General features: G+C 68.3%; 46 protein-coding genes and 1 pseudogene (1 of these 47 running past the window's edge). 23 read left to right on the top strand and 24 right to left on the bottom strand.

From position 1 onward, the window contains the following. From QCD70_RS17710 to QCD70_RS17700, 3 genes are all read right to left on the bottom strand, one after another. Window positions 1–1,871 carry the 5' portion of a hypothetical protein gene (locus QCD70_RS17710; RefSeq protein ID WP_301218737.1) on the bottom strand. The gene continues 961 nt to the left of window position 1, outside the view, so only the first 1,871 of its 2,832 coding nucleotides appear in the window; it begins with the start codon at window positions 1,869–1,871; its stop codon lies beyond the left edge, outside the window. Then, window positions 1,872–3,752 (bottom strand): HSP90 family protein, encoded by a 1,881-nt coding sequence (locus tag QCD70_RS17705; RefSeq protein ID WP_301218735.1) that lies wholly within the window; start codon window positions 3,750–3,752, stop codon window positions 1,872–1,874. A gap of 74 nt (window positions 3,753–3,826) precedes the next feature. Further along, on the bottom strand, window positions 3,827–5,359 hold the full coding sequence (locus QCD70_RS17700; RefSeq protein WP_301218733.1) for a molybdopterin-dependent oxidoreductase: 1,533 nt from the start codon (window positions 5,357–5,359) through the stop codon (window positions 3,827–3,829). A 105-nt stretch (window positions 5,360–5,464) separates the two neighbouring features. Between QCD70_RS17700 and QCD70_RS17695 the strand changes: the two genes are divergently transcribed. Together QCD70_RS17695 and QCD70_RS17690 are read left to right on the top strand one after the other, a co-directional pair. Then, entirely contained in the window at window positions 5,465–7,102 is a 1,638-nt protein-coding gene (locus tag QCD70_RS17695) for a sensor histidine kinase (protein WP_301218731.1), read from the top strand. After that, complete coding sequence (locus tag QCD70_RS17690; protein WP_301218729.1) at window positions 7,099–8,259, top strand: GGDEF domain-containing protein; 1,161 nt, start codon at window positions 7,099–7,101, stop codon at window positions 8,257–8,259. The genes QCD70_RS17695 and QCD70_RS17690 overlap by 4 nt, the downstream gene beginning before the upstream one ends. 32 nt (window positions 8,260–8,291) lie before the next feature. Here QCD70_RS17690 and QCD70_RS17685 read toward each other — a convergent pair whose 3' ends face one another. Continuing rightward, window positions 8,292–8,909, bottom strand: a complete 618-nt coding sequence (locus tag QCD70_RS17685; protein ID WP_301218727.1) for a hypothetical protein — start codon at window positions 8,907–8,909, stop codon at window positions 8,292–8,294. 125 nt (window positions 8,910–9,034) lie between these two features. Here QCD70_RS17685 and QCD70_RS17680 point away from each other — a divergent pair, with 125 nt between their 5' ends. Further along, a complete protein-coding gene (locus tag QCD70_RS17680; protein WP_301218725.1) occupies window positions 9,035–10,480 on the top strand; it encodes a glycosyltransferase in 1,446 nt (481 codons plus the stop codon). Next, complete coding sequence (locus QCD70_RS17675) at window positions 10,477–10,839, top strand: hypothetical protein (RefSeq protein ID WP_301218723.1); 363 nt, start codon at window positions 10,477–10,479, stop codon at window positions 10,837–10,839. The genes QCD70_RS17680 and QCD70_RS17675 overlap by 4 nt, the downstream gene beginning before the upstream one ends. A 19-nt stretch (window positions 10,840–10,858) precedes the next feature. Here the strand turns inward: QCD70_RS17675 and QCD70_RS17670 are convergent, their stop codons facing one another. From QCD70_RS17670 to QCD70_RS17660, 3 genes are read right to left on the bottom strand one after another with little or no spacing between them, the layout of a single operon-like run. After that, the gene (locus QCD70_RS17670) at window positions 10,859–11,821 is read right to left on the bottom strand and encodes a response regulator transcription factor (protein WP_441004955.1); all 963 of its coding nucleotides are present in this window, start codon (window positions 11,819–11,821) and stop codon (window positions 10,859–10,861) included. 37 nt (window positions 11,822–11,858) lie between these two features. After that, window positions 11,859–12,917: a glycoside hydrolase family 6 protein gene (locus tag QCD70_RS17665; protein ID WP_301218721.1), complete on the bottom strand. Its 1,059-nt coding sequence runs from the start codon at window positions 12,915–12,917 to the stop codon at window positions 11,859–11,861. Further along, a complete protein-coding gene (locus tag QCD70_RS17660; RefSeq protein WP_301218719.1) occupies window positions 12,914–13,609 on the bottom strand; it encodes a TrmH family RNA methyltransferase in 696 nt (231 codons plus the stop codon). The genes QCD70_RS17665 and QCD70_RS17660 overlap by 4 nt, the downstream gene beginning before the upstream one ends. Before the next feature lie 108 nt (window positions 13,610–13,717). Between QCD70_RS17660 and QCD70_RS17655 the strand changes: the two genes are divergently transcribed. From QCD70_RS17655 to QCD70_RS17640, 4 genes are all read left to right on the top strand, one after another. Beyond that, window positions 13,718–14,971 (top strand): Nramp family divalent metal transporter, encoded by a 1,254-nt coding sequence (locus QCD70_RS17655; protein ID WP_301218717.1) that lies wholly within the window; start codon window positions 13,718–13,720, stop codon window positions 14,969–14,971. Between the two features lie 18 nt (window positions 14,972–14,989). Then, a complete protein-coding gene (locus tag QCD70_RS17650; protein ID WP_301218714.1) occupies window positions 14,990–15,700 on the top strand; it encodes a metal-dependent transcriptional regulator in 711 nt (236 codons plus the stop codon). A 56-nt stretch (window positions 15,701–15,756) separates the two neighbouring features. Next, window positions 15,757–16,557, top strand: a complete 801-nt coding sequence (locus QCD70_RS17645) for an HAD-IIA family hydrolase (RefSeq protein WP_301218712.1) — start codon at window positions 15,757–15,759, stop codon at window positions 16,555–16,557. A gap of 189 nt (window positions 16,558–16,746) precedes the next feature. Continuing rightward, window positions 16,747–17,703, top strand: a complete 957-nt coding sequence (locus QCD70_RS17640; protein ID WP_301218710.1) for a type IV toxin-antitoxin system AbiEi family antitoxin domain-containing protein — start codon at window positions 16,747–16,749, stop codon at window positions 17,701–17,703. Between the two features lie 73 nt (window positions 17,704–17,776). Here the strand turns inward: QCD70_RS17640 and QCD70_RS17635 are convergent, their stop codons facing one another. The 5 genes from QCD70_RS17635 to pyrE form a co-directional block, all read right to left on the bottom strand. Then, window positions 17,777–18,580 (bottom strand): DUF1206 domain-containing protein, encoded by an 804-nt coding sequence (locus QCD70_RS17635; RefSeq protein ID WP_301218708.1) that lies wholly within the window; start codon window positions 18,578–18,580, stop codon window positions 17,777–17,779. Window positions 18,581–18,628: 48 nt separating this feature from the next. Next, entirely contained in the window at window positions 18,629–20,497 is a 1,869-nt protein-coding gene (locus QCD70_RS17630; RefSeq protein WP_301218706.1) for a DUF2207 domain-containing protein, read from the bottom strand. Window positions 20,498–20,594: 97 nt separating this feature from the next. Further along, entirely contained in the window at window positions 20,595–21,500 is a 906-nt protein-coding gene (locus QCD70_RS17625; RefSeq protein ID WP_301218704.1) for an LPXTG cell wall anchor domain-containing protein, read from the bottom strand. Window positions 21,501–21,818: 318 nt separating this feature from the next. Beyond that, on the bottom strand, window positions 21,819–22,460 hold the full coding sequence (locus QCD70_RS17620; RefSeq protein ID WP_301218703.1) for a septum formation family protein: 642 nt from the start codon (window positions 22,458–22,460) through the stop codon (window positions 21,819–21,821). A gap of 3 nt (window positions 22,461–22,463) precedes the next feature. Next, window positions 22,464–23,012 carry an orotate phosphoribosyltransferase gene (pyrE, locus tag QCD70_RS17615; RefSeq protein ID WP_044439696.1) on the bottom strand — a complete coding sequence of 183 codons (549 nt, stop codon included), beginning with the start codon at window positions 23,010–23,012 and terminating at the stop codon, window positions 22,464–22,466. Between the two features lie 45 nt (window positions 23,013–23,057). On the opposite strand from pyrE, the gene QCD70_RS17610 reads away from it, so the two are divergent. Continuing rightward, window positions 23,058–23,894 carry an exodeoxyribonuclease III gene (locus QCD70_RS17610; protein ID WP_301218702.1) on the top strand — a complete coding sequence of 279 codons (837 nt, stop codon included), beginning with the start codon at window positions 23,058–23,060 and terminating at the stop codon, window positions 23,892–23,894. 38 nt (window positions 23,895–23,932) lie between these two features. Here the strand turns inward: QCD70_RS17610 and QCD70_RS17605 are convergent, their stop codons facing one another. Continuing rightward, entirely contained in the window at window positions 23,933–24,865 is a 933-nt protein-coding gene (locus QCD70_RS17605; protein ID WP_301218701.1) for a DMT family transporter, read from the bottom strand. A 249-nt stretch (window positions 24,866–25,114) separates the two neighbouring features. On the opposite strand from QCD70_RS17605, the gene QCD70_RS17600 reads away from it, so the two are divergent. After that, window positions 25,115–26,491 (top strand): HNH endonuclease signature motif containing protein, encoded by a 1,377-nt coding sequence (locus tag QCD70_RS17600; protein ID WP_301218700.1) that lies wholly within the window; start codon window positions 25,115–25,117, stop codon window positions 26,489–26,491. Between the two features lie 16 nt (window positions 26,492–26,507). Here the strand turns inward: QCD70_RS17600 and QCD70_RS17595 are convergent, their stop codons facing one another. Both QCD70_RS17595 and QCD70_RS17590 read right to left on the bottom strand, forming a co-directional pair. Beyond that, window positions 26,508–27,431, bottom strand: coding sequence for an AEC family transporter (locus QCD70_RS17595; protein WP_301218699.1), 924 nt, complete (start codon window positions 27,429–27,431; stop codon window positions 26,508–26,510). A 9-nt stretch (window positions 27,432–27,440) separates the two neighbouring features. Continuing rightward, the gene (locus QCD70_RS17590; RefSeq protein ID WP_301218698.1) at window positions 27,441–29,579 is read right to left on the bottom strand and encodes an acyltransferase family protein; all 2,139 of its coding nucleotides are present in this window, start codon (window positions 29,577–29,579) and stop codon (window positions 27,441–27,443) included. A 47-nt stretch (window positions 29,580–29,626) separates the two neighbouring features. Here QCD70_RS17590 and QCD70_RS17585 point away from each other — a divergent pair, with 47 nt between their 5' ends. The 3 genes from QCD70_RS17585 to QCD70_RS17575 all read left to right on the top strand — a co-directional run bounded on the left by QCD70_RS17585 (window position 29,627) and on the right by QCD70_RS17575 (window position 31,339). Further along, window positions 29,627–30,262 carry a hypothetical protein gene (locus QCD70_RS17585; protein ID WP_301218697.1) on the top strand — a complete coding sequence of 212 codons (636 nt, stop codon included), beginning with the start codon at window positions 29,627–29,629 and terminating at the stop codon, window positions 30,260–30,262. 42 nt (window positions 30,263–30,304) lie between these two features. After that, window positions 30,305–30,892 carry an antibiotic biosynthesis monooxygenase gene (locus QCD70_RS17580; protein WP_367316745.1) on the top strand — a complete coding sequence of 196 codons (588 nt, stop codon included), beginning with the start codon at window positions 30,305–30,307 and terminating at the stop codon, window positions 30,890–30,892. Between the two features lie 96 nt (window positions 30,893–30,988). After that, a complete protein-coding gene (locus tag QCD70_RS17575; RefSeq protein ID WP_055926657.1) occupies window positions 30,989–31,339 on the top strand; it encodes a hypothetical protein in 351 nt (116 codons plus the stop codon). Window positions 31,340–31,343: 4 nt separating this feature from the next. Here the strand turns inward: QCD70_RS17575 and QCD70_RS17570 are convergent, their stop codons facing one another. Continuing rightward, window positions 31,344–32,033, bottom strand: a complete 690-nt coding sequence (locus tag QCD70_RS17570) for a class I SAM-dependent methyltransferase (protein WP_301218696.1) — start codon at window positions 32,031–32,033, stop codon at window positions 31,344–31,346. A gap of 131 nt (window positions 32,034–32,164) precedes the next feature. Here QCD70_RS17570 and QCD70_RS17565 point away from each other — a divergent pair, with 131 nt between their 5' ends. Together QCD70_RS17565 and QCD70_RS17560 are read left to right on the top strand one after the other, a co-directional pair. Then, window positions 32,165–33,139, top strand: coding sequence for an ATP-binding cassette domain-containing protein (locus tag QCD70_RS17565; protein WP_301218695.1), 975 nt, complete (start codon window positions 32,165–32,167; stop codon window positions 33,137–33,139). Beyond that, window positions 33,136–33,957, top strand: a complete 822-nt coding sequence (locus tag QCD70_RS17560; RefSeq protein WP_301218694.1) for an ABC transporter permease — start codon at window positions 33,136–33,138, stop codon at window positions 33,955–33,957. Before QCD70_RS17565 ends, QCD70_RS17560 begins: the two co-directional genes overlap by 4 nt. Window positions 33,958–33,989: 32 nt before the next feature. On the opposite strand, the gene QCD70_RS17555 is transcribed toward QCD70_RS17560, so the two are convergent. Beyond that, window positions 33,990–37,430: an ATP-binding protein gene (locus QCD70_RS17555; RefSeq protein WP_301218693.1), complete on the bottom strand. Its 3,441-nt coding sequence runs from the start codon at window positions 37,428–37,430 to the stop codon at window positions 33,990–33,992. 4 nt (window positions 37,431–37,434) lie between these two features. Beyond that, window positions 37,435–38,385 carry a DUF4190 domain-containing protein gene (locus tag QCD70_RS17550; protein WP_301218692.1) on the bottom strand — a complete coding sequence of 317 codons (951 nt, stop codon included), beginning with the start codon at window positions 38,383–38,385 and terminating at the stop codon, window positions 37,435–37,437. 174 nt (window positions 38,386–38,559) lie between these two features. Between QCD70_RS17550 and QCD70_RS17545 the strand changes: the two genes are divergently transcribed. The 6 genes from QCD70_RS17545 (at window position 38,560) to QCD70_RS17520 (ending at window position 45,020) form a co-directional block, all read left to right on the top strand. Next, complete coding sequence (locus QCD70_RS17545) at window positions 38,560–39,996, top strand: DUF6421 family protein (protein ID WP_301218691.1); 1,437 nt, start codon at window positions 38,560–38,562, stop codon at window positions 39,994–39,996. 76 nt (window positions 39,997–40,072) lie between these two features. Next, window positions 40,073–40,798 (top strand): SDR family oxidoreductase, encoded by a 726-nt coding sequence (locus QCD70_RS17540; protein WP_301218690.1) that lies wholly within the window; start codon window positions 40,073–40,075, stop codon window positions 40,796–40,798. Window positions 40,799–41,014: 216 nt separating this feature from the next. Next, a complete protein-coding gene (locus QCD70_RS17535) occupies window positions 41,015–41,833 on the top strand; it encodes a hypothetical protein (RefSeq protein WP_301218689.1) in 819 nt (272 codons plus the stop codon). 63 nt (window positions 41,834–41,896) lie between these two features. Continuing rightward, on the top strand, window positions 41,897–43,564 hold the full coding sequence (locus QCD70_RS17530; protein WP_301218687.1) for an alpha-amylase family protein: 1,668 nt from the start codon (window positions 41,897–41,899) through the stop codon (window positions 43,562–43,564). A gap of 29 nt (window positions 43,565–43,593) precedes the next feature. Further along, a complete protein-coding gene (locus QCD70_RS17525; protein WP_301218685.1) occupies window positions 43,594–44,694 on the top strand; it encodes a GNAT family N-acetyltransferase in 1,101 nt (366 codons plus the stop codon). A 44-nt stretch (window positions 44,695–44,738) separates the two neighbouring features. Beyond that, window positions 44,739–45,020 carry a hypothetical protein gene (locus QCD70_RS17520; protein WP_301218683.1) on the top strand — a complete coding sequence of 94 codons (282 nt, stop codon included), beginning with the start codon at window positions 44,739–44,741 and terminating at the stop codon, window positions 45,018–45,020. Between the two features lie 81 nt (window positions 45,021–45,101). Here QCD70_RS17520 and QCD70_RS17515 read toward each other — a convergent pair whose 3' ends face one another. The 4 genes and pseudogenes from QCD70_RS17515 to QCD70_RS17500 form a co-directional block, all read right to left on the bottom strand. Continuing rightward, on the bottom strand, window positions 45,102–48,548 hold the full coding sequence (locus QCD70_RS17515; RefSeq protein WP_301218681.1) for a TM0106 family RecB-like putative nuclease: 3,447 nt from the start codon (window positions 48,546–48,548) through the stop codon (window positions 45,102–45,104). Window positions 48,549–48,554: 6 nt separating this feature from the next. Beyond that, window positions 48,555–49,850: an MFS transporter gene (locus QCD70_RS17510; RefSeq protein ID WP_301218679.1), complete on the bottom strand. Its 1,296-nt coding sequence runs from the start codon at window positions 49,848–49,850 to the stop codon at window positions 48,555–48,557. Between the two features lie 80 nt (window positions 49,851–49,930). Beyond that, window positions 49,931–50,993: pseudogene (locus QCD70_RS17505) on the bottom strand (2,3-butanediol dehydrogenase). Window positions 50,994–51,083: 90 nt separating this feature from the next. Beyond that, the gene (locus tag QCD70_RS17500; RefSeq protein WP_301218677.1) at window positions 51,084–52,325 is read right to left on the bottom strand and encodes an MFS transporter; all 1,242 of its coding nucleotides are present in this window, start codon (window positions 52,323–52,325) and stop codon (window positions 51,084–51,086) included. A gap of 84 nt (window positions 52,326–52,409) precedes the next feature. Between QCD70_RS17500 and QCD70_RS17495 the strand changes: the two genes are divergently transcribed. Beyond that, on the top strand, window positions 52,410–54,152 hold the full coding sequence (locus tag QCD70_RS17495; RefSeq protein ID WP_301218791.1) for a cation:proton antiporter: 1,743 nt from the start codon (window positions 52,410–52,412) through the stop codon (window positions 54,150–54,152). Between the two features lie 43 nt (window positions 54,153–54,195). Here QCD70_RS17495 and fbaA read toward each other — a convergent pair whose 3' ends face one another. Together fbaA and QCD70_RS17485 are read right to left on the bottom strand one after the other, a co-directional pair. Beyond that, window positions 54,196–55,218: a class II fructose-bisphosphate aldolase gene (gene fbaA, locus QCD70_RS17490; protein ID WP_301218676.1), complete on the bottom strand. Its 1,023-nt coding sequence runs from the start codon at window positions 55,216–55,218 to the stop codon at window positions 54,196–54,198. Window positions 55,219–55,262: 44 nt separating this feature from the next. Next, on the bottom strand, window positions 55,263–56,312 hold the full coding sequence (locus tag QCD70_RS17485) for a LacI family DNA-binding transcriptional regulator (RefSeq protein ID WP_301218674.1): 1,050 nt from the start codon (window positions 56,310–56,312) through the stop codon (window positions 55,263–55,265). A 164-nt stretch (window positions 56,313–56,476) separates the two neighbouring features. Here QCD70_RS17485 and QCD70_RS17480 point away from each other — a divergent pair, with 164 nt between their 5' ends. Beyond that, window positions 56,477–57,493 (top strand): substrate-binding domain-containing protein, encoded by a 1,017-nt coding sequence (locus QCD70_RS17480; protein ID WP_301218672.1) that lies wholly within the window; start codon window positions 56,477–56,479, stop codon window positions 57,491–57,493. Window positions 57,494–57,671: the final 178 nt, after the last annotated feature.

The raw sequence follows: 57,671 nt of genomic DNA, 5'->3' as shown, positions 1-57,671 counted from the left end.
GCCGCGTCGGCAGCCGCCAGACCGGGCTCGAGTTCGCCCTCCGCGCCGGCGAGCTGGGCCAGAAGATGATGAGCGGTCGCGCGGAACGCTCGATCGAGGTCGAGCTCGAGAAGGCGATCCAGCGTCGCGACGGCCTCGGCCAGCTCGTCGGTTCGCGCGAGCGCGTGCGACAGAAACATCAGTGCCGAGATCCACATGGGGCTGTCGGGCGACTCGTCGAGCAGCTCCAACGCCCGGCGGAAGAGAACGAGGGCCTCTTCGGCGCGCCCCTCCTGCAGGTGCACCGAGCCGAGCGTGAGCGCGAGGTCGGCGCGGGTCTCGCCGTCGGCACCCCGCGCATCCGCCGCCTGAAGGGTCATCTCGAGAACGTGCACGTCGTCGTCGACGGCCGTGCCGAGCATGATGAGGCCGAGCACGACCTCGATGTCGGCCTGGTCGTCGCAGCCCATGTCTCGCAGCACGGCGATGCGATCGATCTGTCGGGCCGCCGCCTCGTCGGTGTCTCCGGCCGCGATGAGAGCCTGAATCAGCACGGCGTAGAGCAGCGACCGGATGCGCCCGGCCGGGCTCCGGTCGAGAGGCACGTCCTCGAGGCGGCCGGCCTCGAGACCACGCCTGGCGGCGGTCACGGAGTCGCCGTAGGCGCCCGTGCCCATCAGCTCGCGGGCGCGCACGAGCCAGCCCGCGGCATCCACCGGGTCGGCCTCGGTCGCCGACGGGATGGTGGGGAGGAAGCCCTCTCCCTGCAGCGGCAGGTCGTAGTGCTCGTCGGCGAGGGCACGGGACTGCTCGACGAGCCTCGCGTGCCGGTCGTTGCCGTTGCGCTCGTCGAAAGCGTGGGCCAGGCGTTCGGCGGCCAGCCAGGAGGCGGCGGCCAGCTCGGCGGCGCTCCACTCCCCCTCGTGCGGCCCGAAGAACGGCTCGAGCGCCGGCGCCCCCGCAACGCGCACCGCGGCGTCGCCGTGGCCGCTTCGAACGACCGCATCGAGCAGGACGCCGAACGAGCGCAGCGCCGCGAAATGCGCGCGGGCATTGAGCGAGTCGTGGGCGAGCCAGCCGATGTGGCGCTCGAGCAGGCTCAGACCTCGAGCCGCATTGCCGGTCACCGCGCAGAAGACGAGGTGGTTCGCGATGATGCCGATGTTGTCGGAATTCGACCGCGCCAGCCGGTAGCTGCGCAGATGGGCGGCCTTCGCGGTCTCGAGTTCGCCGGCGCGCAGCCATGAGAGAAGTCCACGGCCCAGTGCGGTCTCCGGCTCCTCGCCGCAGCTCAGATTCTGTTCGACGATCTCGTCGAAGCGCTCGATCGCCTCCGCCTCCCGCCCCACCGACGCGAGGTAGGCGGCGTCTTCGCTTCGCACGCAGGCGTCGCAGTGGCTGTACTCGTCGCGCGGTTCGCGGCGAAGCGCAGCCCGTGCAGTCTCCGCCTCTGCTTCGCTCAGGTTGTCGACCGCGTCGTCGAAGCGCGCCTGGAGCACACCGCTCAGGCCGACTCCGGCCCTGCGGTACCGCGTCTCCATCTCGTCGAGCACGGCCTCGATCTCGGCGCGCGGAAACACGGGCGACGCGCCGAGCGTGCCCGCCATCCACTTGAACTGCCACAGCAGATCGAGCTCGCCGACCTTCAACGGAAAACGGGCCGGGTCGCTGTCGTGTCTACCGAGGCACCAGCCGAACGAGGCGAGCATGGCGTCGGTGTCGCCTGTCATCTTGGCCGACGCGGTGAGCCTGAGTCGGGCCTCATAGGCGAGTGCGTCTTCGCCCTCCTCATCGGCCGCGGCGATGGCCTGGTCGATGAGCGACCGCTCGGCCGCGCCGAAGGGCAAGGCGTCGATCTGCGTGAACAAATCCAGGATCGTGCTGCGTGACATCTAGGACTCGTCGCTTTCTCGAGAGGGGGAGGCGGGCAGGCCGACGCTGAGGTGCACCAGGTCCGACAGGGCCGAGGTGAGCATCCGGCGGTCGGTGGTCTGCAGCGGCCGGTGGCCGGCGAGCAGGGCCTGAACGTAGACGAGCTGGATGCTCCGGCTGAAGACGGCGTCGTCGTGGGTGGCCGCGAGGGTGCGCACCAGGGGGTTGTTCCAGTTGAGGCAGAGCCTCAGGCGGGAGGATGACTCGTCGCCGCGCCGTGCGGCCGCCGCCTTGTCGACGCGACCGAGCACAGAACCCCACAGCGGGGGCGCGGCCTTCTGCGACGCGGCACGGCCGATCGATCGCAGGGCATCGGGGTCGGCGACCGCGAGCGCCGGAAGGTCGGCCGGCTCGAAGCTCCGCACGTCGACGTCGCACGACACGTCGAGCAGCGCCGCCGTGGCGCGCTCCTCGAGGGTGTGGGCGATGGCTCGGTCCGCCATGGGCGGCGAGTCGAGGTTGTCGAGTTCTCCGAGCACGGTGACGCGTTCGACAGTGACCCCGGCGACGATGTCGGGCAGCCGACGCACGATCTCCGCGTCGTAGATGTATCCGCCGTTCACGATGGGCGATGATCGGTCTGCGAAGGCCGCGACCTGCCTGAACTCGTCGACGGTCTCGGCGTAACGCACGTGCGCCGAGCGCTGCATGACGGCGTCGAGCGTCATCGGGCCCGCCGAGGTCTCGACCGAGAGCCAGCGGGCCAGCACACCCGCGAGTTCGTCGTCGTGCACGACGAGCGACTTGAGTGCGACGTGATGGATGGCCACGAACTCGGCGAGCCGGTGGGGCTCGGCCAGCGCCTTCTGCAGAATCCATCGGCGAAGCGCCGAACCGAGTTCCGCCCGGGTGTACTCGAGCGCCTCGTTCTCGACCAGCTGCTCGCGCGATGCAGTGGGCTGCAGGCCTTCGGTGTCGATCACGGCACGAACGAAGAAGGCCCAGTCGGGCAGCAGCTCGTCGATGCGTTCACCGAGAAGCATCCGGCCGAGGTAGACGCGGGTCGACTGGCGGGAGCCGGGCGGCGGCGCGTAGGGAAGCACGAAGGCCGTTCCCCGCGTTGCCGTGCCGGGAACGACGAGCGGGATGACGTCGAAGGGGGTCGCTCCGAGCAGCTCGGCTCCGTAGGCGATTAGCTGCGCCGACGGCTCGGTGCTCGAGTGCAGGAAGACGGCATCGCGATTGATGGTCTCCTCGCCTCCGCGCGGCAGAGTGATGTGCACGGGCAGATCGAGGAACTCTCCGAAGCGGGTTGCGAGGGGGACGATCGACGCGCTCGACAGCAGCTCGGCCATGCCGGGCAGGGGGATCAGGCGAACCTCGGTGCCGATCGCCAGTGCGGCGGTCTCGCGCTCGTCGAGTTCGCGTGCCGTGTACGTTCCGTCGGTGGCGCCGATCCATTCGACACCGGCCCCTCCCGCCGCCGGACGCGACCGGATCACGATGCGGTCGGCCACCATGAAGCAGCTGAGCAGTCCGATCCCGAACTGGCCGAGGTAGTCGGTGCGCGGAAGATCGAACAGATCCCGCTTCGACGACCGGCCGACGGTGGCGAGCAGCTCCCCCACATCGGTGAGCGTCAGTCCGATTCCCTCGTCGCGGAAGACGAACTCCGTTCCCTCGCCGCCGAAGGGGGTGATCCAGATTCCGCCGCCACCGGCTATGGGCTCGGCGACCTGCTGTCGCCTGGCGATGACGGCGTCGCGCCCGTTCTGCATCAGCTCACGCAGAAACACCTGCGGACTCGAGTAGATATGCCTCGAGAGAAGATCGACGACACCGCGGAGATCGACCTGAAAAGGCTGCGGCGCACCCGGATCGAGGCTTTCTGTTCGCGGCAAACGACTCTCCCTCACGATCTTTTTCCGTCGTTCAGGCTACCTGCCCGACACGGGCCGCGCCGCACGCGAGGGGATCAGCCCTCGACGGTGACCGTGATCGTGTCCCATCCGGTCGCGCCGCTGGGGGCGGGCGGTGCCTCCTGCTGTGTCTGCGTGTACCCCGACTTGTCAGTCGCCCGCACGGCGATCGTGTGCGAGCCGGAGGTCGCCGGCCACTGCAGCACCCACTGCACCCAGGTGTCGTCGGAGATCGGCGCGGCCAGGGTCGCGGGCTGCCAGGCCCCGTCGTCGATGCGCACCTCGACCCCGGCGATGCCGGTGTGCGGTGCCCAGGCGACGCCCGCGATCGCGACGGTTCCGGATGCGACGGTCTGGCCCGACAGCGGAACGTCGATCCTCGACTCGGTCACCACGGGCCCGAGCGCGTCCCAGCCGCGCGGAGTCCAATACCCCTGGGCGTCGGCGAAGCGCGTGACCCGCATCTCGGTGACCCATTTGGTGGCAGACACGTAGCCGAAGAGGCCGGGCACGATCATCCGGGCCGGGAAGCCGTGTTCGGTGGGCAGCGGCTCGCCGTTCATGCCCACGGCCAGAAGCGCCTCGCGGTCCGGGTCGGTGAGGGCCTCGATCGGCGTGCCGGCACTGAATCCGTCGGGTCCCGACGACAGCACCATGTCGGCCCCCGCCTGCGGCCCGGCCTTGGCGAGGAGTTCGCGGATCGGGTAGCCGAGCCAGGTCGCATTGCCGATCAGGCCTCCCCCGACCTCGTTCGAGACGCAGGCGATCGTGGTGACATGCTCGGTGAGCGGCAGGGCGAGAAGCTCGGCGTAGCCGATCGTCACCTCGGTGTCGACGAGCCCGGTGATCTTCAGCTGCCAGGAGTCGGGGTCGATCTGCGGCACCTGCAGAGCGACGTCGATGCGATAGAACTGCTCGTTCGGGGTCACGAGCGTGGTGATGCCCTCGACGTCGAGGCTCGTTCCTGCGGGGATCGCCGGCGCCGCCGTCGCCGGGGCGGGCAGGGTGATCGCCTGCCGGATGGCGGTGACCGCCGCTGTGCTGGCGTTCATCGCGCGGGCGCCGACGGCGGCGATGACCGCGACCGCACCCGTGACCCCTGCGAAGGTGAGGAATTGCCGCCTGCGCATTCCCGCGGAGGCACTCGCCGGCGCGTCGACCCAGGCCCCGAGCCGCCCGATGCCCGAACGCAGCACCAGTACTCCGGCGATCATTCCCAGCACGGTCGGGAAGGCCCAGAGGGCGCTGGCCTCGGGCCGGGTCTGCACCGCCACGACCGCGATGGCCGAGAACAGCACCAGCACGGCGACTCCGAGGGGCTTTCGGCGGCGCTCGATGACCCCCGCGAGCGCGGCGAACGCCACCACCACGATGCCGAGGATCACGAAGAGGGCGATCTTGTCGCCGGTGCCGAAGAGGCCGATCATCGTCTCTTTCAGCCAGCCGGGTGCCAGGTCGATGGCGAGCTGGCCGACCGCGAAGAAAGGCGATGAGGAGGCGGAGACGAAGACGGCCACGACCTCGGCCACGGCCAGCACGACGAGGGCAGACAGCACTCCGACGAGGGCGGCCATCCACTGTGTGCGCATACGCTCGACCTTACGCGCCGGCTCCCTGAGAACGGCCGGGTATTCGCGCCTCCCGCCGGTTGCTACGCTACGACTGTGGTAGCTGTGTCGGGGGACAGTCGGGCGATGGCCCGTTCCGCCGTCGAGCGATCGGTCTTTCTCTCCCAGCTCCTGCTGGCCGGGGCCACGCTGGTGCTCTCGACGATCTCATTCCTCATCGATCCGCTCGCCCTCGCATCTCCCATGTTCTTCGCCGGAGTCGTCACGGTCTTCGCCGTCACGGGCCTCGCGGCGGCGATTCCGTGGCGCCGGATCGACAAGATCTGGATCGCGTCGCTGCCTGTGCTCGACATCCTGGCCATCTCGTTCATCCGACAGGATCAGCCGGGACTGGGTGCGAGTTTTCTCTTCGTCTTCCCCGCGATCTGGATGGCGATGCACTTCGGCTTCTGGGGTGCCGCGACGAGTGTCGCGCTGCCGACCGCGCTGACCTGGGGCGGCGAACTGCTGCGCGAGGGCACCATGTCGATCGATCCGGCGATTCTTCCCCGCCTGGGAATCGTGCCGATCGTGCTCGGCTTCGTCGCCACGACCGTCTACTCCACGACCCGCAGGGCGGCCGCGCAGAGATCGCTGCTGCAGCAGCAGGCCGACCTCTTCGAGCAGGCGCTGCAGAGCTCCCGACGACAGAAACAGACGCTCGACGAACTGTTCGACGCCGTCGACTTCGGCGTGATCGGCTTCGACGGTTCGGGCCGGGTGAATCTCATCAACCGCGCCCAGCGCGAGATGGTGGCGCCCTTCGGCGTCGGCGACGGATCGATCGTTCCTGCCGTCGTCTACCGGGAGGACCGCACGACCCCCTACGAGGAGCGCGACAGGCCGTTCCAGCGCGCTCTGCGCGGAGAGACGATCGACAGGGAGACGGTGTGGTTCGGCGATCCCGGAGAGGCCCAGGCGGCCATCCTCACGTCGTCGCGCCCCGTCATCGACGAGCACGGGCACTATGACGGCGGAGTCATCGTCTTCCGCGACATCACGGCCGAGCTCAAGGCGGTCAAGGCCCGCGACGATCTCGTGGCGTCGGTGTCGCACGAGCTGCGCACGCCGCTCACCTCGATCGTCGGCTACACCGAGCTCGCCCTCGACGAGGACATCCCCGACAGCACTCGGGCGATGCTCGAGATCACCTCGCGCAACGCCGATCGCATGCTGGGCATCGTGGCCGACCTGCTGACGGCGGCCAGCGACTCGACGCAGACCCTGCTGATGGTGTTCGCGCCGTGCGACCTGGCCCAGATCGTGCGCGACGGAATCGAGTCGATCACGCCCGTCGCATCCATCAGCCACATCGCCTTCACGACCCCCGAGCTCGAACCGCTGGTCTTCGACGCCGACGCGTTCCGCCTGCGACAGGTCGTCGACAACCTCCTGTCGAACGCGGTGAAGTACAACGTGCCCTACGGGCGCATCGAGGTGAGCCTCCAGGCGTCCTCCGACGGCGTCGCCGAGCTGCGCGTGCACGACACCGGCCGAGGCATGACCGATTCGGAGCAGGCCCATCTGTTCGACCGCTTCTACCGGGCGGACTCCGTGCGCAATTCGGCCGTGCACGGCTCGGGCCTGGGGCTCAGCATCAGTCGCGACATCGTGCACCAGCACGGCGGCGACCTGCGGCTCGAGTCGGCACGCGGCAAGGGAACCACGGCGATCATGACCGTGCCGATGGCAGAGCGGCAGCCGGCAGGCGAGGAGACCCCATGACCTTCGACGTTGTGACCCTCATGACCATGTCCAGCCTCGCGGTCGTGCTCTGCGGTGTCTCGTTCATCCTCAACACGTCGTTCACCCGGAACGACGCGACCGGGCGCATGTGGAGCCTCGGGTTCATCGGCGGCATAACGGTGGCGGCCGGCTACGGCGTGGAGGCCGCGGTTCCCGGTGCGTGGTGGGGCCTGCTCGTCGGCAACGTGGCCTACGTCTCGGCGATCGGCGCCCTCTGGTGCGGCGCACGTCTGCACAATCGCCGCCCGCCGCTGCTCTGGGTCGTCGTCGTCGTGGCCCTCGTCGTCGCCGTCGCGACCGCGCTTCAGACCCCCGGCGAGGGCACCTGGGCCGGAGCGCCCGTGCTGTGGTTCGGCCTCGCCATTCTCAGTGTTCTGGGCGGGGTCGAACTGCAGCGCGGCCGACTGCGCCGCAACGTGAACGGACGTTCCCTCGGAATCGTGCTCTGGATCGTGGCGATATTTATGCTCGCCCGCACCATCGTGTTCCTCATCACGGGCCCGGACGGCCCGGCCTTCACCGCGTACTTCAACTCGGGCATCGCGGCCGTGGTCACGATGGCGCTGATCATCAGCGCCGCGATCACCGTCTCGGTGCTGCGGGCCGAGCGCGGCGGCGACAGCGCGGTCGGCGACCTGAGCGTCGGCATCCTCTCCCGATCAGGCGTGCTGTCGGCGGAGTCCTTCGTGCAGTCCGCGGAGGATCACCTCGAGCGCGCCGAGAACGCCGGGCAGGGCGTCGCCCTGATCGCGGCCGACATCGACCGCCTGCCCGAGGTGAACACCGCATTCGGTCGCGCGGCGGGTGACGAGGCGATCTCGAGCTTCGCCCAGACGCTGCGCGGCACCGTTCCCGTGATGGCGGCCCTCGGGCATCCGGCAGCGGGGCGCTTCTTCGTGCTCGTCGCGGTCGCCAGTGCGACCGAGGCCCTCGCCGTCGCCGAGCGCATCCAGATCGCGCTGGTCGACAACCCCCTGCCGGACGGGCAGAAGATCAGACTCACGGCCAGTCTCGGTGTCGCCGACAGCTTCGACCACGGGTACGCGCTGCCGGACCTCACCACGGCCGTGGTCGGCGCGGTCGAACGAAGCAAGGCCGCCGGGGGCAATCACATCGAGGTCAGCACGACCGCCTGAGCGATATCCGCGCTGCTCCGCGCCAGTGCGGTCTACTCCGCGATGGCGATCGTGACCTGGTCGCTGGCCGTCTGCTTGGCGTAGGTGCCCGACGTCGGCGTGGTCTGGATGAGCAGCTCGTAGGTGAACGACAGGGTCACGCTGGTGGCGGCCGGGTCGATCGCGGGCAGGATGAAGGTCTGGCTGTAGCTGTAGGGCGACTTGATGTCGTAGCCCGGCGCGACGGAGGCCTGGTCGCTCAGCGGAGCCGGAGCATCGAGGGAGCCCTTCGGCCCGGCCACGGCGACGACGAGGCTGACCCGCGAGAGGTAGACCCCCTGGCCCTGATCGGTTCCGAGGGCCGCGATCAGCGAGAAGCTGATGGGCTTGTTCGCCTCGGCGGTCCACTGGTCCATGCTCAGGGTCGACCAGTAGTTGGCGGTGAGGGCCGCGTCGCCGGCCTGCAGCTGGTGCTGCGCGGAGCCGGTGGCGAGCTCGTTCACGACCGAGGTGATCGTGGCCTTGGGGGTGGGAGTCGACGATTTCGTCGACGTGGCGGCGGATGTCTCGCCGGCGGCCCACGGGGCGGTGCCGCATCCGCTCAGGGTCACGACCAGGGCCGTGCCGAGGGCAGCAGCTGCGGCCGCGTTCTTCCAGCTTCTGCGAATCATGCGTCACTCCCCCATACCGTCGCTTCTCACCCCTCGCATGGGGTGCGCGAATCTTGAGCATATCTTGTGGAGACCTTGTCATTCGCTTGCCGAAAGCCTGATTTCACTGCGGCACTGTTGTATTCATGACCGAGACGAACCGCTACGTGAAGCCCCAGCCGGCTGTCGACCCCGCACTCGCCGCCTACGCCACCGAGTTCATCGACATCGTCGATGCCCTGCCGAGCTACCGCCCCATGGTCGGCTGCATCGTTCCCGCATACAACGAGGCCGACTCCATCGCCGAGGTCCTCGAGTCGCTGCTGGCGCAGACCCGCCTCCCCGACGTCATCCACGTGGTCGTCAACAACTCCACCGACAAGACGGTCGAGATCGCCAGCGCCTACGCCGGCCCCCACAGCCGCACCGACAACGGCGTCACCCAGGAGACCGAGGTCTTCATCCACGACATCGGCGAGAACCCCGACAAGAAGGTCGGCGCGCTCAACTACGGCTACTCGCTGGTCGAGGGCTGCGACTACCTGCTGGGCGTCGACGGTGACACCACGGCCGACGTCAACGCCGTCGAGTCGCTCGAGGCCGAGATCGCCTCGGACACCCGCATCGGCGGCATCTCGGCGATCTACTCGATCGACGAGGCGCCCATCAAGGGCACCATGGCCAAGTTCCTCATCTCGGGCCAGCGCGCCCAGTTCGCCGCCTTCAACATGCAGAACATGCTCCGCGGCCGCAACATGGCCGTTCTCGGCGGCCAGTTCTCGATCTTCTCGATCAAGGCGCTGCGCGAGGTCATGGCCGACAGCCACCAGGCCACCCCGTGGGTGAAGGACAGCGAGGTCGAGGACTCCCTGCTCTCGCTGCAGATCAAGAGCGCCGGCTACCTCACCAAGATCTCGGCCCGCGCCCGCGCCAACGTCGGCGGCATGACCACGCTGCGCGGCCTCGATGCCCAGCAGGTCAAGTGGAACTTCGGCGCCATCGAGCTCATGTGGCCCGGGCAGCGCGGCGACACGAAGGGCCAGCCCTTCCACCCCAACCTGCGCCTGCGCTGGCTCGAGAACATCTCGATGGTCGCCAACATCGTGACCCGCGGCCTGTTCTTCCTGCTGCTCATCGCGTCGCTCTCGATCGGCGCCTTCGTGTTCAGCCCGGTCTGGCTCATCCCGCCGGTCGTCGCCATCGCCCTGAACTGGCGCACCGCGGCCTCGATGAAGAACCGCAGCTGGCGGGACACGTTCTTCGCCATGGCGGTGTTCCCCGCCGAGCTCTACATGTGGGTGCGCATCGGACACTTCGTTCGTGCGTGGTCGAAGTTCGCCAGCAACAAGCAGGTCGACAACTGGGCAGAGCAGGCCAAGGCCGAGCGCGGCTCGGGCAACGCCTACCTCACCCCGCTGCTCGTCGCAGCCGGCATCATCGTCGCGATGGTCGTCATCTGGATGCAGCTTCCCATCATGCTGCAGTCCACGATCCTCTGGATCGGCTGGCCCGTGCTCGGTGTCATCACGGTTCTTCAGACGCTCACCATGTTCGCCAAGCTCGTCAAGCGCCAGCACGGATACAAGGTATGAGCCGACTTCTCGACGAGGACGCCCTCCGCGACCTGCTCACTTCGGTGGGGCGGGACGAGGGGGCGCGTTCCCGTTTCGCCCGCGATTTCGTCAGCCTCTGGGAGACCCGTGTCCGGAGGCTGACGAACGCCCTCGACCGCCGGGATGCCGAGGAGACGCACGTCGTGCTCCTCAGCATCCGGTCGTCGTCGAGGATGATCGGTGCACAGGTCATCGAGGCCACAGCCTCGCTGATGCACAGCTCGCTCGAGCGTCAGGACTTCGAGGGCTGCACGCGACACCTCTCGCGGCTCGACCAGGTCGGACTCGAGACCTGCGTCGAACTCGACGTGCGGTTCGGACTCACCTCGAACGCGTGAGCGCGGAGCCGGCGGGTCTTTACTCGTCGGGTGCAGCGAGCCGGTAGCCGACGCCGCGCACGGTCTCGAGCCATCGGGGAGTCGTGAGGCTGTCGCCGAGCTTCTTGCGCAGATTGCCCATGTGCACCTCGACGGCGCGTTTGTCGGCCTCGGTCACGTAGTAGGCGGTGACGTAGCTCTCGCCGCGCAGGAGCAGGGCCAGGTCGGCCTTCGTGCGCACTCGACGCTTCGATTCGACGACGGCGACCAGCAGATCGAATTCCGTGCGGGTGAGATCGAGGTCTTTGCCCTCGAGCGACGCGAGGCGCATCTCACGGTTGAGACGGAGCCCGTTGTGCTCGATCCACCCCTCGCCGCCGTCCTCCGACGTCTCGCGGGCGGCCGGCTGTGCGGCATCCGGAGCGCCCGGCGCGGCATGAGCGCCCGTTCTGGTGCTCGGCTCCGCGGCCGAACGCGCCGCCGGCGCCTGCGCGACGGGAGCCGCCGCAACGGGTGCCGCAGCGACGACGGGAACCTCGGCGACCGGCGCCACGACCGCGGCAGGCGCCGCCTGAGCGACGGCTGCAACCGGCTCGTCGGCCGACGCCATACGCGGGCGACGCAGCATAGCGTCGATGCGGGCGCGCAGCTCGCGAGGACGGAAAGGTTTGGTGAGGTAGTCGTCGGCACCGGCCTCGAGCCCCTGCAGGGTGTCGATCTCCTCGTCTCGGGCCGTGAGCATCACGATGTAGGTCTGACTGAAGGTGCGCAGGCGCTTGGCCACCTCGAAGCCGTCCATGCCGGGCATGCTCACGTCGAGGGTCGTGACGATGGGCTCGTAGGCCCGCACCGCCTGAATTCCGTCGTGGCCGTTGCTGGTGGCTATGACGTCGAAGCCGGCCTGGGTGAGAACGCTCTCGAGCAGGTGCCGGATGTCTGCGTCATCTTCGATGATGACGGCCATCCGTCTGTCTTGCGCCTCATAGCCCACAGTGATCCCCAATCCTGAACGGTACGCTGCACACTATCAAAGGGCGCGACTACCAGCCGGCATTGGCGGCCAGCTCCAGCGCGCTTTCGGGCCACCAGGTTCCGGCGTCGGGTCCGCCGTTGCAGGTGCCGTCGCTCTCGCCCGGGGGCTTCACCCACAGTTCGGCGTCGAGGTGACCCGCGTCGGTGACCACGGTCGGGGCGACACCGAGCGCTCTGCCCGAAGGATTGCACCACTCGCCGTTGGACCCCTTGCCGTTGCGGCCCGTGTCTATCACGTAGTGCGAGTCGCCGGTGAGCGATGACAGCTTCTCGCCGTATGCGCGCTCCTTGACCGTGGAGTTGTAGTTCGAGACGTTCGTGGCGAAGCCTCGCGTCTCGGCGATGCCCGCGCGATTCAACAGGTCTGCCATCTGCGTCGCCGGAAGCCAGGTCGAGTGCCCTCCGTCGAGGTAGACGACGGCCTGCGTCGACGAGAAGGTGTCGACGGAGCCCTTGATCTGATCGACGCGCTCGTCGACGTTGCCGCACTGGGTCGCGAGGGCCAGCGCGTCGGGCTCGAGGATGACGATGGCCGAGCGGTCGGCGAAGGCCCCCGCGATCTCGGCGACCCAGAGGGGATATTCGGCCGCCGTGAGGCCACCGGACGAGAGGTTGCCGCAGTCGCGGTTCGGCACGCCGTAGACCACGAAGACGGGCGTCTCATCGGATGCGGCGGCCGCGTCGAGAGTCGCGGTCACCGTGGCGGCGACGGTCGCGGTCGGATACCTCTCGGGGACCAGCCAGATCGCCGCCGGGGTGGCCGCGAGCTTGTCGAGCACCTCGGTCTGAGCAGACGGAGCCACCGTGGAGTCCGAACCGCCCTGATCGGCCGCGGCGGATGCGGCGGCCGCCTTCGCGGCGAGCGACTCGGGATCGACGTAGAAGGTCTGGCCCTGCAGCGGATTGTCGATGGGCGCTCCCGGGTCGCTCTCGGATCCGGAGGTGGACTCGGAGGCGGGTACGGGAGTGGAGACGATGCCGGTGAAGACCACGCCCAGGGCCACGATGGGCAGCGTGAGGGCCACGATGGCGATCGCTACCCCGATTCGCGAGCCTTTAGACGTCACGTCGTCAGTGTATCCGGCGTCGGCTGTGTATCCGGCGTCGCCTGTCCGAAGGAGACGTGCTGCAGAATCCACGCGTGCATCGCGACCGCGGCCGCAGCCGAGGCGTTGATCGAGCGGGTCGAGCCGAACTGGCTGATCTCGACGATCGCGTGCGCGGCCTCGAGGGCTTCCGGCGACAGGCCCGGGCCCTCCTGACCGAACAGCAGCACGCACGAGGAGGGAAGAGCGAACGTCTCGATGATGACGCTGCCCGGCACGTTGTCGATGGCGATGACCGGCAGTCCCGCATCCGCTGCCCACGCGACGAAAGTCTCGACGTCGGGATGATGCAGCACGTGCTGGTAGCGATCGGTCACCATGGCGCCGCGCTTGTTCCACCTGCGCCGGCCGATGATGTGCACCGTGTCGGCGCCGAAGGCATTGGCGCTGCGCACGATCGATCCGATGTTGAGATCGTGCTGCCAGTTCTCGATGGCCACGTGAAAGGGATGCCGCGCGAGGTCGAGGTCGGCGACGATCGCGTCCATGCGCCAGTAGCGATAGCGATCGATCACGTTGCGCGAGTCGCCGGCCGCAAGCAGCTCGGGGTCGTAGACCTCGTCGTCGGGCAGATCGCCCTGCCAGGGTCCGACGCCGTTGGTGGTGAGTTCGACGGACGGATTCGGCGACGCGGGAACCGGCTCATCGGGCATCCCCTCAGGCTACCGTCCCCTTCCGTTCCCTGAGCCCGTCGAAGGGCGTCTCGGCAGACTCGACGAACGGATTTTTAGGCGCGCCTAAAAATTCGCTACAGTAGCGGCATGCTCCACACCCCCACACCGGTGACGACGCCGGCAGCGCCCCGCGGTTCGCACCTCGTATGGCTGCTCGGGCCCGCCCTCGTGGCCGGGGTGGCCTACCTCGACCCGGGCAACGTGGCCAGCAACATGACGGCGGGCGCCGCGTTCGGGTTCCTGCTCGTGTGGATCGTCGTGCTCGGCAACGTCATGGCGTGGCTCATCCAATACCTCTCCGCCAAGCTCGGCATCGTGACCGGCAAGAGCCTGCCCGAGCTGCTCGGCGAACGCATCGGCTCGACCTGGGGTCGGAGGCTCTTCTGGGTGCAGGCCGAGCTCGTGGCCATGGCCACCGACCTCGCAGAGATCATCGGAGGGGCGATCGCCCTCTCGCTGCTGTTCGACCTGCCGCTTCTTCTCGGCGGCGCGATCACCGGCACCGTCTCCATGCTCGTGCTCATCCTGCAGGGGTCGGGGCGGCAGAAGACGTTCGAACGCGTCATCATCTCGCTGCTCGTGATCATCGCCGTGGGCTTCGCGGCCGGCGTCGTGATCAATCCGCCAGACGCGGCATCGGTCGTCGGCGGACTCGTGCCCCGCTTCGAGGGCCCCTCGTCGGTGCTGCTCGCGGCATCCATTCTGGGCGCCACCATCATGCCGCACGCCATCTACGCGCACTCCGCCCTCACCCGCGACCGTTTCGCCGTGCGCAGCCACGACCACAGCACGAGGCGACTCCTCACGGCCACCCGCTGGGACGTCTCGATCGCCCTCGCCATCGCGGGGACCGTGAACCTCGCCATCCTGCTCCTCGCCGCGACCTCGCTGCAGGGAGTGGCGGGAACCGACACGCTCGAGGGCGCGCACGCGGCGATCGGCCAGGCCATGGGCGGCGTGGTCGCGACGCTGTTCGCGGTCGGACTGCTCGCATCCGGTCTCGCCTCGACCTCGGTCGGCGCCTACGCGGGGGCCGAGATCATGCACGGGCTGCTCCGCGTGCGCATCCCCATCGTGTGGCGTCGACTGGTCACGCTCATCCCCGCGCTCGTGATTCTCGGCGTCGGGCTCGACCCCACCTGGTCGCTCGTCGTCAGCCAGGTCGTGCTCTCGTTCGGCATCCCGTTCGCACTGATCCCCCTGGTCTGGCTCACGTCACGCCGGCAACTGCTCGGCGAATTCACCAACCGCTGGCACACCACGGTCGCCGGAATCATCGCCTCGGTGCTGCTGGTCACTCTCAACGTGACGCTGCTCGTGCTCATCTTCACCGGAGCCTGACTCTAGGCTGGAGCGATCATGAGCATCCCCGAGCCGGCCCGACGAACCCAGCCGAACGCCGACTCGGCCGCCGAGGACTATCTCAAGACGATCTACCACCACACCGAGTGGCAGTCCGACCCCGTCACCCCCTCCGTACTCGCCTCGACCATGGGCGTCGCTCCATCGTCGGTCACCGAGATGGCGAAGAAGCTCAGCGCGGCCGGCCTCGTCAACTACGAGCCCTACAAGCCGCTGACCCTCACGGCCGAGGGCATCGCCCGGGCCCGGGGCGTCATCCGGCGCCACCGGCTCATCGAGACCTGGCTGGTCGACGAGATGGGCTACGACTGGCACGAGGTGCACGACGAGGCCGAGGTGCTCGAGCACTCCATCTCCGAACGACTGCTCGACGCGATCGATGCACGCCTCGGACATCCGAGGAGCGACCCGCACGGAGACCCCATCCCGTCGGCGGACGGCACGGTCCATTCGTCGCCGGCGTTGCTGCTCTCGCAGGCCGGCGTCGGAACCACGGGCACGGTCGTGCGCATCAGCGATCGCGATCCGTCCCTGCTCCTCTCGCTCGCCGCCGGGGGAATCCGCCCGTCGACCACGGTCACGGTCGTGTCGCAGGAGGCGGAGGGCGTCGTCGTCGTACGGGCCGGCTCGGCGACCGACGCGACCGGCGCGCTCGTGCCCGTGACGGCATCCGGCACCTCGTCGATCTGGATCTCATCTGCGATCTGAGCGCGCAAGGTCGACGCGGCTAGGCTGAGCAGGGCAGGCGACGAAAGGACTCTCCCATGGCTCGACGCGATGAGATCGAATGCTGGCTCACCGACATGGACGGCGTCCTCGTTCATGAGAACCGCGCGCTTCCGGGCGCGGCCGAGCTTCTGCAGCAGTGGCGCGACGAGGGCAAGCCCTACCTCGTGCTCACCAACAACTCCATCTACACGCCGCGCGACCTCAGCGCCCGGCTCCGCGCATCCGGTCTCGAGGTTCCCGAAGAGGCGATCTGGACCTCGGCCCTCGCCACCGCCAGCTTTCTCAAGTCGCAGATGCCCGGCGGCAGCGCCTTCGTGATCGGCGAGGCCGGCATCACCACCGCGCTGCACGAGGCCGGGTTCATCATGACCGACACCGACCCCGACTACGTGGTCGTCGGCGAGACGCGCAACTACTCGTTCGAGGCGATCACCCGCGCCATCCGATTGATCTCGGCCGGTGCGCGGTTCATCGTCACGAACCCGGATGCGACGGGGCCGAGCGCCGAGGGCCCGATGCCGGCCACCGGGGCGGTCGCCGCCCTGATCACGAAGGCCACGGGCATGGAGCCCTATGTGGTGGGCAAGCCCAACCCCATGATGTTCCGTTCGGCGCTCAACCGCATCGGCGCCCACTCGGAGAACACGGGCATGATCGGCGACCGCATGGACACCGACGTGGTCGCCGGCATCGAGGCGGGCCTGCACACGATCCTGGTGCTCACCGGCATCAGCGACCAGGCCGAGATCGAGAAGTACCCGTTCCGCCCCGACGAGATCCTGTCGGGTGTGAAAGACCTTCTCCGCGAAGAACCTTTCGAGTCCGACGAGATCTAGTCGTACCCGCTGCGCCCGCAGAAGTACCCGCTGCGGACTGTTGTCCCCGGTGCGCCGGTACCTTCAGTCCGCGGCGGTACCTGCTGCAAACGGTGCAGTCCAGTCCTGCCCGCGGGGCGCGCGTCGCGAGTACTCCCCAGATTCTCTGAGTCGACAAGGGAGGCCTCGTCCGCACGGCAGCCTCTTCGCATGAACGAACACCTCAGGAACGCACGTACCGGGCTCATCCTCACCTCCAGTCCCTTCATCACCCCCAGCGAAGCCCGCCAGGTGCGACGGGACCACCGGTCGGGCACGTCGACGCGGTTACATCGGGGCGTCTACGCCGAGACCGAGCGGGTGACATCGCTGAACCCACGCGCCAGGCACATCGCCCAGATTCACGCCATCGTCGAGACTCGGCGCACCCGGCCGATCATCGGCCACCTCTCGGCTGCGGTCTTCTGGGGTATGCCCATCCGCCCCTCGATGCCCTCGACAGTTCATGTTGTCGTATCGCCGAGTTCAGGCGCGCATTCGAAGAACGGAGTGACGGTGCACAAAGAGCTTCTTTCCGACGACGATGTCGTCCAGGCTGGCGGGCTGCTCGTGACCAGCCCCCTGCGCACCCTCATCGACCTCGCGCGAGTCAGTCCCTTCATCACCGCGGTCACCGCCCTCGACTTCGCGCTGCACGAGAGACGGTCGACGCTGTTCCGGCCGCTCGTGAAGTCGGCTGTGCTCGAGAGCGTCGATTCGCTCGGCGCCGTGCGCGGCTTCAGTCGGGCTCGTCGAGCCGTGGAGTTCAGCAGACCAGGCGCCGACAACCCGGGCGAGACGCACAGCCGCGTGGTCATCGCAGAGCTCGGATTTCCTTCACCGGAGCTGCAGGTGCGCCATGTCAACCCGCGAGGCGGCTACTACTACACCGACTTCGAGTGGCCCGAGTTCCGGCGCATCGGAGAGTTCGACGGAAAGGGCAAGTATCTCAAGCCCGAGTACCTCGATCGCATGTCGCCCGGCGATGCGGTCGTCGAGGAGAAGATCCGCGAAGACCACCTTCGAGCGCAAGGAGATGGAGTCAGCCGCTGGGTGCCGGCCGACGTCAACAACAAGCGTGAACTACGCCGCATCCTGCTCGAGGCGGGACTCCCCTGCACTCGCTGAGCAGTAGCACCCACTGCGGACTGTAGCACCCGGTGCGCCGATACCTTCAGTCCGCGGTGGTACCTGCTGCCGGCTAGAGCTTCGCCCAGCGGGCGCGGGCCGCGCAGAAGAGGCCGTAGGCGATCAGGCCGATTCCGACCGCGACCAGGATGACCTTCCCGAAGGGTAGGTCGATGAGCGCCTTGAGGGCGCCGTCGAGGCCGGATGCCTTCTCCGGGTCGGCGGTCACGGCGGCCACCACGAACAGCACGCCCACGACGAACAGGGCGATGCCCTTCGCCACGTAGCCGCCGATCCCCAGTCCACGCACGACCTTGCCGGTGGTGCCCGCGGGAATGACCAGGTGCTTCTCGAACTTCTTCAACACTCCCTGCACCACGAAGGCCACGCCGATGCCCGCGACCACGAGTCCCACGATCACCAGCAGGATCACGCCTCCGGGGCTCGCGAGCAGCTTCGCGCTGAGGCTCTGGCTCGAGTCCGACGAACTCGACGACCCCCCGAGCGCGAACGTCAGGGCGGTGGCACCGACGGCGCCGTAGGCGATTCCCTTGCCGAGCTCGGAGACGCGTCGGCCCCACTTCTTCTTCGGGTCGGGCTCCTGAAGCAGGAACACCTGCGCGATCTGCCAGAGGGTCAGGGCGAAGAGTCCGATGGCGACGACCCAGATCACGACGATGCCCCCTGGCTTCGATGCGAGCTCGCTCAGGGCGCCAGACTGGTCGGCCGACTCCCCCGATCCGCCGACGAGGCCGATGGCGATGGCGCCGATCAGGATGTGCAGCAGCCCGAGCACGGCGAAGCCGGTGCGGGCCAGGATCTCGAGCGCCCGACTGTTCGTGGCGGTGCGGGCGGCGCTCTTCGCAGAATTGGTCATTGTTCGAGGCTACCGAGAGCACGCCCTGCGCGCGGAGGGCTGGACAGGCTAGACGCCGCCCACTCCACCTCCGCCACCGCCGCCTCCCGAGAATCCACCGCCGCCGGATCCCCCGCTCGATGACGACGATGTGCTGGCGGCGCTGCCCGAGTAGCTTGCGGCAGACGCGGCCGCGAACGATCCGACGCTGGCCGCGAAGTATCCGGCGTTGAAACCCGCGGTTCCGCCGTACCACCCGGGCTGCGTCTGCTGGTTCTCGTAGTACGTTCCGAGCACCTTCGCCCACTCGTCTTCGACGCCCCACAGCACGGCGTAGGGCAGGAGCCTCTCGTAGATCTTCACGATCTGGCCTCCGTCAGGGGAGCTGACCTGGGTCTTCAGCGCCCCCTCGGGGCTCTGGAGCATGCGGAATCTCTCTTCCTCCGCCACCGTCAGGTAGAGCTCGATGCCCTTGAGGTAGTCACGCAGCTCGGCACCGGAGGCGGTGAGGGGCGTGCGAGCCAGGATCACCCACGACAGCCCGACGCACAGAATGCCGATCGCAATGGGAATGAACGGCAGCGCCCCTCCCCGATCCTGCGAGTTCAGCATGGCGCCGAAGACGATCGTGGCAATGCCGGCCGCGAAGGCGACCACCGAGAGCAGCAGGCTCCGACCCGCCGTTCCCTTCTTGTAGTAGCCGTCGGCGATGGCCTTCGTTTGCACGGACTTGAGGAACGTCTGCACGCCCTTCGCGAGTGCCGTGTCGGTCTTGCTGAGTTCGCGCCTGCCGTCGGTCGAATCGTCGAAGATCAGCCGGTAGAACTCGAGCTCCTGTGCCGTCAGGCCGTCGCTGTGCACCGCATGAAGCCAGTACTCCGGCTTCTTCGAGAACAGCTTCTCGCTCGGCTTCTCGACGATCTGCAGGTTGCCCCGCACAGCCAGTGCGACGAATCCGGATGCCGCGGCGCGGCTCGTGCGCTTCAGGATCACGGCCGAGGTGAAGACGTCGGCCTGCGGCGGCGTGTACTCGGCGATGATGGTCGGCCGGCCGCGCGCATCCCGGAGACCCGTGGTGCGCCAGACGATCGCGAGCACGGCCGCGGCCAGGGCGACCAGCGCCGAGCCGAGCTGCGCCCATCCCTGCCAGGCGCCGAGGTACGAGTCGTCGCGCGGCACGAAGGTGTTCGAGGCGAACCCCACGGCGACGGTCACGTTCTCGTGCGCACCGAGGGGCACCCCGCCCGCGGTGATGACGGTCTCGCCGTCGCCCGACTCGCTCGTGACCGGGCAGGAAGTGTTCGACGCGTAGGGCCCGGCGTAGCAGCTCGCCTCTCCGGTCAGCGAGCCGTCGAGCGAATCCGGCACGTGCACCCTGGCCGTCGCGGACCCGAAGCTCTGCACCGAGTCGAAGCCCACCGTGTCCCAGTAGAACTCGTCGACGTCGGTGTCGTCGGCATGCCTCGTGACGTTGTGCTGCGTGTACGTGAACGAGTAGGTCTGCGCTCCGTGCACGAAGTCGTCGGCGCGCACGGTGACCACGAGGAAGTCTCCGTCGTCGTTCGTCTCCGCCTCGAAACCGCGCGGCTCCCCGTTCTGGTCGACCACGCTCTCGACGCGCACATCGGTCGGATGCCCGTCGTACTCCGTCGGAATGGCCCGTCGGATTCCGCGATTCTGATCGGCCTCGGGGAATTCGGCGACGAACGTCTCGACGGTGGTGAGCGTCGAGCGGCCGTCGGCATCGGTGCCGAGGTAGAAGTCGGCGTCGTACGACGAGAACGAGAAGTCGTCGACGCCCGCCGTGACACCGGATGCGACGGGTGCGGAATCGAGTGCCGTCGCGGTCGTGGGGGCGGCCGCCACCAGCCCGGTGACCCCCAGACCGGCGACGACGAGGGCGGTCGAGAGACGTGCGGTCACGGGGATGGGGCGCATGGTGCTCACTCTACGGAAAGGGCGGCGGGAACGACGAAGGGCCGAGACGGAATGTCTCGGCCCTTCGGGTGCCGATCAGATCGGCGGGTGATTCAGGTTACGCGTCGGCGTTCTGGCGACGACGGGCGACCACGAGGGCGGCACCGACGAGCAGCAGCAGAGCCGAGCCGCCGACGAGGATGCCGGCGTCGGAGGAACCGGTGTTGGCCAGCTGCGGAGCAGCGGCAACAGCTGCCGGCTCAACCGGAGCAACGGGAACCTCGCAGTTGCCGACGGTGATGAGACCGGCCGTCGCAGCGACGGTGGCGCTGCTGAAGGTGATCGTGTAGACGCCGTCGGGGATGTTGCCAGCGGAGGAGAACAGGCTCAGGGGCGCGGGTCCGACCGAACCGGTCTCGTCTGCAGTGATGGGCTCGTCGTCGCCGGGAACGACGTTTCCGGCCGCGTCAGTGACAACGTAGGTGACCTCTTCGCCCTGGCCGAAGCCGGTGGCGAAGACGGTGACTCCGGGATCGCGCACAGCGTCACCGCTGAGGCAGATCGGGTCGACGACGACGTTCTGTGCAGCGGGGACGAAGGCGGTGACAGCGATCGGGAGGAAGATGTCTTCGACCTCGGAACCCTCGGTCACGTTCTGGATGTACGCGAACGGGGTGTCGCCCACCTGGGGAAGGCGCGTGAAGTCGTTCTGCTCTTCGTTCCAGAAGAAGGTCACGGTGTACGTGCCGTCTGCGCCGACCTCGACGTCCTTGGAGTCGTTGACGAAGTAGTCGAACTCGCCCACGTTGTTGTCGGTGATGTCCACCACCAGGTCGTCGCCAGCGGTGCCGGTGCCGGAGACCGTCAGGCCACCCTCGGTGCCCCAGGTGTTTTCGACGACGGAGTTGGGCGTGACGATGTCGTTAGCGGCGGAAGCCGGCGCTGCGACGAGGAGCGATCCGCCGGCAACGAGAGCCGTTGCGACGAGGCCCGCGCCGAGGCGGGAAAGGATTGTGCGGGACATTGTTCTCCTGAAATAAGCGAGCGGGGGCATCGTTGACTTCGGGTGTCGACGAAAGGGGTGATGCTGCGAATATGCTGCGTCCCCGTCAGGCTATAGGCACTTTCCCAGAAAAGCCAAGGCCCCCAAGAGGGTCAGTCCGGCACCCCCTCCAAAAGGTTACAAATCCTCCGATTTCGGGGTTGTCTTAAAACAACTGGTCAACCGGAGGTTGTGAGCGCGGCCGACACGGGCGCGACGCCTCGGAACAGACCGAAAAGATTTTTGAGTTTGTTTCGCTGCCCACTAAAGCCAAGCGGGCACGAACTCGATGCGTGCCCGTCAGCCCGCCGCGACGACCTGAACGGAACCGGCGAGCGGTTCGCCCGACGACCTGCTGATGAAGCACGAGTAGTCGCGCTGTCCGTCGGCCCACTGCGCGTCCGAGACCGGATAGCTCGCCTGCCACTGAACGTCGGGATACGCGGCGGCCGCGGCGAAGTCGAGCACGGTCGGAGCCGTGCATGCCAGGTTGAGCTGCGATGTGATGGCGGCCTCGCCCGGATAGGCCGCGGCGGGGTCGGGGTTGAGCGACACGCGCGCGATCAGCTGGGCCGCGTGCGGCACGGCGCAGTCCACGACCGTGAACGTCTCGTCCCACGGCGACCCGAAGGGATCCAGGCACTCGCCTCCCCGGAGCTCGGTCCACGGGTGAACGCCGGCGGCCGCAGGCCCTGTCTCCGCGGCGGGCTCGGGTGTAGGGGTCGGAGTGGGTTCAGCGGTAGCGGTCGGTGTCGCCGACACCGTGGGGGTGGGTATCGGCGCCACGGCACCCGACTCGTCGAACCAGGGCAGGTGTCGGCCCAGCACGAAGAACAGCACCACGATGAACACCGCGGCGAGCGAGGCGACGACCGCGACCAGCCATCTCGGCGTCGCAGGCCGAGCGCCCGCGCCGCCCGGGGCATCCACCGGGTCTGTCACGCTCTACTCGAGACCGAGGTCAGCCAGGCCGATCGCGTAGTAGTAGGGGTAACCGGCCTTCTCGATGCGCTCGCGTGCGTCGGTGTTGCGGTCGACGACGACCGCAACGCCCACGACGATCGCTCCGACCTTCTCGAGCGCCTCGATGGCCTTGAGCGGGGAGCCGCCCGTGGTCGACGTGTCTTCGAGCACGATCACGCGCTTGCCCTCGAGCTCGGGGCCTTCGACCTGCTTGCCGCGGCCGTGGTCCTTCGGCTCTTTGCGCACGACGAAGGCGTCGTAGGCCAGGCCCTGGGCGGCGCCCTGGTGAAGAATCGCGGATGCCACGGGGTCGGCTCCCATGGTGAGGCCGCCGACCGCGAACACGTCGGGAATGTCCTTGATGACGTCGATCATGACCTGGCCGATGAGGGGCGCGACGCGGTGGTCGAGGCTCACCTTGCGCAGGTCGACGTAGTAGCTCGCCTTCTTGCCGCTCGTGAGCGTGAAGTCGCCGTGGAAGACGGCTTCGGCGGAGATGTAGTCGATGAGTTGCTGGCGCGCGTTCGTCACAGCCCCAGTTTAGGGGAGCCCGTTCGCGCCAATAAACTGGGCCCCATGCGCATTGCGACCTGGAACGTGAACTCCATCAGAGCCCGGGTCGACCGGGTCGCCGATTGGCTCGTGCGGGAGGACGTCGACGTTCTCGCCATGCAGGAGATCAAGTGCAAGGAGAACCAGTTCCCGTTCGAGCAGTTCACGGCCGCGGGCTACGAGGTCGAGCTGCACGGCCTGAGCCAGTGGAACGGCGTCGCCTTCGCATCGCGGCTGCCCATGACCGAGGTCACGAAGGACTTCGAGAACATGCCCGGCTTCGGCAAGGAGAACGACGACGGAACGCTGCCTCTCGAGGCACGCGCCCTCGGCGTGACGGTGAACGACGTCCGCCTCTGGAGCCTCTACGTTCCCAACGGCCGTGAGCTCGAGAACGCGCACTACGACTACAAGCTCCGTTGGCTCGCGGCCCTCGCTGCAGACACCCGCGCCTGGATCGCCGCCAACCCGCAGCAGCCGCTCGCACTCATGGGCGACTGGAACGTGGCTCCTCTCGACACCGACGTGTGGGACATCCAGGCGTTCGAGGGGTCGACCCACGTGTCGGCGCCCGAGCGCGCGGCGTTCAACGACTTCATGGATGCCGGGCTCACCGACGTGGTGCGCCCGCGCATCCCCACCGGCTACACCTACTGGGACTACAAGCAGCTGCGTTTTCCGCGCAACGAGGGCATGCGCATCGACTTCATCCTCGGATCGAAGCCATTCGCCGACGTGGTCTCGAACGCCCGCATCGACCGCAACGAGCGCAAGGGCGACGCGCCCAGCGACCATGTTCCGGTGTGGGTGGACATCGACGTCGACACAGAAGAAGACGAAGACCGCCCGATGTTCTGGTGAGTGCCCCCGACCGCTCCCTGAGCTTGTCGAAGGGCGGCCTACTTCTGGTCAGCCGGGCTATTCGGCGACGAACCGAGGTTCATTGCCGCCACGGCTGTGAGGATGAGGCCTATGCCGATGAGCGCCTTCATCGATAGGGATTCAGCAAGAAAGACGACAGCTAGAAGCGCGGCGGTGACCGGTTCGAGGAGTGTCGCGATCGACGCAGTGCTGGCGTGCGCCGTGCGGAGCCCTGAATACAACAGGAGCGAGGCTAGCGCCATCGTGACGACTCCCAGATACACAATCGACAGGATCGCGGTCGAATCCGTGGTGACGACTGGTCCCGAGAGAAGAGCAAGGGGCATCAAGCAGAGCGCGCCGATCGCTGTGCTCGCAGTGGCCATCGGCACCGGCGAGATACTCACGGCGACTCGCCGACTGAGAACGGTCGTTGCGGCGTAGAGGACGCCCGACGCGGATGCGAGAAGCAGACCCATGAACGGACTCCCGGCGTCGATGTGGTCGGCCTCGGCCGACAAACTGATGAGAGTCAGACCAGTTAGGGCGGCGGCGATCGAGAGAAGCTGCGCGGTTCGTGGCCTCGTGCGAGTTATCCATTTCTCCCAGACAGTGATCAGAACAGGCGCAAGACCCAGGCTGATGACGGTGGCTGCGCTCACACCGACCTGGGTGATGGCGGCGAACCACAGTGCCTGATAAGTTGCGACGCTGGCGCCGATGGCCGCGATCGACAGCGGCTGTCGCTTCAGCGCTCGACCGGTGGCTACCCCATTGCCCGTCAAGACGGCCATCACAGCGAGAGCCAGGGCTGCGATCACGAGTCGATATGCGCTGATCTGAACCGCGCCGAGGCCCGTGAGGTCGTGGACGATATCGAAGGCGATCGGGGCAGTACCCCACAGGATTCCTGCGGTGCAGACGTAGAGAACGCCTCGGGGCACCCCGCGGGCACGAAAAGAACTGGACATGACGGAACTCCTGAGCTGAGAGGGAACGACGAACGGGATCATCGAGAGCGCCAGAGCAGCACAAAGAGACCGGCCACGTGGGCCGGCAGCACCGCTCCGGTCAGGAGCGGGGAGGAGGAGGCAGAATCGCCCAACCGTGCATGAATCCGATCATAAAGCCCCGAGCATAGAATACATCTTCTAATTTAGAGTCGCATAGAGTAGAATTAAATGGTTGATTTGTTCTAAACTTTTCGAAAGGTAAGCCCCGTGATCGCCGAGCCCGACGCCCGCCTTGTGCAGTCGTTCCACGCGGCCATGGGTGACATCGACGAGCTGGCGAAGCAGATCGCATCGATGCAGGCCGAGTACGCCCATCTCGTGAATGTGGCTCGTGCTGCCGGACAGGCCGTCGATCCCGTCGACAGATCAGGGGGCGGGCCGCAGTGGTCATCAGACGTCGTCGCCAGACGAGAGTTCGTGACCGATCTCGCGACCGCACAACGGCTGAGTGAGCGCGCCGCGTATTCGTTGATGGAGACCAGCCAGCATCTCGAAGAGACGTTCGTACTCACGCATCGGGCGCTCTATGCCGGCGAGATCTCCCTGGCGCACGCGCAGACCATCACGCAGTTCGGCTCCTGCCTGCCCGAAGAGAAACAGCACGACTTCGAAATGCGCATGCTCCAGCTCGCCCGTACGACGCCCGTTCACATCCTCCGTAACAGAGCCAGCCGTGAGGCCAAGGCCGCCACGATGGAGGACGCCGTCGAGCGGCATCTGCGTGAGGCTGCGACCCGCACCACGTTCGTCGACAGCTCCGACGACCAGAACGGCCTCTCCGTCTTCGGCATTCGTCAGCCCGCAGTCGAGAATGAGGCGATCCAAGACCGTCTGCACCGCTTCGCGCTCGCGTTGAAAGCCGCCGGAGACCCCCGCACGATCGCGCAGTTGCACGCTGACGTCGCTTCCGATCTACTCCTGAATGGTCAGCTCTCCATGCCGGGAGCACCCGGCCATGCGATCCAAGCCCACGTCTACGTGACAGTCCCCGCGCTCAGCCTCCTGGGGTTCAGTGACGAAAGTGCGTCCCTCGAGGGGTACGGCCCTATCGACGCGCTCACTGCAACTCGACTGACAGCGAACGCGCCCTATTTCTCCCGCGTGCTGACAGACCCTGCGACCGGGGTGGCCCTCTCAGCGGGCATCACCCGGTACAAGCCCGATGCGAAGATGCGAGAGCTGGTCGACCTGATCAACGTCACCTGCCGATTCCCGGGTTGCACCCGCGTCGCCCGCGACTGCGACGGCGACCACAACGTTCCGTTTCCGCAGGGCGCGACCTCGGTCGCCAACCTCGTTCCCCAGTGCCCGAAGCATCACAAGGTGAAACACAAGACGACGTGGCAATTCGTGACGCAGTCGGACGGCGTGATCATCTCCGTCTCACCATCGGGCTATGCCAGGCAACACGAACCGACTCCCCTGGCGAGGCCTGCGCCACCACGATTCCGGTTCAGCCGAGATCCGGGCGGTCCCGATAGTCCCGACGCAGACGAGCCGCCGGCTCGCAACTGGTTCCGCGGTGCCGTCACCGACGGCATCCCCCGCACGCCGATCGGCATCGATGACGACCCGCCGTTCTAGAGAACGTCTATGCCTGCTACGGCGCAAGCAGCGCAGCCGCGATCACCAGCACGGGCACCGAGGCTACTGTCGTGATGAGCACCGTATCCCGGGCGATCACCACTCCCCGCTCGTAGCGCGACGCGAAGTTGAACACGTTCTGCGCCGTCGGCAGGGCCGCGAGCACCACGACGCCGAACAGGTGTACCGCATCGAGGTCAAAGACGAAACGTCCGAACAGGTAGGCCACGATCGGCATGACCACGCTCTTGAGCAGGGCCGAGGTCAGCACGTCGCGACGGCCGGTGCCGGGAGCGAGCGGGCGCTGCCCGGCGAGCGACATGCCGAAGGTCATGAGCACCAGCGGAATCGTGGCCGCACCGATGAGATCGAATGGCGCCATCACGGGCTCCGGCAACGTCACTCCGAAGACGCTCAGCAGCAGTCCCACCAGCGACGCGATGATCATCGGATTGCGCACGGGCTGGGTGAGAAACGATCCGATGGATGCCTTGCCGCGCGTCACCGTGTCGAGCACCGTGAGCGTGAGGGGCGCCATCACGATCAGCTGGAGCATCAGCAGCGGCGCCACGAACTGCGGATCTCCGAGCACGTAGATGGCCACAGGCAGGCCGATGTTGTTCGCGTTGGAGTACGACGCGGCGGCCGCACCTACGGTGGTCTCGGCGGCCGGTCGGCGGAAGAATATGCGCGACAGGGCAACGTAGAGACCGATCGAGATGGCGATCGTGATGACGGTGACCACCAGGAACGTCGAGAAGATCACGCTCACATCGGCCCGCGCCAGCACGGTGAACAGCAGGGCGGGGCTGGTCACGAAGAACGCGATGCGGTTCAACGGCTTCTGCGCGTCGACCTGCAGGATGTTGGTACGTCCGACGACGTAGCCGACCGCGATGACGAAGCCGATGATGGCGAAGCCGGTGAGCACCCCGGTCATACGCGCTGCCTAGCGGGTCAGCGATCGACCGAGGGCGGCGACGATGGCGCTCTCGATGAAGGGGGCGAGCGTGAAGGCGAAGGTGCGCGTCAGGTGATCCTGGTCGCGGTATACGTTGGCCCCGCCGATCACAGGGAAGCAGACGTCGGTGTCGCAGTAGGTGTCGGAGAAGTCCAGGAGGGTCACGTCGCCGCCACCCGTCGCGAGCTGCGCGGCCGCCGAGGCGAGGGGGTCGACCTCGCCCAGACCGTCCTGCCGGGTCTCGGTGCAGTCGGCCGCGTCGGAGATGCGCAGGCACTTGTTGGGGTCGGTCTCCCAGGACGGGTTGTCGACGAGGGTGACCACCGGCGTGCCCTGCTCGAGCTGCGGGGTCCAGGCCTCCATGAATCCCGCGGTCTCGTCTGCGGCGGCCGAGCCATCGGCATCCAGAGCGTGATCGGCGAGCGCGGCCGTGAAGATCGCATCGTAGGGGGCGACCGCCGCGAGTTCGGTGTCGAGCTTCGACCGCCAGTCGGCGCAGGAGGCCGCGAAGGCGTCGCCGCCCGCGATCGGGGTCGTACTCCAGGGGCAGGCGCCCTTGAGGTACGTGGTCAGGTGCCAGCCATTGGTCTCGGCGAGCTGGATGATCGGGTCGAGCAGCGCATACGCGTGGCTGTCGCCGATGACCGCGACCCGGGGCGCCGAATCCGATTCGGTGTCGCCGAACTCGCAGCTCGTCAGGGTGGAGTCGTTGAGCGTGACCAGGCAGTCGGGATGCTGCGGCCGGTCGGCGTTGCCGAACCCCGGGCTCGGAATGATCTGGCCTTCGAGCTCGGGGTTCGAGCAGGAATCGATCGGGCCGAGGCCGTCGGTGAGCCCGGATGCCGCGCCGAAGCAGTCGGGCATCGTCTCGAGGGTGCTGCGCAGCTCGGCGGCCGCCGCGTCGTACTTCGGCTGCTGCACGACGCTGGTCACGCCGACGACGAGGGTGACCAGGGCCATCGCGGCGAGCATCGACACGAAGGTGAACCGGGGCTTGCGACGGACGAGTGGCTTCCAGGCCCTGGTCGGGTCTTCGATGAACCTCTTGGTGAGCCACGCGATCACGAAGCAGAGCACGAAGAGCACGAGCCGGTTGATGGTCGAGAGTCCCCAGCCCGGAACGAACGGGGCGATGACGATGAGCGGCCAGTGCCACAGGTAGAGCGAGTACGAGATGTCGCCGATGAAGCTCACGGGGCGCACGCTCAGGACGCGACCGGCGTCGTACCAGTGCTCGCGGTGCGAGGCGAGGATGATCGCCATCGTTCCGACGACGGGCAGGATCGCCGCAGACCCCGGGAACGGCGTGGACTTGTCGTAGAAGTAGCCGCAGCCGAGCACGATCGCGATTCCGCCGTAGCCCAGCACATTCGACAGCCACGCCTTCGTGGGCCGCAGCCTCGGCAGCAGGGCGAGCACGGCGCCGGCGCCGAACTCCCACATGCGGGTGAAGGTCACGAAGTAGGCCTGGGCCGCGTTGGTCTGCGTGTAGACGATCGAGAACACGAGAGACAGGATGCTGACGGCCACGACGACAGCGAACAGCGCGTTCCAGCGCCTGCCCGACCAGAACCTCACCGCGAGCCACGACGCGCCGAGCAGCATCAGCGGCCAGATCAGGTAGAACTGCTCCTCGAGCGACAGCGACCAGTAGTGCTGCACGAGCGTGGCCTCGTTGGCGGCCGCGAGGTAGTCGACGGAGTTGGCCGCGAGCGCCCAGTTCTCGACGTAGAAGGTCGACGCGAGGATCTCGCGCAGGTTCTCGCCGAGACTCGATAGGGGCAGGATGAACAGGGTGGCCAGCGCCGAGAAGACGAGCACGGTGACGGCGGCGGGCAGCAGGCGTCGCACCCTCTTGGCGTAGAAGGCGGGCAGATTAATGCGGCCCCCTTGTGCTGAGCCTGTCGAAGCATCGAGTTCTCGGGCCAGCTGCCCCGTGATGAGAAAGCCCGAGATGACGAAGAAGACGTCGACGCCGATGTAGCCGCCCTGCAGGCGGCCCGGCCAGAAGTGGTAGACCACCACGAGCAGAACGGCGATGGCCCGCAGACCCTGCAGGTGGGGAAGGAAGTGCGCCGGGGTGCCCGCGGACGCGCGTGTGCGGGAGGGCGGCGGGCTCGTATGCATATCGCTGTCCATGCTAGCTGGCGGCGTCTGGGCGTTAAGGTTGCCTCATGCCTAAGACCGTGACCTGGGACTACATCGACGAGTCCAGCTTCAAAGCCGACGACCCCGAGAAGGCGCTCGCCGTCGCCGAGGAGTTCCTCGCGCTCGCCCGCGACCCCGAGACCTTCTACGACGACGACGTGACGCCCGCCGCCGTCTTCATCGCGGCATCCGAGAGCTTCTACGACGCCCTCCTGCCCCTGCGCGCCTACGAGGCCGCGCGCGAGGCCCAGGATGCGCCGGGCGACGCCGCTCCCGACAAGCGCGTCTACCTGATCGAGGGTCTGCTGCGCACCGGTCAGGAGGCGGAGGCGAACGAACTCGCCAAGGCCCTGCGCGCCGAGAAGCCCGAAGACCCGATGGTGTACTCGTTCCTGGGTGACAGCTACGACGCCGCGGGCGACGCGCACAACGCCGAGCGCTGGTTCGACATGGGCATCGAGATGGTGACGAAGGTCATCAACGATGCGGACGACCTCGATCGCGACGAGCTTGCGGATGCCATGGAGACGCGCGAACTGCTCATCCTCGGCCGTCACGCCGTGCGGCACGCGGCCGGTCACAAGCCGGACGACCTCGACGAGGAGGCCCTCGAGATCCTCGAGGAGTACGACGAGGTCGACGAGGACGACGACGAGAAGTAGCGCTTAATGCGGGCGTAACATCCGCGGCGGATACTGGGGAGCATGTCTCCAGAAGAGTCGGAGAACGCGTTCGGGCAGCCACAAGCATCGCCCTCCGTTCCCATCACCGTGTCCATCACCCGCACAGTCGATCCCGAGAAGATCCCCGACGTCACCCGCTGGGTGCAGGCGGGGGTGAACCTCGCGAACCGCTATCCGGGCTTCCTCGGGTCGGGCTGGGTGAGGCAGGGCGCCGACTCCGTGCACTGGCACATGCTCTACCGGTTCGCCGACGCGACGCTGCTCGAGGAGTGGGAGTCGTCGGACGACCGGCGCGCCTGGTTCGAGGGCGGTCGCGAACTCGTGCGCGAGTCGCGCGTCGAGAAGCGCACCGGCATCGAGGGCTGGTTCGACCAGCCCCAGGTGCTGCAGGCGACGGATGCCGACGGCCGGACCGCGGCCACGGTCGCGCCGCCGAGATGGAAGCAGGCCACGAGCATCTGGCTCGGGTTCTTCCCGGTGAACCTGGCGTTCACGCTGCTCGTCACGACACTCCTGCCGGGCTGGAACGACCTCGCCACGGCGCTCAAGGTGCTGCTGACGACCGTCGTTCTCACGCCGATCATGGCCTACTGGGTGCTGCCGGCGTGACTCGACTGCTGCGGCGCATCGGCTTTCTGTAGTCCCGCCGCAGTAGTTGTCACAAATCAATTTGTTTTGAGCCCCGCACAGGTGAATGATGTCAACGTGACCCACGATCTCATGACCCCCGAGAAGAACGTCCAGCGCATCATGTGGACGGGAACGATCTGGTTCGTCGCTGCCGTCGGGGCATCGGCGATCACTCTGGGACTGCTGCTGTCGAGCGGATGGCGCCCGGCGCTATTGGCGAAGGGTCTCGCGCTGCTGTGGTGGATCGGTGCGGGCCTCGTCGCCGTGAGCATCGGACTGATCGGCTGGTCGGGCTGCCCCATCCTCGAGGTCGACGTGCCGACCGCGGACCGCAACAAGACCCGCACCATGCAGCTGGGAACGATGCTCTTCATCGTGGGCGGCGCGGCCGCCATGCTCGCGGTACTCCTGGGACCGGCCGGCTGACGCGTCAGCCGCGGATCAGGCGGCAGAAGCGACGGCCGCCCGCCGTGAAGGCGCGGTCGACGTCGAATCCGGATGCGTGTGCGATGTCTCGCAGGCGGGTCAGGCCCACCTCGGCCCACGGGAAGACGGCGCTGCGGGCTCCGTCGGCGCCGACGAGGGCGGCCGTGTAGGAGTGGTCGCGATCGTCGTCCGCGTGGAGCTCGACGACGAGCCGCCCGGACGCCGCCAGCACCTCGTGGCATCGGGCCAGCAGGGCCGCGACGTCTCCCCCGATGCCGACGTTGCCGTCGAGGAGCAGCGCCGTGCGCCAGAGTCCCTCCGCCGGGACCCGGTCGAACACCGAACCGAGGGCAACGGCCAGACCGCCGTGGCGGGCCAGCGCGACGACCTCGGGCGAGACATCCAGGCCGAGGGCCACGAGACCGTACTCGCCCGCCGCCCGGACCATACGACCCGGCCCGCATCCGATGTCGAGAACGGGACCGCGGGCGTGCCGGAGCAGTGACCGGTCGACCTCGTCTGCCGCGGCACTCCACTTCGTGACATCCAGGTCGAGCAGGGCCGTCGAGCTCCTTCGCCCTGCTTCGCGCAGTTCGAGGCGCCCTGCGGCGCCATCCCGGAGCGCCCGGGCATAGGGCTCGTCTCCCCCGCGGCCGAACGTGGCGTCGGCGGGATTCTGCTGCAGGAGGCTCATGGACTGTATTCGTGCCCGCGCCCGGCACCGGATTGTCTTTCGTGGCGCGCGGGCGCCGACAGCACCACGACAGCGCCACGACAGCGGGCCCCTGAACGATGGAGACAACTTCAGCGAAAGGAAGTCCACCCATGGCAACCAGCTCCGACTGGGCCGTCGAGGCCACCGGCCTAGTCAAGATCTTCGGCGACAACCGCGCCGTCGACGGCGTCGACCTGCGCGTGCGGACCGGGAGCGTCTACGGCGTGCTCGGCCCGAACGGCGCCGGCAAGACCACCGTCATCCGCATGCTCGCAACCCTGCTGCGACCCGACGCCGGGCACGCCACCGTCTTCGGGCACGACGTGCAGCACGAGGCGCAAATCGTGCGCCAGCTCATCGGCGTGACCGGGCAGTACGCCTCGGTCGACGAGACCCTCAGCGCGACCGAGAACCTCATGCTCTTCAGCCGGCTCAACGGTCTCGGACGCGCCGAATCACGCGCCAAGGCCAACGAGCTGCTCGAGGAGTTCGGGCTGACCGCGGCCGCCAAGCGCCCGCTCAAGAACTTCTCCGGCGGCATGCGACGCCGCCTCGACCTCGCCGCGAGCCTGATCTCGCAGCCGCCCCTCATCTTCCTCGACGAGCCGACCACGGGCCTCGACCCCCGCACGCGCTCGCAGATGTGGGACACCATCCGGCGACTCGTGAGCACGGGATCGACCGTGCTGCTCACCACCCAGTACCTCGACGAGGCAGACCAGCTGGCCGACCGCATCGCCGTGATCGACACGGGCAGGGTCGTCGCCGAGGGAACCGCCGACGAGCTCAAGGCCTCGGTGGGAAAGTCGTCGCTGCAGCTGCGCCTGCTCGACCCCGCCGATCGAGACGACGCGGTGCGGGCCATCCGGTCGGTGCTCGGCGTCGACGTGACCCTGTCGCCCGAGGCCGCACGCATCACCGCCCCCATGCAGGACCCCGATCGCATCACCGACCTCCTCGTCGCGCTGCGCGAGCAGAACATCAGCCTCACCGAGCTCGCCGTGCAGAAGCCGACGCTCGACGAGGTCTTCCTCACCCTCACCGGACACGGCGTCGAGACCGAGAAAGAAGAAGTGAACGCATGACCACCATCACCTCGACCATCCAATCCGGCGTGAGCCGGGAGCTGCGCAACCACGTGAGCGTCGGCCAGACCGTGCGCAACTCGTTCTCGATGGCCTATCGCGGCCTGCTGAAGGTCAGACGCACCCCCGAACAGCTGATCGACGTCACGCTGCAGCCGATCATCTTCACCGTGATGTTCACCTTCATCTTCGGAGGGGCCATCGCCGGCGACGTGGCGAGCTACCTGCCGCTGCTCATCCCCGGCATCCTGGTGCAGACCGTGATCACGACCTCGGTCGTGACCGGCGTGCAGTTGCGCGAGGACATGGACAAGGGCGTGTTCGACCGCTTCAAGTCCTTGCCCATCGCCCGCATCGCCCCGCTCGCCGGTGCGCTGCTCGCCGATACCGTGCGCTACACCATCGCCACGACGATCACCTTCGTCGTGGGCTTCATCCTCGGCTACCGGCCCGAGGGCGGCCTCGGCTTCGTGGTGCTCGCCGGTCTGCTGGTGATCGTCTGCTCGTGGGCGCTGAGCTGGATCTTCGCGTTCTTCGGCGTGATCGCCCGCAGCGCCTCGAGCGTGCAGGGCATCTCGTTCCTGGTGCTCTTCCCGCTCACTTTCCTGTCGAACGCGTTCGTTCCGAGCGACACCATGCCGGGGTGGCTCCAGGCGTTCGTGAACGTCAACCCGGTGTCGCACCTCGTGTCGGCGGTGCGCGACCTCGCGAACGTCGGCACGATCGGCGGCGACTTCTGGCTCGCGCTCCTCGGAGCCGCGGTCGTCGTGGCGATCTTCGCCCCGCTCTTCGTGCGCGCCTACATGCGCAAGGCGTAGCAGGGCATCTGGCGCAGGGCGCCCTGCCATGGCTACGAACGCAGGGCGGGAGACGACAGCAGCTCGGAGATGCGCGCCACGCGCTCGTCGCGAGTCAGACGGCCGGATGCCTCGAGCATCCGGCCGTACTCGTCGTGCCCGACGGCCGCGCTCACGTGCGCGACGTGCTGCTCGATGCGCATGCTCGGGCTGTCCTGCCGCGGCGAGATGCCGGATGCGAGGGCGAGCAGCTCGGCCGCCAGCTCGGGCTCGTCGCGGGCGTCGAGGGCCCAGCGGGCCATGGCCACGGTCGCCGTTCCGAGCACGGGCCTGTCGAACTGGATGCTCCGCCTCCGGAACTCGACGAGCAGCCGGATGCGCAGGTCGCGCCCGTGGTCGCGCAGCATCCGGGCATCGGCAGCGGCGGGGGCAGCCGCGTCGGCGGCCGTGTCCGCGGCCGCGTCCGCAGCCGTGTCCGCAGCCGTGTCGGCAAGCGTGTCGGTGTCGGCCGCGGCCTGGCACTCCGTGGCGACCAGGATGGCGAGGGCGATGATCGCCTCGGGGCGCAGGCGCTGAGCCGACGAGCGCGAGAGGTCGACGCTCGCGCAATACCCCTCGATGCCGAGCGCACGATGACGAGCTGCTGCGGCGTGGTCTCCGGCCCGCGCGGCCGTCGCGGCCCGGGCGAGTTCGATCTCCGCGAGGCCCGCCTGCCCGTTCAGCGCGAGCATGCCGTCGTCGAGGCCGCCTTTGACCGCGATCACCTCGCGGAGCAGGCCCTCGGCCTCGTCGAGCTCGCCGAGGCCGATCCGGGCGATGGCGATCGCCCACGTCAGCTGGTGCAGATCGCTGAGGGCGCCCATGTCGCGCAGACCCTCGCTCGCGATCGGCGCCCAGTCGAGAACGCCCTGCCAGTCGCCGGCCTCGCTGCTGAAGAGCACGAGCATCTGGGCGCTCATGGTCGAGCCCCACTCGTCGCCGACCTGCTCGGCCAGCTCGCGGGCGCGCAGCGCGAAGACGCGCGCACCCTCGACGTCGCCCCCGTTCTCGGCGAGCTGGGCGCCCATCACGTTGCCGAGGATCGCGGTGCGCGCATCCGGGTGCGCCTGGGTCGCCTCCACGGCGGAGTACGCGGCCGACAGGTCGTCGATCGACAGCACCAGGCGCGCCATCGCCTGCAGCTGCGGATACTCCACCTCGACGCGGTCGACGAGTCGCCGCAGCAGCACGATCGCCCGAACGGTCGTGCTGAACTGGAACAGGCCGAAGGTCGCCGCGGTGATCACCAGCGCGAGCACGGCGAGCTGCGCCAGGGCAGCAACCGGCCGGTAGCCGCCGAGCATCGCCATCACCGGGGCGCCGAAGGCGAGCACCTCGGAGTGGGCGCCTCGCAGAGTCCACAGATAGGCGAGCGCGGCGTACACGCCGACGGCGGCATCCTGTTCTCCGTCGGCGATGGCACGCCGGAGCACGGCGACGAGGTTGTCCTGCTCGATGCTGGCTGGGCTGTCCCTGAGCAATGCGCCCTGCCCCGATCCGAACCAGAGTTCCGCGGAGTCGAGGGCCAGGCCGATCGCCCACTGGCGTTCGTGCTGCGCCAGCTCCTTCTCGTCGACGATCGACCCGACACCTCGGTTCCCGAACTCCCTGACCGTCTCGAGCATGCGGTAACGGGTGCCCTGCGCCGTGTCGGTGACGACGACCAGCGACTGCAGCACGAGGCCGTCGAGCGCATCGGCCGCCGTGCCCTCCCGCCCGGCCGCGCGCATCATCGTCTCCGCCGTGCGGAGCGAGAACCCGTCGGCGAACCGCGACAGGCGCACCAGGAGCTGCTGCTCGTCGTCGCGCAGCAGGTTCCAGCTCCACTCGATCACCGCGAGCAGCGTGCGGTGGCGCTCCGGAGCCGACCGGTCGCCCGAGGTGAGCAGGGCGAACCTGTCGACGAGCCGGGCCTCGACCTCCTCGACCGAGAACGACCGAACGCGGGCCGCCGCGAGTTCGATGGCGAGGGGGAGACCGTCGAGCCGGCTGCAGAGCCGCTCGACGACTGCCGGGGGCAGACGAACGGATGGCCGGGCCGCGCGGGCGCGATCGACGAAGAGCGTGACCGCAGCCGCCGGGGAAGCGTCTCGACTGGTCGACGGCAGCGGTTGCAGGGAGTAGACCTGCTCTGCGGCGATGGACAGGGGCGAACGGCTGGTGCAGAGGATCGTCAGCTCTCGAGAGGCGGCGACGAGGTCGGCGGCCCAGATCGCGGCGGCGTCGATGACGTGCTCGCAATTGTCGAGCACGAGGAGGGTCGACTGCGCGCCGTGTGCGGGCTGGCCGACGAGGGCGTCGAGAATGCGTCGACGCACGTCGGGAACCACGATCGGGTCGCCGATGCGGCGCGCGGACTGCACCTCGCGGATTCCCAGCGTCGACGCGATGAGCAGCCCGACGTCGTCTCCCGACGCGATGCTTGCAAGCTCGACCACCGCGACCGACGAGCCCGCCTCGACGGCGCGCGCCGCGACATCCTGCGCCAGCCGCGTCTTGCCGAGGCCGCCCGAACCCAGAAGCGTGACGAGCCGGTGACGGCCGAGCAGATCGAGCACACGACGCGCGTCGTCGTCTCGCCCGACCATCTCGTTCGGCGCCTCGCGCAGGCCGATGCCGAACGCCGGCCGGAGCATCCGGGCCTGCTGCCCCTGGGGTGCGCTCGGGTCGATGTGACTGTTCGACGCCCTGAGGATCGCCGCGTTGGCCTCGACGAGGGCCGGCGACGGGTCTGTCCCCAGTCGCTCTGCCAGCAGCTCGCGGTGCTCGGCGAACCGCTGAAGCGCCGACGCGAAACGCCCCGCGTCGACGGCCGCGTTCATCGCCTCGAGCTGGGCCTTCTCGTCGAGGGGATTCGCCTGGGCGAGCTCGTCGAAGGCGGCCGAGGCATCGTCGGCCAGCCCGAGCGCCGCGAGGGCCCGCGCCCGGATGCGACGGAGCGCACCGCGGGCGCGCTCCGCCCGGTGGACGAGGGCGCCGGCCACGGGCGCTGTCGGAGGCAGGTCTGCCGCCGGCTCGCCCCGCCAGAGCGCGAGCGCCGTCTCAGCGTCGGCGAGATCTGCCTCCGGGGCGTGCGGGGTCGCGAGGCCCGCGAGAACGGACTCCGCGACCAGCAGGTCGATCGACGGCCCGCCCAGCGCGAGTCGGTAGCCCGCCGCCGACGATTCGATGATCGGCGAGGGCTCCAGGGCCCGGATGCGAGAGACCAGCGTCTGCAGGGAGGCTCGGGGATTCTGCGGCGGCTCGTCGCCCCACACATCGTCGACCAGGCCGTCGATGGAGCGCGGCCGGCCGTCGGCGAGCACCAGCGATGCCAGCACGGCGCGACCGAGAGAACCGCGAACGGCGATGGGCTCACCGGCCGCCTTCAGGAGCTGGATCGGGCCCAGAAGAGCGAGGCCAAGCGGGGCGGCGTTGCCGCCGGGTGCCCTGCCCTCCGAGGCCACCCACTCCACTGAATTAGAAGACAGTGATGGCAGCCTTCGTCGTGACGGTGTCGTAGACCGACTCGAGGTCGCCGCCCGACTTGCAGGTGACATCCACGTAGAGTCCGCTGCCGAGTTCTCCGAACGCGCGACCGGCCAGCTTCCAGTTCGAGCCGTCGGAATCGGTGCCCTGCATCAGCAGCGTGTCGACGAGTCCCGCATCCTCGAAGTTGTACGAGATCGTGCTGTCTGTGGCCTGACCCGAGATCGTCGAGTCCTCGGTGTCGAGCACGACCGCCAGGAAACTCGTGGTCGTCGCACGGTCGTCACCCGACGTGACCGGAACCTGGTCGCCGAGACCGCCCTGGTGGAACGACACGGTGCACAGGCCGGAGGGGTCGAGGTAGGACCAGTTGCCGTTTCCGTCGTCGGGGCTGGCCACGGTCCACTCGGAGTCGATGATGAACGGGTCGGCGAACTGCGCGACCGTGTTCGCGTCGAGGTCGTTGCCCGCCTCGAACGTGAGGTCTCCGCCGAGGGAGTCGGGTGCGGACGTCGAGGTGAAGGGATCGGACGTGTAGCTGTAGTCGTCGGGGTCGTAGTTGCTGGCGATGGTCGCGAAGAGGCCGATGCCCGCGATGGCCATGACGACCAGGGTGATGATCGAGATGATGCCGCCGACGATACCGACGTAGCCGATGACCAGACCAGCGATGGCGAGGCCCCGCCCCTTCTCCGCCGTGCGCTTGATCTGTCCGAGCGCCATGTGCCCGGTGATGACCGCGACGAGCGAGATGAAGAAGGCCGAGACGAACGAGACGATCGCGAGCACGTTGTAGCGGGGTTCCTGCACGGGCGAGTAGCTGCCGCCGGGCTGGGCGCCGTAGGGAGGCGTCGAGTTGCCGTACCCGTCGCCGGGCGGAACCGGCGCCCCGTATCCGGGAACGGGCGGAACGGAGGGCGGGGTGGGCGGCGTCTGGCTCATGCGGTTCATCCTAAACGGCGACGTGCGCGGCGTGCATGATTCGTGCACCGCTCGCGGCCTCTGCCGCAGCAAATCGATGCTCCGGGCACGAAACCACGGCCCGATCGCCCGTAGCCTCGAAGCACGGCGCATGCCGCGCCCCACGAGCACTGTCCTTTGGATCGGAGGTTCCCCATGCCCACCACAACGACCACCCAGTACGTCGTTCCCGCGATCGGCGATGAACCCGAGGTCGTCGAGGACGCATCGCTGGCCAAGACCTCCGCCGCCTGGACCGGCCTCAAGGCCGCCGCCATCGAGCTGCAGGCGCTGCAGATCAAAGACGGCTCCGTGCCCGATGCGGCAGACCACGAACGGGCGGCCGACCTCGTGGCCGTGATCTCGGCATCCATCGCGGCCCTCTCGCCGGCGTTCCCCCACGACGCCGCGTATCACGACGCCCTCCGCGCCGACTTCGCCCGCTGGGCGGCCGAGGGCTTCGGCGTTCCCGACTTCCTCGACTCGCTCGTGCTGTTCCACCCCGAGAAGCACCGGGAGAACGGCATCCGGCACCTCGTCGTGTTTCCGATGACGACCCAGAACGGCTCGTCGTCGCGACTCGTCGAGGCCGTGCTGATCGAGGTGATCTGGCCGGAGTTCGTCGCCGAGCTCGAGGCGGGCGACTACTCGAACGCGCTCTTCGTGCCCATCCGCTTCGTCGACTTCACGCCCGGCTACGACACCAACTCCGCCGTCCTGTTCCCCGAGACCGTCGCCACCCGCAGCATCCCGACGTTCACCTGGGGCGCCATCTTCGCCGACAGGGAGGCGGCCCGATTCCGCACCGTCGTGCGCGCGGCGGCCGACACGACCGGCCTCGAGCTTCCCGACGACGCCGCCCGGCTGCTGACCGACCAGGCCCTCACCGAGCGCACCTTCGTGATGTGGGATCTCATCCACGACCGCACCCATATGCGCGGCGATCTGCCGTTCGACCCGTTCATGATCAAGCAGCGCATGCCGTTCTTCCTCTACTCGCTCGAGGAGCTGCGCTGCGACCTCACCGCGTTCCGCGAGTCGGTGCGCATCCAGCGTCGTCTCGAGGCGCTCGGCGAGACCGAGCTGTCGGATGCCGATGCGCACCTCCTCGAGCACGCCCGGCTCGTGCAGTACGCGGTGCTGTTCGACCGCATCTTCCGCTTCGCGCTCACGGGTTCGCGCGTGCGCAACTACGACGGACTCGGCGGCCAGCTGCTGTTCGCGTGGCTGCACCAGCACCACGTGCTGCACTGGACCGACACGAAGCTCACCATCGACTGGCCCGAGGTCGCCGACAGTGTGCTCGCGCTCGGCAAGAAGATCGACGAGTTGTACTGGCGCTCGATCGACCGCCCGAAGGTGGCGCACTGGCTGGCCGCCTACGAGCTGGTCACCGAGACGGTCACGCCGAACCCGGCATCCGTCTGGGCCCGCGGCCCGCAGGCCCTGCCCCTCGACGGCCCGCCCCGCGCCTTGACCGACGCGATCCTCGACGACGAGTTCCCCCTCTCGATGTTCTACGAGGCGCTCGCCAAGAAGATCGGCGACGTCATCCTGTCGACAGAGGGCATCACGGGAACGTCGCGCGGCTAGGAGTCCCCTCTGCGGGCAGTATGTGCCGGTGCGCCGGGGCATACTGTCCGCAGGTATACCTACAGAAGGGTCGGTCATGAGCGTCGATGGTCGGGTTGTCGCTGTTGCCGGGGCTACAAGCTCTTCCGGCGTCGCCACTGCGCGGGCGCTCGTCAGCGCGGGGGCTCGAGTCGTCGCGGTCGGATCGAATGTCGAGAGGCTCAGCGCGTTCGAGCGAAGCGTGCCCGGCGCGTCGACGCGGGTGTGCGACCTGTCGAAGCTGGCCGCGGTCGACGAGCTCGCCTCATCGGTGACACAGGAGTTCGGAGCCGTCGACGGACTCATCCACCTCGTGGGCGGATGGCGCGGAGCAGCGGGCATCACCGCGCAGAGCGATGACGACTGGGTGGCCATGGATGCGGGGTTCACCACCCTGCGCAACACCTCGCGAGCCTTCTTCGACGCGCTCGTCAGCAGCGAGGCCGGCCGGCTGGCGATCGTGTCGTCGACCTCCGTCGAGCGTCCGACGGCCGGAGGCGCCAGCTATACGGCGGCAAAGGCCGCCGCCGAGAGCTGGGTGCGCTCGGTCGCCGACGGGTTCCGCCGAGCGCAGTCGGGCTCCACGACATCGCCCCGGGCCCAGCGCGCCGCCGCCGTGCGCTTCGCGATCACAGCGTTCGTCGATGACGACATGCGCCGCGACAACCCCGAGAAGTCGTACTCCGGCTTCACCGATGTGGATGCGCTCGGCCAGGCCGTGGTCGGCCTCTGGCAGGGTGTGGCGGCCGAGCTCAATGACGCGAGGATCTCGCTCATTCCCTGATTCCGGCAATTGCTACGACTTGTACCAATTTTTCCTCACTTTTATCTATGTCTTGACTGATATTTGCTCATAAAAAAGTGAGTTTCACTCTTTTCACAGCTTCGCTCCGAATCCTTGGGGTTCGCCCTGCTCCCCCCGTCCGGGGGACGTAGCGGCGAATACTCCTGGTCGGACAGTCCGACGGGATGAAACCGAAGGAAATCCATACACGTGAACATGAGAATTACTCGTCTTATAGCCGGCTTCGCCCTCGTGTCGCTGGGCGGCACGGGAATCGCCCTCGCATCGGCCACGGCGGCGAGCGCCCACACACCGGAGGTCGAAGCGACCTGCGAGACGCTGACCGTCGCACTCGTGAACTACTCGACAGGCAACGACAACGCGAAGCCGAACTCCATCACCGTGTCCATCGACGATGAGACCGTCGAGGAGTCGGCGTTCGGCGCCGGGTTCACCGGCAGCTATGACTTCACCGACAAGGCAGTGGCACATCACTACGACGTGGTGATCGACTCCGTCGACAACGCCTACGACCGCACCTTCTCCGGCGACAGTGTTCCCTGCCTGCCTCCGACACCGCCGGTCGTGCCTGCCGACGCGAAGGCCGAACTCAGCACGACACCCGCCGCCTGCGGCGTGGCCGGCACCCTGGTGCTCGGCGATGTTCGGAACGCCGAATGGGGAACGCCGACCGCGACGACGGGTCCGGCGGACTACTCCGTGACGGCGACGGCGACGGCGGGGCACACCTTCCCGGATGGCAAGACGACCATGACCCTCACCGGCACCCTCGAGGGAGCGCTCGACACCGCGGTCGCCCCCTGCGCGACCACGCCGCCGACGACTCCGCCCGCGGTCACTCCCCCGGCGTCGACTCCCCCGGTCTCCGCCCAGGCCGTTCCGGTGTCCTCGAACGGCCAGCTGGCCGAGACCGGCGTCGACGCCTCCTCCGCGGCTGGGCTGGCCGGAGGCCTCGCGGCCCTTGGCGCTCTCGCGCTGGGGCTTGTGCGCCTGCGTTCGCGTCTGCGCGCCTAGCGGTCACGAGCGCGTCGGGTGAAGCCCTGTCGGTTTCACCCGGCGCGCTCCTAGGCTCGAGCCATGAAGATCACCGACACGTCAGACCTGTGGTGGAAGAGCGCCGTCGTCTACTGCCTCGACGTCGAGACCTTTCTCGACTGGAACAACGACGGCATCGGCGACTTCGCCGGCCTCGCGCACCGGCTCGACTACCTGGCCGAGCTCGGGGTCACCTGCCTCTGGCTCATGCCGTTCTATCCGACACCCGATCGTGACGACGGCTACGACATCATCGACTTCTACGGCGTCGACCCCCGGCTCGGCTCGCTGGGCGACTTGGTCGAGTGCATCCGCATCGCCCGCGACCGCGGAATGCGGGTGATCGCCGACCTCGTCATCAATCACACGTCCGACAAGCACCCGTGGTTCCGGTCGGCGAAAAGCTCTCGGGATTCGCAGTACCGCGACTACTACGTGTGGCGCGACGAGCCGGTCGACGACGGAGAGCCGGTCTTTCCCGACCAGGAGAACAGCAACTGGGAGCTCGACGAGAAGACCGGTCAGTACTACCAGCACGTCTTCTACAAGCACCAGCCCGACCTCAACATCACCAACCCGGTGGTGCGAGACGAGATCGCGAAGGTCATGGGGTTCTGGTTGCAGCTGGGTCTCTCCGGATTCCGCGTCGACGCGGTTCCCTTCCTGCTCGACGCGTCGGGAGTCGTCGGCGGGTCGAAGCTCCTTCCCGATCCCCACGCGTACCTGCGCTCCCTGCGCTCCTTCCTGGGTCGCCGGAGCGGTGACGGCGTGCTGCTCGGCGAAGTGAACCTTCCGCGCAAAGAGCAGGAGCAGTTCTTCGGCGGCGCAGAGGGAGACGAGCTCACGATGCAGTTCGACTTCATCGCCATGCAGAACCTCTATCTGTCGCTCGCACGGCAGGATGCCCGCCCCCTCGTCGAGGCGCTGCTGTCCCGCCCGGCGGGATCCCCCGACTCGCAGTGGGCCAACTTCGTGCGCAACCACGACGAGCTCACGCTCGACAAGCTCACCGACGAGGAACGGCAGGAGGTCTTCGACGCCTTCGGCCCCGAGGCGCGCATGCAGGTCTATGGCCGCGGCATCGTGCGTCGCCTGCCCACCATGCTCGACGGCGACCCCCGGCGCATCCGCATGGTCTACAGCCTGCTGTTCTCGCTGCCCGGCACGCCCGTGCTGTTCTACGGCGAGGAGATCGGCATGGGCGAGAACCTCGACGCCGAGGGCCGAATGGCGGTGCGCACGCCGATGCAGTGGAACGGCGGCACCAACGGCGGATTCTCCAGCGCGTCGAAGCGTCGCCTGCGTAATCCCGTCGTCGAGGGCGGCTACGCACCGGCGCACGTGAACGTGGAGGATCAGCGGCGCGACCCTGAATCGTTGCTGCGCTTCATCCAGAACCTGGTGCGGCACTACCGCAATGCGCCCGAGTTCGGCTGGGGAGCCTTCGAGGTGATCGACCAGCCGAACACGGCCGTCTTCGTGCACTCGCTCAGCTGGGACGGCGGCCGCGTCGTGGTTCTCCACAACTTCGGCTCCGAACCCGCCGATGTCGCTCTGACGCTCGGCTCCGAAGACGACGACGTGCTGAACGACCTGCTCTCGGGTGACACCGTTGCGCTGGATGCGCGCGGCCGGGTCTCGATCACCCTCGACGGCTACGGGTTCCGCTGGCTGCGGGTGGTGCGGGGCGGCGACACGACGCAGTATTGAAGCACCGTTCCGAAGCGAGGAGGTCGACGATGACCATCGAGGTGCGCAGGGTCTCCGTTCCGCCGTCGCTCGACGACGAGAACGACCCGAACGTCGTCGACTACCGGCGTGCAGTGGAGCTCCGCAACATCGTCGAGGCCCTCGGATACGGATCGGACGACTTCGCCTCGTCCGCCGAGGAGGATCTTCCGAGCTGGCATCGCGAGCACGAGCCGCGACAGCTGTTCGTGGCCACGGTGCCGGATGCGCGGGAGCCCGGCCGCCCCGGCGTCGTCGGGCGGGGATTCGTCGAGAGCAGGCGGGAGGACGGCTGGCCTGTGGCCTGGGTCGCAGTGCAGGTGCTGCCGGAGTATCGCGGTCGCGGAGTGGGCACGGCCGTCGCCGATGCCGTCGAGGCCGCCGCTCGTGAGGCCGGTGCCACTCGGCTGCTGGTCTACGTCGTGTCACCGGATGGGCCGGGCGAGCGCCTGCGGTCCCCCACCGGTTCGGGGTCCGTGCCGCTGGGCAACGACGAGGTTCGCTTCCTGCTCGGGCGCGGCTACCGCCTCGAGCAGATCGAACGCGGCAGCAGGCTCGGGCTGCCCCTCGATGCCGACGATCTCGCGCGGCGTCTCGACGACGCGCGCCGAACATCCGGCCCCGACTATCGGCTCGTGCACTGGACCGGCGGCACGCCGAGGCACTGGCGTGAGGACCTGGCGATGCTGCTCACCCGCATGAGCACCGACGCGCCGTCGGCCGGGCTCGACGAGCCGGAGGACGTGTGGACCGTCGACAGGCTCGTCGCCCAGCAGGAGTCCGATCGGGAGGCGCCCGTCGCCTCGCTCACCGCCGCAGTGGAGCATGTGCCGAGCGGCCGGCTCGTCGCGTTCAGCGAGTTGTCGGTGAGCGACGAGGTCACGCGGCCCGTGTGGCAGGAGGACACCCTCGTGCTGCGCGAGCACCGCGGCCACGGGCTCGGCCTTCTCGTGAAACTCGGCAACCTCGAGCAGCTGCATCTCGAGCGGCCGGGGCATCCGTCGGTGCTCACCTTCAACGCCGAGGAGAACCGGCACATGCTCGCCATCAACGAGCGGCTCGGATTCGTGCCCGTCGGATACGAGGGCGCGTGGCGCAAGGATCTGATCTGACAAGGGGGTGGTCGCGAGCGGCCTGCCCGCATAGCGTGGCTGGCATGACCCATGAGAAGCGCCCCCACGGATTGTCGTCAGAAGAAGATCTCGAGAAGGACACGTCGTACAGCCCGTCGAGCGAACACGACGATGACGTGCTCGAGAACGAGGCGGTCACCGACAGCGATGCCGTGGATGCCGACATGGACTCCTCGGAGATCCTCGTGCTTCCCGGCACGGGAGGCCCCGACGATGTCGGCGACATCGAGGTCGATCCGTCGGAGTTCAACCTGAGCGGCGACTCGATCCCCGGCCACCCCAAGCCGGCGTCGCACCCGCACTAGCCGGCCGTGCGCATCCGCCCCCGTTGGGCGCATGCGCTGCCGCACGACCGGGCGCGGATGTGCCGAGAGGGAGCGGATGCCTCAGGACACCAGGCGGATGAAGGCGCTCAGCTGGGCGAGCGCCTCTTCGGATCTCGGCAACGCGTCGGTGAGGGCCGGCGAGTAGACGAGGTAGGCCGCCCACTGGGCGCGGGAGATCGCGACGTTGAGCCTGTTCGCCAGGAGCAGGAACTCGAGGCCCCTCGGCACGTCGTCGGCCGACGACGCGGCGAGCGACACGATGGCGACCGCGGCCTCGCGGCCCTGGAACTTGTCGACGGTTCCCGCGGGGATCGACTCGTATCCGGCGGCCGAGAGGCGCAACCTGAGGAGTTCGACCTGCGCGTTGTAGGGCGCCACCACGATGATGTCGGTCTCGCCGAGCGGCCGCGAAGCACCGCCCGACGACCAGGTGCGGCCGAGGACAGAGGCGACGATCTCGACCACGGCGTCGGCCTCCTCGGGTGAGGAGGTCGAACGCTCCGCATGGTCGATCGGCACCGGGTGCAGCCCCGGCTCGACCCCCTGGAGCCGGCGATCGGAGGCGTGCGAGACCAGCCGCCCCTCGTAGGAGAGCTCGGACACGGGGGCGCACACCGCAGGGTGCATGCGCCACGATGTCGCGAGGAAGTAGCCGAGTTCGGGCGGCAGCACGTCGTGCCCCGCCGACAGCCAGCCGAGCGCGGACTCGTCGACCGGTTCGGGGTGGGTGCCCTGGCTCACCTGGGGCAGCTGCTGCGGGTCGCCCAGCAGCAGCAGGCGCGTCGCCGCGACGGACGAGGCGATGGTGGAGGCCAGCGAGAACTGGCCGGCCTCGTCGACGACGAGCAGGTCGAGCGACTGCCTCGGGATGCGGGACGCGTTGCTGAAGTCCCACGCCGTTCCGCCGACGACGAAGCCGCCGTCGCGGGACGTGAAGCGCGCGAAGTCGGTGGGCGACAGCACGGTGAAGGCGGGCTCGTCGTCGCCGGCGCTCGCCGCAGCGGAGGCCTTCTTGCCGACGAGGCCGCGGTCGACACCCGCGCCCACCACCGCGCGCAGCATGTTCTCGACCGCGGCGTGCGACTGCGCGACCACTCCGATCCTCCACCCGTGCTCGTGCACGAGCCGGGCGATCACGTGCGATCCCGTGTAGGTCTTGCCCGTGCCCGGAGGGCCCTGGACCGCGAGGTACGAGTGGTCGAGAGTGAGGAGCGAGTCGACGAGGGCCGAGGCCACGTCGCCGACACCGTCGGCGCCGACGGTCACGGGAGCGAGGGTCGCGCGCGGCGGCCTGCGACGCAGCACGTCATAGGCGGGGTCGACGAGCGGCTCGGGATGCGCGTCGAGAATCGCTCGACCCCATTCGTTGATGGCGTCGACCTGCGTGCCGGGCGGCGGAGGTGTGCCCGGCGTCAGGGCGACGGGCAGCTCGTCGTAGTGCGGCGCATCTTTCTCGAGCACCTCGTCGACGACGATGGTGCCGTCGTCGAGATTCTCGACCACGGTGACCCTGCTGTGCGCGGTTCGGGCACCCGGCTCTCGCCCGCGCAGGATCGGCGGGTAGGGCGCGTCGTAGAGGATGAACGGGTTCTGTCCCGGCTTGATCGAGCTGCCCGGCGCCAGGATTCCGCGCAGGCCGAGCCGCCGCCGGTCGCTGCGCTGCCTGCCCTCGCGGAACCAGTCGCGCAGCACGACGGCATCGGTCACGACGAGAACGTCGCGCGTGTCTGCCCACTCGTCGATGGGGCCGGTGAGCCGCGCGAAGTGCTGCCACCAGAACGACTTCTGCTCGCGCCGGTGATAGTCGATGGCGGCGGATGCGAGTGCCAGCGCCGTGTCGTCGGCCGTGCGTTCGGCGAGCGGCACCGCCGCAGACAACGCGGCGAGTTCGAGGTAGACCGGGTCGGGCTCGCGCACCGGGAGGTCGAAGTCGAGCCGTCCTCCGCCTTGAGGAATGAGCCCTGTCGGCAGTGAGTCGCGCGGCACCGACGCGGCCCGCTCGAGCAGCCAGTCCCTCAGCCTCAGCGTGCTGACGCAGTCGTAGGTGTTGTACCGGGCGATGTCGTCTTGCACCCGGGCCGACCCCGCCGCGTCGCCGGCAGCGAGCAGCTCGCGCGACCGCACGTACTCGGTGATGGAGTCGGCCGCGTTGGCCACACCGGCGCGCTCGGCGTCGCCCATGTAGAGCGGCTCGAGCTTCTTCAGCGAGTAGCTGTGCGTTCCGATGCGCATGCCCTGCCGCACGATCGGATAGAGGTCGACCAGCACGTTCTGGCGCAGCAGGTCGTCGACCGCGTCCTCTCCGACTCCGTGCCGGGCGGCCAGCGTGAGCAGGTGCGTGCGCTCGTACGAGGCGTAGTGGTAGATGTGCATCAGCGGATGCCGGGCCCGGCGCTCGGCCACGTAGTCGAGGAAGTCGATGAGCGCCTGCCGCTCCTGGGCCAAATCGTGCGCCCAGAACGCCACGAACGTCTCGTCGGGCTCGACGAGGCCGAAGAGGTAGTCGAGGCCCCACGCGGAGCCCTCCTGGTAGAGCGGGTCGCCCTCGAAGTCGAAGAAGATGTCGCCGGCGTCGGGCGCGGGAATGGCGGCGAGCGGGGCCGGATCGGCGATCTGCCAGCTCAGCGCCTGGCCCGAGGCCGGCGGTTCGAGCTGCATGCGTGCCTGCCCCGCGAGCGACTCCAGGGTCGACTGGGCCAGGCCGGCTACGGGGCCGGTGGCCACCGCGAGCTGGTCGATGCTCTGGATGCCCGCGGCCCGCAGGCGCGCCCGTTGCGTGAGCCGCATGCCCGCCACCAGCAGCACGTCGCGGGTGCGTTCGACCTGCTCGGCGCACGCGGCGCAGCGGCCGCATGCCGTGTAGCGCGGATCGCCCCACTGCGTGGCCTCGGAATCGGCCACGCGGTCGTCGACGAGCTGCTGCAGGCGTGCGCGCCGGCGGCGATAGACGGGCAGGATGTCGCGCAGCCGATGCGAGGTGGTCTTGCCCGTGCCGAGAATGAGGTGCACCGTCTCGCTCGTGGGGATGCCGTTCTGCTGCAGCTGATCGGCGTAGGCCGCGAGCTGCAGCAGCGCCGTGATCTTGGCCTTGCGGGCGAGCTTGGTGTCGTAGACCGAATATGCGGGCGCGCCACCTTCACCGTTGTCGTCGCGCACCAGGAAGTCGGAGTAGCCCAGGAATCGGCCGTCGAAGAACGCGCCCTGGAACACGACGGCCGCCCCCGAGCGCAGCGCGTCGAGGGTCTGCTCGGCGGCCACCGCCACCTGGTCGATCGAGGGCCGCGCGATCTCGACGACGCCGCCCGTCTCGCGCAGCTGCTCGAGCGTCGCGAGCTCGTGCAGGTCGCCGAGTGTCGCCGTGCGCCGCAGCATGTCGTCTTCGGCCTCGACGACCGCGTCGATGCGGCCCAGCTTGGCGTCGAGCCTGCGCATCAGCGCCCACTCGCACGCCGCCGCCGCAGTGAGGTCGCTGGCCGAGTAGACCACCGTGCCGTCGAGAAGGAACATGGATTCTCAGCCCTCTCGCCGGTCGGCCCTGATGTCGTCGGACCCCACGCTAGCGGGAGCCGCCGACACCGTCGCGGGCATCCGCAGCGAGTAGAGCGATGCAGCCAGGAAGAAGACGGCGCCCACGCCGAAGGCCACGGGGAACGAGAAGGCGTCGACCAGCGCGCCCGCCGCGAGCGGCCCCACGATGGCGCCGATGTCGGAGCTCATCGAGAAGATGGCGATGCCACGCCCGCCGCGTCGGCCGACGACGTCGCCGACGGATGCCGCGGGAGCGATTCCGAGGAACGCCGAGACGACACCGTAGAGACTGAGCAGAACCGTGAGCGTGACGATGTCGCCCGTGAACGAGATGGCCACGGTCAGCGCCGCCGCCGCGGCCAGCGACAGCACGAGGGCCGGCTTGCGCCCTGCACGATCGATGAAGCGCGCCGCCGGGCCGAGCGCCAGGGTCTGGGCGACGGCGGCGATGGCGAACGCGATGCCCGTGAACGAGCTCGGTCCCTTGATCACCTCGACGACGATCACGGGGATGAGGGCGCTGCGCACCCCGAAGGAGTTCCAGCCCTGCGCGAAGTTCGCGAGGCAGGCGGCGCGGAAGCGCGCATCCCGCAGCACGTCGCGAAGGGGAACCAGCGGATTCACCGAGCCGTCGGCATCCGGAGCGCCCGCGGCCGCGGCCTGCCCGCCGGCGGGCTGCGCGCGGGGTCGCAGCAGCACGAGGCCGACGATGCCGGCCACGGCGAGCGTGCCCGCATAGAAGAAGAACGGAGCGGTGAGCGAGATCGTGGCGAGCAGGCCGCCGATCGCGGGCCCTGTCATGCCGCCGATGAGGAAGCCGCCCTGGTAGAAGCCCACGGCACGGGCGCGATGCGCGGCGCTGGTCGAGCCGAGCAGCAGCGTCATGGCGGCGACCGTGAACATGGCGGAGCCGATTCCGCCGACGCCGCGCAGGATCAGGAGGTGCGGATAGTCAGCGGCGATCCCGACGAGTCCGCTCGATACCGCGACGATGCCGATGCCCACGGCGAGCACCACCCGCTCGCCCATGAGGTCGATGAGCTTGCCGACGAAGGGGCTCGCGACGAGGCGCATGAGGGCGAAGGCCGATACGACGGCGCCGACCTCGGCGTAGCCGACACCGAAGCTGCGCACGAAAACGGGCAGAACGGGAACGACCACTCCGAAGCCGACCATCACGAAGAAGGCGATGAGGCCGAGAACATAGACGTCGCGGGAGAGACGCTCGCGGGGAGCGGCGGCGCCCGATCGACGGCGGAAGAGGTCGAGGGGGCGTGGCACCCTCTCAGGCTACGGGCGTTTCGGGCCGCCGCACCCCCTGTCCGCTCCTCCACCGCACCCCGACGGCCCCGAGCGCACGGCTACGGATGCACCAGGATCTTCACCTGCGTCTCGTTGTGGTGGGTCAGCACGTCGATGCCCTGCGCCACCAGGTCGTCGAGCGCGATCTTCGCCGTGATGAACGGGGCGAGGTCGACCTTGCCCTGCTGCACGAGCGCGATCGTGGCCGGATGATCGTTGGCGTACGCGATCGTGCCGCGCAGGTCGATCTCCTTGAGAACGAGCTTCTGCATGTCGACGGTCGCGGGATGCCCCCAGATCGAGACGTTGACCACCACGCCGGCCGGCCGCACCGCATCGAGCAGAGTGTCGAGCACGGCGTTCACGCTCGAGCATTCGAATCCCACGTCGGCCCCGACTCCCCCGGTGAGCTCCCGCACCGTCGCTGCGACATCGACCTCGGAGGGATCGAGAACGTGGTCTGCCACCCCCGTGCTGCGCGCCTTCTCCTTGCGGGCCTGGCTCAACTCGGAGATGATCACGGTGAGCCCCTCCGCCTTGAGCACGGCCGCCAGAAGCAGCCCGATGGGGCCCGCGCCGCCGATCAGCGCGACCTGGCCCGAGACGGCACCGCTGCGCACGAACGCGTGATGACCCACGGCGAGGGGCTCGATGAGGGCGGCCACATCGAGAGGGATGTCGCCGATCGGGTGCACCCAGCGTCGTTCGACGACGATCTTCTCACTGAGCCCGCCGCCGCGACCCGCCAGCCCGATGAAGTTCATGTCTGCAGAGAGCTGGTACTCGTTGCCCGGCCCGACAGCGACATCCGGCCCGATGATGTAGGGCTCGACGACCACGTTCTCGCCGACGACGAGGTCGGTGACACCCTCGCCGAGCGCCGTCACCGTGCCCGAGAACTCGTGCCCCATGGTCACGGGCGCCTCCTCGCCCGACAGCGGGTGCGGATGCCCGGGGGCCGGGGGCCGGTACGAAGATCGGCCCGTCGAGATACTCGTGCAGGTCCGTGCCGCAGATGCCGCACCAGGCCACGTCGATCGCGACGGTGCCCGGCTGCACGAGAGGCTCCGGGATCTCCTCGATGCGGATGTCTTTTCTTCCGTAGTACCGGGCGGCCTTCATGAGGGTCCCATTCCTGGAGCATCGTGCGCCCCGAAACGGGACGGCGCGCTCAGGCTAGTCCTGTGCCCTGCCGATCGCCCTCGGAATCGGTCAGAGCGCCTCGCCCACGGTGATCGCCTCGGCCTCGGCGAGCGGGCTCTCCTCGTGGGCGGAGTCCACCCGGCGCAGGGCCTTGCGGCCGAGGAACGCGATCAGCACGGCGACCAGCACGGATGCGGCTCCCGCGTACATGGGCGCGCTCGGCGAGATCGCCGCGGCCAGGGCGGCGGCGCCGGGAGGGGCGAAAGCACCACCGAGGAAGCGCACCGCGGAGTACGACGACGAGGCCACCGATCGGGGCAGGTCGCTCGCCTCCATCACGCTCTCGGTCAGCACCGTGTTCACGATTCCGAGCATGAGGCCGCCGATGACGATGCAGACGATCAGGCCCGCCTGCGAGTCGATCACGATGCCGCCGGCGATCAGGTCGAGGGCGAGGATCGTGAGCACCAGCTTGAGCACGCTCGTGCGCTTCATGCGCTTCGTGAGCAGGGGCGCGACGAACACCGAGGTGACGGCCACGGAGAGTCCCCACGCGAAGAAGGTGTAGCCGAGGCCCATCTCGTCGAGCCCCAGGGGGTAGGGCGTGTAGGCCAGCAGCACGAAGAAGCCGATGTTGTAGAACAGGGCGATTCCGGCGAGGTAGCGGATGCCGGGTACCTTCATGGCGGTGAACGGCGCCGACAGCTTCGTGGGCGTGCGCTTGGCGGTCCTGTCCTCGCGCAGCAGCGTGACGATCGCAATGAATCCCACGGCCATCAGCACCGCGGTGCCGAAGAACGGACCCCGCCAGCTGATCGTGCCCAGGGTGCCGCCGAGCAGCGGGCCGACGGCGATGCCGACTCCGAGCGCGGCCTCGTAGAGCGTGATCGCCGCGCCGCTTCCCCCGCTGGCCGCGCCGACGATGGTCGACAGCGCGGTCGAGATGAAGAGCGCGTTGCCGAGCCCCCATCCGGCGCGGAAGCCGATGACGCCCTCGACGCTGCCCGCAGCCCCGGCGAGCGCGGCGAACACGATGATCAGCGCGAGACCGATGAGCAGAGTCTTCTTGGCGCCGATGCGGCTCGAGATCCAGCTCGTGATCAGCATGGCGAGGCCGGTGACCACGAGGTAGCTCGTGAACAGCAGCGAGGTCTCCGTCGGGCTGGCCTTCAGGCTCTTCGCGATGGCGGGCAGGATCGGGTCGACGAGGCCGATGCCCATGAACGCGATGACGCTGGCGAATGCGACCGCCCAGACCGCGAGCGGCTGCTTGAGGATGGATCCGGTGTGGGGTGAGGTAGAAGTTGGCACTGATCAACTATATAGCCTAGGCATGTAGTTTGGCCCGTGCTGCGAAACGTGGCCGGAACATAGCCCCAGTACCCTGTAGTGACCATGGAACTCGGCGTCTACGCAGTATTCGGCATCGCGGTCATCGTCGCGGTCGCGTACTTCTCGAAGCGCCTCGGGGTCGCCGCTCCCATCATTCTGGTGATCGTCGGCGTCGGAATCTCGTTCCTGCCCGGATTCCCCGAGCTGCACATCGAGGGCGAGCTCGTGCTCGACGTGGTGCTTCCGCCCATCCTCTATGCGGCGGCCATCAGCGTGCCCGTCGTCGATTTCAGGCGCAACTTCAGCACCATCACGAGCCTCTCGGTCGTGCTCGTGATCGTCACCGCCTTCGGCACGGGCTTCCTGCTCTACACGATGCTGCCAGACCTCAACCTGGCCGCGGCCATCGCGCTGGGCGCGATCATCAGCCCGCCCGACGCCGTGGCCGCCACGTCGATCGGCCGCCGTCTCGGGTTGCCGCCGCGCATCCTGACCGTGCTCGAGGGCGAGGGCCTCGTGAACGACGCGACCGCGCTGGTGCTGCTGCGTTCGGCCACGGCAGCCGCCGCAGGCGGCCTGCTCTCTCCGTGGGAGACCATCGGCGACTTCCTCTTCGCCGTCTTCGTGGCCATCGTCGTCGGTCTGCTCGCCGGCCTGGTCTCGGTGTTCGTGCGCACCAAGCTCGACGACCCCGTGCTCGACACCGCGATCTCCATCGCCGTGCCGTTCCTGGCGTTCCTTCCCACCCAGGCGCTCGGCGCATCCGGCGTTCTCGCGGTGGTGGTGGCCGGCCTCTATACCGGGCACCACGCGCCGTCGGCGTTCTCGGCGCAGGCGCGAATCAGCGACCGAATCAACTGGCGCACCATCCAGTTCCTGCTCGAGAACGGCGTGTTCCTGCTGATCGGGCTCGAGATCCGAACACTCATCAACGACGTCGAGAACCCAGAGGTCCTCAGCGTGACGGATGCCATCGGGCTCGGTCTCATCGCCGTCGTCGCGTTGACCCTGGTGCGCTTCCTCTGGATCGGCCCGCTCGTGTACATGCTGAAGAGACGCGCGGAGCACGCCGAGAAGCTCACCTACAAGAACCTCCTCGCGCTCCACCACTATCGGAAGACACCCCACCGAGGCGTCTGGACGGCGCGGCGGCGCCTGCGAGAGGAGCGGATGTACCAGCGCAGACGCAGCGATCTCGAGCAGCTGCGCCGCGAGAGCATCGACTGGCGCGGCGGCGTCGTTCTGAGCTGGTCGGGCATGCGCGGCGTGGTCACGCTGGCGGCCGCGCAGTCGCTGCCGGCCGACATCCCCTACCGCTCGCAGCTCATCCTCATCGCGTTCACCGTCGCCGTGGTCACCCTCATCGTGCAGGGCGGCACACTGCCCTGGCTCATCCGCCTGCTCGGAATCCAGGGCGTCGACGAGGCCGAGGACAGGCGCGAACTCGCCACCCTGCTCGACGAGATCAGCTTCGCCGGCCTGGCCGTACTCGACGACCCCGCGTCGGCCATCGAAGGCACGAACGACGTCGATCCCGACGTGGTCGAGAGGGTGCGCCAGTCGTCGTTCCTCAGGGCCGAAGCCGCGTGGGAACGCTCGCACGAGGCGTCGCGCACCGCGTCTGGCGACGGCGAGACGCCCCACCGCGTCTACCGGCAGCTGCGGCTGGCCGTGGTGCTCGCCGAACGCGAACGGCTTCTGGATGCGCGCCGCCGGGGCGCGTACCCGTCGCGGATCCTCGCCCAGGCCCAGGCGATGCTCGACGTCGAGGAGACCCGACTGAGGCCCCGCGCCTCCGACCACTGACCGGGGTCGCTGATCCGGGCACGGAGGTGTCAGCGCTGGGGCGTCACCGCATCGACTTGCCGGCAGATCCCAACTTCTCGGCGGCCTCGACGACGCGGGCAGCCATGGCGTTCTCGGCGGGCTTTCCCCACGAGCGGGGGTCGTAGGCCTTTTTGTTGCCGAACTCGCCGTCGATCTTCAGCACCTCGTTCCAGTGACCGAACATGTGGCCCGCGATCGACTTCGTGAATACGTACTGGGTGTCAGTGTCGATGTTCATCTTGATGACACCGTGCGAGACTGCGGCGGCGATGTCCTCGGCACTCGATCCCGACCCCCCGTGGAAGACGAGGTCGAAGGGCTTGTCCCTGCCGGTCTCTGCACCGATCACGGCCTGGATCTCTCCAAGGATCTCGGGACGGAGATTCACCGAAGCGGGGTTGTAAACCCCGTGAACGTTACCGAATGTCAGCGCCGTGAGGTAGTGGCCGTTTTCGCCGGCGCCGAGGGCCGCGATGGTCGCGCGGGCATCCTCGACAGTGGAGTACAGCTTGTCGTTGATCTCGTGGGAGACGCCGTCCTCCTCGCCGCCGATGACGCCGACCTCGATCTCGAGCAGCGTGTCGGCCTTGACCGAGTCCTCGAGAAGACGCTTGGCGACCTCGAGATTCTCATCGAGGGTCACGGCCGAGCCGTCCCACATGTGCGACTGGTACAGCGGGTCGAGGCCGCGTGAGCGCCGCTCGATCGAGTCCGCGATCAGCGGTCGCACCCAGTCGTCGAGGCTCTCGGCAGGGCAGTGATCGGTGTGAAGCGCCACGGTCACGCCGTAGCGCTGGGCGACCTCGTGGGCGTAGAGGGCGAGCGCCTTCGACCCGATGGCGCGATCCTGCACGCGATTGCCTGAGAGGTACAGCGCCGTACCGACCGAGACCTGGATGATGCCGTCACTCTCCGCGTCGGCGAAGCCCTGCAGGGCCGCGTTGAGTGTCTGCGAACTCGTGACGTTGATCGAGGGGTAGGCGAAACCGAGCTCCTTCGCTCGGTCGAGCATGGCGCGGTAGGCGTCGGGCGTTGCAATGGGCATGGTATTCCTCTGCTCAGGTGGGACGGGCTGTTGTGGGGACGTGCTCAGGTGGGGAGACTGTCGGACGTTTCGTCGGCGACGGGGTGGGGCGCCTGGGTGTCGCAGCCGCAGGAATTGCGATGCTCGAACGTGGTCGGCACCCGGATGCGACGCGCTTCGCTCGTGTCGCCGTTCATACGGGCCAACAGCAGTTCGACCGCCTGCTCGCCCATCGCCTCGACATCTTGGGCAACTGTGGTGAGCCGAGGCTCGAACAGATCGCTCCACTCGAAGTCGTCGTACGAGACGAAGGCCACGTCGGCGGGAATGTGCAGGCCGAGTCGGCGGAGAGCGCGCAGGGCACCGATCGTCATGGAGTTGTTGAGCACGACGAGTGCGCTGGGGCGATCCGACTGCGCGAAGAGTGCTGTCACGACGCGGTCTGCGGTCTCCTTCTTCGATGCTCCGTTGAGCACGAGCGACTCGTCGAGTTCGATGTCGTACTCGGCCAGCGCGCGGGCGTAGCCCGCATACCGCTCGGACGTCGAGGCGAGTCCGATCAGACCCGTCACCACGGCGATCCGCCGGTGGCCGAGCTCGATCAGGTGGCTGGTGAGCCGATAGGCCGATTCGATGTTCTCGGGAGTGACCTGATCGACGTCGACGTCGGCGTTGCGGTCGATCAGAACCAGGGGGGTTCCCGCCTTGAGGATCTGAGGGATGGTGATGTGCTCCGACCCCACCGACGGAGCCACGATGAGGCCATCGACCCGCCTGCTCAGCAGGGACTCGACGACACGTCGCTCCATCACGCCCTCGTCGTGCGAATCGCCGATGACCAGCATGTAGCCCGCGTCGGTCACACGCTTCTCGATGGCGTGCACCAGAGGGCCGAAGTAGGGGTTGGTGAGGGCCGAGATCGAGAGTCCCACGGTGTGGGTCTTGCCGGCCGCCAGAGCGCGGGCCACGGTGTTGTGCCGGTAGCCGAGCTCGTCGATGGATGCCTGAACTCGGGCCTGAGTCGCGGGGCTGACGTGCCTCGTGCCATTGAGCACATGCGACACCGTAGAACCGGACACCCCTGCGTGGCGGGCGACGTCATCCATTGTGGCCATTGCGAATACTCCATTGTCGACACGCGTCGGGCCGCGCTGAATCACACCATACACACTCAGGTAACGAATTCATACAAGCGCTTGCGCAAGCGCTTGTTCTGTCCCTATGGTTAGGCCGTCGGGCACCGAAGCCCGGCAAATATCGAGGCCAAGGGAGTCCACAGATGTTGAAGAATCACAGAAGGCCGTTCGCCATCGGCTCGGCGCTGCTCGCCGGAGCGCTCGTTCTGGGCATGGCGGGATGCAGCGGCGACAGCGGATCGAGCTCGAGCGGCAGCTCGGACGACATCAAGATCGGTCTGATCACGAAGACCGACTCGAACCCGTTCTTCGTCAAGCTGCGCGAGTCGGCCCAGGCCGCCGCGGAGAAAGACGGGGCAGAGCTCATCGCCCTCGCCGGCGCATTCGACGGCGACAACGAGGGCCAGGTCGCCGCGATCGAGAACCTGGTGAGCCAAGGCGTGAAGGGCATCATGATCACGCCGAACTCGTCGTCCGGCATCCTCAACGCCATCAAGCAGGCGCGCGACGCCGGCGTCATCGTCATCGCGCTCGACACGGCCACCGACCCGGAGGACGCGGTCGACGCCACCTTCGCCACCGACAACACAGCCGCGGGCGAGAGCCAGGGCGAGTGGGTCAAGGCCACCCTGGGAGACGCCGACCCTAAGCTCATCATGCTCGACGGCACACCGGGCGGCACGGTCGACACCTTCCGTCACGACGGGTTCCTCACCGGATTCGGGATCGAGGAGGGCTCCTCCGAGATCGTCGGCCAGGAGAACACCAACGGCGACCAGACCAAGGCCCAGACCGCCATGGAGAACCTGCTGCAGCGCGCACCGGAGGTCAACGCCCTCTACACGATCAATGAGCCCGCCGCCGCCGGCGCCTACGAGGCCATCAAGGCCGCCGGGCTGCAGGACCAGGTGACCATCGGCTCGATCGACGGCAGCTGCACCGGCGTCGAGAACGTCAAGAACGGCGTCATCGGCGCGACCGTCATGCAGTTCCCCGCGAAGATGGCGGAGCAGGGCGTCGAGGCGATCGTCGCCTACGCGAAAGACGGAACCAAGCCCTCCGGGTTCAACGACACGGGCTCGCAGCTGATCACCGACAAGCCCGTCGACGGCGTCGAGTCCAAGGACACCGCGTGGGGTGCCGAGAACTGCTGGGGCTAGCCCTCCGGGCGGCCCTACCGCCGTCCCATCCCTCACCCGCGTAAGTCGACCACGGCGGGGGGGGGGGGGGGGGGGGGGGGGGGGGGGGGGCCCCCCCCCCCCCCCCCCCCCGCCCCCCCCCCCCCCACCACAAAACCCACCCCCCAACACCAACACCCCCCACCAAACAACCCCCCCC

This window comes from Agreia sp. PsM10, from assembly GCF_030433855.1.
In the GTDB taxonomy this organism is placed as follows: domain Bacteria; phylum Actinomycetota; class Actinomycetes; order Actinomycetales; family Microbacteriaceae; genus Agreia.
The sequence above is the reverse complement of the archived record's forward strand: the minus strand, read 5'-3'. Positions and strand labels throughout refer to the sequence as shown.

Coding starts and splice junctions, on each gene's coding strand:
- QCD70_RS17700 (WP_301218733.1), bottom strand. CDS start 5,359: ATGCGCACACAGTGGATGGCCGCCCTCGTCGGAGTGCTGTCTGCCCTC.
- QCD70_RS17695 (WP_301218731.1), top strand. CDS start 5,465: ATGGCCCGTTCCGCCGTCGAGCGATCGGTCTTTCTCTCCCAGCTCCTG.
- QCD70_RS17690 (WP_301218729.1), top strand. CDS start 7,099: ATGACCTTCGACGTTGTGACCCTCATGACCATGTCCAGCCTCGCGGTC.
- QCD70_RS17685 (WP_301218727.1), bottom strand. CDS start 8,909: ATGATTCGCAGAAGCTGGAAGAACGCGGCCGCAGCTGCTGCCCTCGGC.
- QCD70_RS17680 (WP_301218725.1), top strand. CDS start 9,035: ATGACCGAGACGAACCGCTACGTGAAGCCCCAGCCGGCTGTCGACCCC.
- QCD70_RS17675 (WP_301218723.1), top strand. CDS start 10,477: ATGAGCCGACTTCTCGACGAGGACGCCCTCCGCGACCTGCTCACTTCG.
- QCD70_RS17660 (WP_301218719.1), bottom strand. CDS start 13,609: ATGCCCGATGAGCCGGTTCCCGCGTCGCCGAATCCGTCCGTCGAACTC.
- QCD70_RS17655 (WP_301218717.1), top strand. CDS start 13,718: ATGCTCCACACCCCCACACCGGTGACGACGCCGGCAGCGCCCCGCGGT.
- QCD70_RS17650 (WP_301218714.1), top strand. CDS start 14,990: ATGAGCATCCCCGAGCCGGCCCGACGAACCCAGCCGAACGCCGACTCG.
- QCD70_RS17645 (WP_301218712.1), top strand. CDS start 15,757: ATGGCTCGACGCGATGAGATCGAATGCTGGCTCACCGACATGGACGGC.
- QCD70_RS17640 (WP_301218710.1), top strand. CDS start 16,747: ATGAACGAACACCTCAGGAACGCACGTACCGGGCTCATCCTCACCTCC.
- QCD70_RS17635 (WP_301218708.1), bottom strand. CDS start 18,580: ATGACCAATTCTGCGAAGAGCGCCGCCCGCACCGCCACGAACAGTCGG.
- QCD70_RS17630 (WP_301218706.1), bottom strand. CDS start 20,497: ATGCGCCCCATCCCCGTGACCGCACGTCTCTCGACCGCCCTCGTCGTC.
- QCD70_RS17625 (WP_301218704.1), bottom strand. CDS start 21,500: ATGTCCCGCACAATCCTTTCCCGCCTCGGCGCGGGCCTCGTCGCAACG.
- QCD70_RS17610 (WP_301218702.1), top strand. CDS start 23,058: ATGCGCATTGCGACCTGGAACGTGAACTCCATCAGAGCCCGGGTCGAC.
- QCD70_RS17605 (WP_301218701.1), bottom strand. CDS start 24,865: ATGTCCAGTTCTTTTCGTGCCCGCGGGGTGCCCCGAGGCGTTCTCTAC.
- QCD70_RS17595 (WP_301218699.1), bottom strand. CDS start 27,431: ATGACCGGGGTGCTCACCGGCTTCGCCATCATCGGCTTCGTCATCGCG.
- QCD70_RS17590 (WP_301218698.1), bottom strand. CDS start 29,579: ATGCATACGAGCCCGCCGCCCTCCCGCACACGCGCGTCCGCGGGCACC.
- QCD70_RS17585 (WP_301218697.1), top strand. CDS start 29,627: ATGCCTAAGACCGTGACCTGGGACTACATCGACGAGTCCAGCTTCAAA.
- QCD70_RS17580 (WP_367316745.1), top strand. CDS start 30,305: ATGTCTCCAGAAGAGTCGGAGAACGCGTTCGGGCAGCCACAAGCATCG.
- QCD70_RS17570 (WP_301218696.1), bottom strand. CDS start 32,033: ATGAGCCTCCTGCAGCAGAATCCCGCCGACGCCACGTTCGGCCGCGGG.
- QCD70_RS17565 (WP_301218695.1), top strand. CDS start 32,165: ATGGCAACCAGCTCCGACTGGGCCGTCGAGGCCACCGGCCTAGTCAAG.
- QCD70_RS17560 (WP_301218694.1), top strand. CDS start 33,136: ATGACCACCATCACCTCGACCATCCAATCCGGCGTGAGCCGGGAGCTG.
- QCD70_RS17550 (WP_301218692.1), bottom strand. CDS start 38,385: ATGAGCCAGACGCCGCCCACCCCGCCCTCCGTTCCGCCCGTTCCCGGA.
- QCD70_RS17545 (WP_301218691.1), top strand. CDS start 38,560: ATGCCCACCACAACGACCACCCAGTACGTCGTTCCCGCGATCGGCGAT.
- QCD70_RS17540 (WP_301218690.1), top strand. CDS start 40,073: ATGAGCGTCGATGGTCGGGTTGTCGCTGTTGCCGGGGCTACAAGCTCT.
- QCD70_RS17535 (WP_301218689.1), top strand. CDS start 41,015: ATGAGAATTACTCGTCTTATAGCCGGCTTCGCCCTCGTGTCGCTGGGC.
- QCD70_RS17530 (WP_301218687.1), top strand. CDS start 41,897: ATGAAGATCACCGACACGTCAGACCTGTGGTGGAAGAGCGCCGTCGTC.
- QCD70_RS17525 (WP_301218685.1), top strand. CDS start 43,594: ATGACCATCGAGGTGCGCAGGGTCTCCGTTCCGCCGTCGCTCGACGAC.
- QCD70_RS17520 (WP_301218683.1), top strand. CDS start 44,739: ATGACCCATGAGAAGCGCCCCCACGGATTGTCGTCAGAAGAAGATCTC.
- QCD70_RS17515 (WP_301218681.1), bottom strand. CDS start 48,548: ATGTTCCTTCTCGACGGCACGGTGGTCTACTCGGCCAGCGACCTCACT.
- QCD70_RS17495 (WP_301218791.1), top strand. CDS start 52,410: ATGGAACTCGGCGTCTACGCAGTATTCGGCATCGCGGTCATCGTCGCG.
- fbaA (WP_301218676.1), bottom strand. CDS start 55,218: ATGCCCATTGCAACGCCCGACGCCTACCGCGCCATGCTCGACCGAGCG.
- QCD70_RS17485 (WP_301218674.1), bottom strand. CDS start 56,312: ATGGCCACAATGGATGACGTCGCCCGCCACGCAGGGGTGTCCGGTTCT.
- QCD70_RS17480 (WP_301218672.1), top strand. CDS start 56,477: ATGTTGAAGAATCACAGAAGGCCGTTCGCCATCGGCTCGGCGCTGCTC.